Origin of the sequence: Oenococcus kitaharae DSM 17330 (assembly GCF_000241055.1) — a bacterium.
In the GTDB taxonomy this organism is placed as follows: domain Bacteria; phylum Bacillota; class Bacilli; order Lactobacillales; family Lactobacillaceae; genus Oenococcus; species Oenococcus kitaharae.
Genome location: NZ_CM001398.1, coordinates 519,044 through 576,714 on the forward strand (window position 1 = coordinate 519,044; position 57,671 = coordinate 576,714).

The 57,671-nt window shown below is 40.2% G+C and carries 50 protein-coding genes and 2 tRNA genes (2 of these 52 running past the window's edge); 32 read left to right on the plus strand and 20 right to left on the minus strand.

Annotation, left to right across the window (positions count from 1 at the left end):
• The 3 genes from OKIT_RS02650 to OKIT_RS02660 all read left to right on the plus strand — a co-directional run.
• Positions 1 to 1,295 carry the 3' portion of a 6-phospho-beta-glucosidase gene (locus OKIT_RS02650; protein ID WP_007745080.1) on the plus strand. It extends 121 nt beyond the left edge of the window, so the window shows 1,295 of its 1,416 coding nt (coding positions 122–1,416); the start codon falls outside the window, past its left edge; it ends in the stop codon at positions 1,293 to 1,295.
• A 5-nt stretch (positions 1,296 to 1,300) separates the two neighbouring features.
• Positions 1,301 to 2,596: a PTS sugar transporter subunit IIC gene (locus tag OKIT_RS02655; RefSeq protein WP_007745081.1), complete on the plus strand. Its 1,296-nt coding sequence runs from the start codon at positions 1,301 to 1,303 to the stop codon at positions 2,594 to 2,596.
• 771 nt (positions 2,597 to 3,367) lie between these two features.
• Positions 3,368 to 3,955: a recombinase family protein gene (locus OKIT_RS02660; RefSeq protein ID WP_007745083.1), complete on the plus strand. Its 588-nt coding sequence runs from the start codon at positions 3,368 to 3,370 to the stop codon at positions 3,953 to 3,955.
• Positions 3,956 to 4,763: 808 nt separating this feature from the next.
• Here the strand turns inward: OKIT_RS02660 and OKIT_RS02665 are convergent.
• The 3 genes from OKIT_RS02665 to OKIT_RS02675 form a co-directional block, all read right to left on the minus strand.
• A complete protein-coding gene (locus OKIT_RS02665) occupies positions 4,764 to 8,609 on the minus strand; it encodes an nSTAND3 domain-containing NTPase (RefSeq protein ID WP_007745084.1) in 3,846 nt (1,281 codons plus the stop codon).
• 152 nt (positions 8,610 to 8,761) lie between these two features.
• Entirely contained in the window at positions 8,762 to 9,370 is a 609-nt protein-coding gene (locus OKIT_RS02670; RefSeq protein ID WP_007745086.1) for a recombinase family protein, read from the minus strand.
• Between the two features lie 314 nt (positions 9,371 to 9,684).
• Positions 9,685 to 9,993, minus strand: a complete 309-nt coding sequence (locus OKIT_RS02675; protein WP_007745088.1) for a hypothetical protein — start codon at positions 9,991 to 9,993, stop codon at positions 9,685 to 9,687.
• A 453-nt stretch (positions 9,994 to 10,446) separates the two neighbouring features.
• On the opposite strand from OKIT_RS02675, the gene OKIT_RS02680 reads away from it, so the two are divergent.
• Entirely contained in the window at positions 10,447 to 10,758 is a 312-nt protein-coding gene (locus OKIT_RS02680; RefSeq protein WP_007745090.1) for a putative quinol monooxygenase, read from the plus strand.
• A gap of 369 nt (positions 10,759 to 11,127) precedes the next feature.
• On the opposite strand, the gene OKIT_RS02685 is transcribed toward OKIT_RS02680, so the two are convergent.
• Positions 11,128 to 11,949: an oxidoreductase gene (locus OKIT_RS02685; RefSeq protein ID WP_007745091.1), complete on the minus strand. Its 822-nt coding sequence runs from the start codon at positions 11,947 to 11,949 to the stop codon at positions 11,128 to 11,130.
• Positions 11,950 to 12,339: 390 nt separating this feature from the next.
• Between OKIT_RS02685 and OKIT_RS02690 the strand changes: the two genes are divergently transcribed.
• Entirely contained in the window at positions 12,340 to 12,573 is a 234-nt protein-coding gene (locus OKIT_RS02690) for a hypothetical protein (protein ID WP_007745031.1), read from the plus strand.
• A gap of 363 nt (positions 12,574 to 12,936) precedes the next feature.
• Here the strand turns inward: OKIT_RS02690 and OKIT_RS02695 are convergent, their stop codons facing one another.
• Positions 12,937 to 13,278 carry a hypothetical protein gene (locus tag OKIT_RS02695; protein WP_007745032.1) on the minus strand — a complete coding sequence of 114 codons (342 nt, stop codon included), beginning with the start codon at positions 13,276 to 13,278 and terminating at the stop codon, positions 12,937 to 12,939.
• Positions 13,279 to 14,773: 1,495 nt separating this feature from the next.
• Between OKIT_RS02695 and OKIT_RS02700 the strand changes: the two genes are divergently transcribed.
• A complete protein-coding gene (locus tag OKIT_RS02700; protein WP_007745094.1) occupies positions 14,774 to 15,151 on the plus strand; it encodes a TIGR02328 family protein in 378 nt (125 codons plus the stop codon).
• A 479-nt stretch (positions 15,152 to 15,630) separates the two neighbouring features.
• On the opposite strand, the gene OKIT_RS09625 is transcribed toward OKIT_RS02700, so the two are convergent.
• From OKIT_RS09625 to OKIT_RS09345, 6 genes are all read right to left on the minus strand, one after another.
• Positions 15,631 to 15,736 (minus strand) — tRNA-OTHER (locus OKIT_RS09625).
• Positions 15,737 to 15,985: 249 nt separating this feature from the next.
• Positions 15,986 to 16,987, minus strand: coding sequence for a LacI family DNA-binding transcriptional regulator (locus OKIT_RS02705; RefSeq protein ID WP_028291854.1), 1,002 nt, complete (start codon positions 16,985 to 16,987; stop codon positions 15,986 to 15,988).
• 108 nt (positions 16,988 to 17,095) lie between these two features.
• On the minus strand, positions 17,096 to 18,628 hold the full coding sequence (gntK, locus tag OKIT_RS02710) for a gluconokinase (RefSeq protein ID WP_007745098.1): 1,533 nt from the start codon (positions 18,626 to 18,628) through the stop codon (positions 17,096 to 17,098).
• A 31-nt stretch (positions 18,629 to 18,659) separates the two neighbouring features.
• On the minus strand, positions 18,660 to 19,994 hold the full coding sequence (locus tag OKIT_RS02715; protein WP_007745099.1) for a gluconate:H+ symporter: 1,335 nt from the start codon (positions 19,992 to 19,994) through the stop codon (positions 18,660 to 18,662).
• 15 nt (positions 19,995 to 20,009) lie between these two features.
• A complete protein-coding gene (locus OKIT_RS02720; protein ID WP_007745101.1) occupies positions 20,010 to 20,783 on the minus strand; it encodes a glucose 1-dehydrogenase in 774 nt (257 codons plus the stop codon).
• A gap of 410 nt (positions 20,784 to 21,193) precedes the next feature.
• Positions 21,194 to 21,793: a MerR family transcriptional regulator gene (locus OKIT_RS09345; RefSeq protein WP_162141369.1), complete on the minus strand. Its 600-nt coding sequence runs from the start codon at positions 21,791 to 21,793 to the stop codon at positions 21,194 to 21,196.
• An 80-nt stretch (positions 21,794 to 21,873) separates the two neighbouring features.
• Between OKIT_RS09345 and OKIT_RS02730 the strand changes: the two genes are divergently transcribed.
• Complete coding sequence (locus OKIT_RS02730) at positions 21,874 to 22,908, plus strand: SDR family NAD(P)-dependent oxidoreductase (RefSeq protein WP_007745103.1); 1,035 nt, start codon at positions 21,874 to 21,876, stop codon at positions 22,906 to 22,908.
• A gap of 357 nt (positions 22,909 to 23,265) precedes the next feature.
• Here the strand turns inward: OKIT_RS02730 and OKIT_RS02735 are convergent.
• From OKIT_RS02735 to OKIT_RS02750, 4 genes are all read right to left on the minus strand, one after another.
• Positions 23,266 to 23,338 (minus strand) — tRNA-Ala (locus tag OKIT_RS02735).
• Between the two features lie 47 nt (positions 23,339 to 23,385).
• Positions 23,386 to 24,639 (minus strand): tyrosine--tRNA ligase, encoded by a 1,254-nt coding sequence (gene tyrS / locus OKIT_RS02740; RefSeq protein WP_007745104.1) that lies wholly within the window; start codon positions 24,637 to 24,639, stop codon positions 23,386 to 23,388.
• A 229-nt stretch (positions 24,640 to 24,868) separates the two neighbouring features.
• Positions 24,869 to 25,513, minus strand: a complete 645-nt coding sequence (locus OKIT_RS02745) for a hypothetical protein (RefSeq protein ID WP_148127729.1) — start codon at positions 25,511 to 25,513, stop codon at positions 24,869 to 24,871.
• A gap of 50 nt (positions 25,514 to 25,563) precedes the next feature.
• Positions 25,564 to 26,073: an aminoacyl-tRNA deacylase gene (locus OKIT_RS02750; protein ID WP_007745108.1), complete on the minus strand. Its 510-nt coding sequence runs from the start codon at positions 26,071 to 26,073 to the stop codon at positions 25,564 to 25,566.
• A gap of 152 nt (positions 26,074 to 26,225) precedes the next feature.
• On the opposite strand from OKIT_RS02750, the gene OKIT_RS02755 reads away from it, so the two are divergent.
• Positions 26,226 to 28,679, plus strand: coding sequence for a phosphoketolase family protein (locus tag OKIT_RS02755; RefSeq protein WP_007745109.1), 2,454 nt, complete (start codon positions 26,226 to 26,228; stop codon positions 28,677 to 28,679).
• Positions 28,680 to 28,865: 186 nt separating this feature from the next.
• Positions 28,866 to 29,615: an alpha/beta hydrolase gene (locus tag OKIT_RS02760; RefSeq protein ID WP_007745110.1), complete on the plus strand. Its 750-nt coding sequence runs from the start codon at positions 28,866 to 28,868 to the stop codon at positions 29,613 to 29,615.
• A gap of 58 nt (positions 29,616 to 29,673) precedes the next feature.
• Here OKIT_RS02760 and OKIT_RS02765 read toward each other — a convergent pair whose 3' ends face one another.
• Both OKIT_RS02765 and OKIT_RS02770 read right to left on the minus strand, forming a co-directional pair.
• On the minus strand, positions 29,674 to 30,657 hold the full coding sequence (locus OKIT_RS02765) for an asparaginase (RefSeq protein WP_007745111.1): 984 nt from the start codon (positions 30,655 to 30,657) through the stop codon (positions 29,674 to 29,676).
• A gap of 5 nt (positions 30,658 to 30,662) precedes the next feature.
• Complete coding sequence (locus OKIT_RS02770; protein ID WP_007745112.1) at positions 30,663 to 32,117, minus strand: ABC transporter substrate-binding protein/permease; 1,455 nt, start codon at positions 32,115 to 32,117, stop codon at positions 30,663 to 30,665.
• Between the two features lie 159 nt (positions 32,118 to 32,276).
• Here OKIT_RS02770 and OKIT_RS02775 point away from each other — a divergent pair, with 159 nt between their 5' ends.
• The 17 genes from OKIT_RS02775 (at position 32,277) to OKIT_RS02855 (ending at position 48,088) form a co-directional block, all read left to right on the plus strand.
• Complete coding sequence (locus OKIT_RS02775) at positions 32,277 to 32,930, plus strand: ABC transporter ATP-binding protein (protein WP_007745113.1); 654 nt, start codon at positions 32,277 to 32,279, stop codon at positions 32,928 to 32,930.
• Positions 32,923 to 33,702 (plus strand): ABC transporter permease, encoded by a 780-nt coding sequence (locus OKIT_RS02780; RefSeq protein WP_007745114.1) that lies wholly within the window; start codon positions 32,923 to 32,925, stop codon positions 33,700 to 33,702. The genes OKIT_RS02775 and OKIT_RS02780 overlap by 8 nt, the downstream gene beginning before the upstream one ends.
• Before the next feature lie 141 nt (positions 33,703 to 33,843).
• Positions 33,844 to 34,770, plus strand: coding sequence for an ABC transporter ATP-binding protein (locus OKIT_RS02785; RefSeq protein WP_007745115.1), 927 nt, complete (start codon positions 33,844 to 33,846; stop codon positions 34,768 to 34,770).
• A gap of 53 nt (positions 34,771 to 34,823) precedes the next feature.
• The gene (locus OKIT_RS02790; RefSeq protein WP_241778163.1) at positions 34,824 to 35,582 is read left to right on the plus strand and encodes an ABC transporter permease subunit; all 759 of its coding nucleotides are present in this window, start codon (positions 34,824 to 34,826) and stop codon (positions 35,580 to 35,582) included.
• A 17-nt stretch (positions 35,583 to 35,599) separates the two neighbouring features.
• On the plus strand, positions 35,600 to 35,971 hold the full coding sequence (locus OKIT_RS02795) for a GntR family transcriptional regulator (protein WP_007745118.1): 372 nt from the start codon (positions 35,600 to 35,602) through the stop codon (positions 35,969 to 35,971).
• Entirely contained in the window at positions 35,958 to 36,851 is an 894-nt protein-coding gene (locus tag OKIT_RS02800; protein WP_007745125.1) for an ATP-binding cassette domain-containing protein, read from the plus strand. The genes OKIT_RS02795 and OKIT_RS02800 overlap by 14 nt, the downstream gene beginning before the upstream one ends.
• 3 nt (positions 36,852 to 36,854) lie before the next feature.
• Entirely contained in the window at positions 36,855 to 38,297 is a 1,443-nt protein-coding gene (locus OKIT_RS02805) for a hypothetical protein (RefSeq protein ID WP_007745135.1), read from the plus strand.
• A gap of 31 nt (positions 38,298 to 38,328) precedes the next feature.
• Positions 38,329 to 38,949 (plus strand): phosphatase PAP2 family protein, encoded by a 621-nt coding sequence (locus OKIT_RS09350; protein WP_162141370.1) that lies wholly within the window; start codon positions 38,329 to 38,331, stop codon positions 38,947 to 38,949.
• A gap of 19 nt (positions 38,950 to 38,968) precedes the next feature.
• The gene (gene trpS, locus OKIT_RS02815; protein WP_007745138.1) at positions 38,969 to 39,994 is read left to right on the plus strand and encodes a tryptophan--tRNA ligase; all 1,026 of its coding nucleotides are present in this window, start codon (positions 38,969 to 38,971) and stop codon (positions 39,992 to 39,994) included.
• Positions 39,991 to 41,079: a hydroxymethylglutaryl-CoA reductase, degradative gene (locus OKIT_RS02820; RefSeq protein ID WP_007745143.1), complete on the plus strand. Its 1,089-nt coding sequence runs from the start codon at positions 39,991 to 39,993 to the stop codon at positions 41,077 to 41,079. The genes trpS and OKIT_RS02820 overlap by 4 nt, the downstream gene beginning before the upstream one ends.
• Positions 41,076 to 42,593 carry a phosphoenolpyruvate carboxylase gene (ppcA, locus tag OKIT_RS02825; protein ID WP_007745145.1) on the plus strand — a complete coding sequence of 506 codons (1,518 nt, stop codon included), beginning with the start codon at positions 41,076 to 41,078 and terminating at the stop codon, positions 42,591 to 42,593. The genes OKIT_RS02820 and ppcA overlap by 4 nt, the downstream gene beginning before the upstream one ends.
• Positions 42,593 to 43,294, plus strand: a complete 702-nt coding sequence (locus tag OKIT_RS02830) for an NAD-dependent protein deacylase (RefSeq protein WP_028291857.1) — start codon at positions 42,593 to 42,595, stop codon at positions 43,292 to 43,294. The genes ppcA and OKIT_RS02830 overlap by 1 nt, the downstream gene beginning before the upstream one ends.
• A gap of 9 nt (positions 43,295 to 43,303) precedes the next feature.
• Positions 43,304 to 44,194, plus strand: a complete 891-nt coding sequence (locus tag OKIT_RS02835; protein ID WP_007745147.1) for a cation diffusion facilitator family transporter — start codon at positions 43,304 to 43,306, stop codon at positions 44,192 to 44,194.
• A gap of 289 nt (positions 44,195 to 44,483) precedes the next feature.
• Entirely contained in the window at positions 44,484 to 46,082 is a 1,599-nt protein-coding gene (locus OKIT_RS02840) for an Nramp family divalent metal transporter (RefSeq protein ID WP_028291858.1), read from the plus strand.
• A gap of 105 nt (positions 46,083 to 46,187) precedes the next feature.
• Positions 46,188 to 46,634: a universal stress protein gene (locus tag OKIT_RS02845; protein WP_007745149.1), complete on the plus strand. Its 447-nt coding sequence runs from the start codon at positions 46,188 to 46,190 to the stop codon at positions 46,632 to 46,634.
• Between the two features lie 72 nt (positions 46,635 to 46,706).
• Positions 46,707 to 47,387, plus strand: a complete 681-nt coding sequence (locus tag OKIT_RS02850) for a VIT1/CCC1 transporter family protein (RefSeq protein WP_007745151.1) — start codon at positions 46,707 to 46,709, stop codon at positions 47,385 to 47,387.
• Positions 47,387 to 48,088, plus strand: coding sequence for a VIT1/CCC1 transporter family protein (locus OKIT_RS02855; RefSeq protein WP_007745153.1), 702 nt, complete (start codon positions 47,387 to 47,389; stop codon positions 48,086 to 48,088). Before OKIT_RS02850 ends, OKIT_RS02855 begins: the two co-directional genes overlap by 1 nt.
• A gap of 61 nt (positions 48,089 to 48,149) precedes the next feature.
• Here the strand turns inward: OKIT_RS02855 and OKIT_RS02860 are convergent, their stop codons facing one another.
• The 3 genes from OKIT_RS02860 to OKIT_RS02870 all read right to left on the minus strand — a co-directional run bounded on the left by OKIT_RS02860 (position 48,150) and on the right by OKIT_RS02870 (position 51,895).
• Positions 48,150 to 49,823, minus strand: coding sequence for an FAD-dependent oxidoreductase (locus OKIT_RS02860; protein ID WP_007745155.1), 1,674 nt, complete (start codon positions 49,821 to 49,823; stop codon positions 48,150 to 48,152).
• A gap of 19 nt (positions 49,824 to 49,842) precedes the next feature.
• Complete coding sequence (gene ahpC / locus OKIT_RS02865; RefSeq protein ID WP_007745157.1) at positions 49,843 to 50,406, minus strand: alkyl hydroperoxide reductase subunit C; 564 nt, start codon at positions 50,404 to 50,406, stop codon at positions 49,843 to 49,845.
• 196 nt (positions 50,407 to 50,602) lie between these two features.
• A complete protein-coding gene (locus OKIT_RS02870) occupies positions 50,603 to 51,895 on the minus strand; it encodes an HD domain-containing protein (protein ID WP_007745159.1) in 1,293 nt (430 codons plus the stop codon).
• A gap of 47 nt (positions 51,896 to 51,942) precedes the next feature.
• On the opposite strand from OKIT_RS02870, the gene OKIT_RS02875 reads away from it, so the two are divergent.
• The 6 genes from OKIT_RS02875 to OKIT_RS02900 form a co-directional block, all read left to right on the plus strand.
• Positions 51,943 to 52,380, plus strand: a complete 438-nt coding sequence (locus tag OKIT_RS02875) for a YwiB family protein (protein ID WP_007745160.1) — start codon at positions 51,943 to 51,945, stop codon at positions 52,378 to 52,380.
• A gap of 26 nt (positions 52,381 to 52,406) precedes the next feature.
• A complete protein-coding gene (rpoE, locus tag OKIT_RS02880; RefSeq protein ID WP_007745162.1) occupies positions 52,407 to 52,985 on the plus strand; it encodes a DNA-directed RNA polymerase subunit delta in 579 nt (192 codons plus the stop codon).
• 129 nt (positions 52,986 to 53,114) lie between these two features.
• The gene (locus OKIT_RS02885; RefSeq protein ID WP_007745164.1) at positions 53,115 to 54,743 is read left to right on the plus strand and encodes a CTP synthase; all 1,629 of its coding nucleotides are present in this window, start codon (positions 53,115 to 53,117) and stop codon (positions 54,741 to 54,743) included.
• A 39-nt stretch (positions 54,744 to 54,782) separates the two neighbouring features.
• Positions 54,783 to 56,069 (plus strand): UDP-N-acetylglucosamine 1-carboxyvinyltransferase, encoded by a 1,287-nt coding sequence (locus tag OKIT_RS02890; RefSeq protein ID WP_007745166.1) that lies wholly within the window; start codon positions 54,783 to 54,785, stop codon positions 56,067 to 56,069.
• Between the two features lie 96 nt (positions 56,070 to 56,165).
• Entirely contained in the window at positions 56,166 to 56,408 is a 243-nt protein-coding gene (locus tag OKIT_RS02895) for a type B 50S ribosomal protein L31 (protein WP_007745168.1), read from the plus strand.
• A gap of 57 nt (positions 56,409 to 56,465) precedes the next feature.
• Positions 56,466 to 57,671, plus strand: the 5' portion of a protein-coding gene (locus tag OKIT_RS02900) for a C69 family dipeptidase (RefSeq protein ID WP_007745170.1). Its footprint extends 225 nt past the window's final position; the window shows 1,206 of its 1,431 coding nt (coding positions 1–1,206); it begins with the start codon at positions 56,466 to 56,468; its stop codon lies off the right edge, out of view.

The following is a 57,671-nucleotide window of genomic DNA, read 5'->3' on the forward strand; positions in this document are numbered from 1 at the left end:
ATCCTCGCGATATTACAGAAGGCGTAATAGAAGGGCGAGAATATCCCAATCATTTAGGGATAGATTTTTACCATCATTATCAAGAAGATATTAAGTTATTTGCTGAAATGGGGTTCAAGTGCTTTCGTTTAAGTATTGCATGGTCAAGAATCTTTCCAAGAGGTGACGAAAAGGAACCTAATGAAAAAGGACTGGAATTTTATGATGCAGTTTTTGATGAATGCCTTAAATACGGGATCCAACCAGTTGTTACTCTGTCTCATTTTGAAATGCCGTATTATTTGGCACATGAATATGGGGGGTGGCGTAATCGTAAAATGATCACATTTTTTATTCATTATGCCACAGTATGTTTCAAACGCTATGCAGGCAAAGTCAAATACTGGATGACTTTCAATGAGATCAATAATTTAATTGATATCGATAATCCATTCAATGCCTGGACAGGGGCCGGGGTTTTATATAAAGATGGCGAAAATGCAGAAGAGACGATGTATCAAATCAGCCACTACCAGTTCATTGCCAGTGCATTAGCTGTTCAAGAGGCCAAAAGGGTCGATAAAGAGATGCAGGTTGGTTGTATGCTGCATTTTGGCCCAATCTATCCTTATTCTTGCGATCCGAAAGATGCGATGGCAAGTATTAAAGCTATGGATCGGCGTTTCTTCTTTAGTGATGTTCAAGTCAGAGGCAAATATCCCGAATACACTAAGAAACTATGGCAACGCAAAGATTTTCAATTAGATATTACGGATGAAGATTTGGCAGTTATTAAAGATGGCACAGTTGATTATATTGGTTTCAGTTATTATAAATCCACGACTGCTAAATTTGATAAGGAAAATGACTTTAAAGAGGTTCCGAATCCTAATGTACCAAAAAGTGATTGGGGCTGGGCGATAGATCCGACCGGGTTACGATATATTTTAAATGTTGTTTATGAGCGGTATGGATTACCGATGTTTATCGTTGAAAATGGTTTTGGAGCTTACGATAAGTTTGAAAATGGAACAGTCAATGATAACTATCGGATCGAATATTTGGAAAAACATGTTTTGGAAGTGTTAAAGGCAGTAGACCTAGATGGTGTAAATGTTTTGGGTTATACACCTTGGGCCGCAATAGATATTATTAGTGCTTCTACTGGAGAAATCGAGAAACGTTATGGTTTTATTTATGTTGACCAGGATGAGGTCAAGCAAGGAAGAGCTGGTCGGCATAAAAAGGCTTCATTTGATTGGTATAAAAATGTAATTTCAACTAATGGTGCTTGCTTAACAGATAAAGTAGGGTGAAAGTTATGAAAAATATACTGAATGAAAAAATAGTTCCTCAAGTGGTGAAGTTTACTAACATTAAAGCAATTCAGGCTTTAAAAGACGGAATGATGTTCGTTTTGCCATTTTTGATCGTTGGTTCATTATTCTTGTTACTGTCTAATATTCCAATCCCAGCAGTAGCAAATGCGGTAACTAAGAGCGGTCTAGCGGATGTTTTTAATCAAATATATTCAAGTTCCTTCGCACTCATGTCTTTCTTTGCGGTGACGGGGATCACATACACTTATTTGAAAAATGAAAAGATAGACACGCCATTTGCTGGAAGTCTAGCGGCATTAGGTGCATTTATCTTGTTAATGCCATTTCAAGTTAAAAGTGAAAAAGGTGAGATCATCACTAATGTTATTTCCAAGGATTGGACGGCTGGTCAAGGGATGATCACTGCTATTTTGGTTGGCCTGACAGCGGGTTGGATTTATACGTTTTGTATTAAAAAGAATTGGCGGATCAAGATGCCCGCAGGAGTTCCACCTGCAGTTTCTAATTCGTTTATGTCCCTAATACCGACCGGTGCAGTTTTGATAGTAGCGGGGATCGTTTATGCGATTTTTAAATTTTCTGCAAATACCAGCTTTTCAGAAATTATTTATTCTGCGATTCAGACACCTTTACAAGGAGTAACAGATTCATTTGGTGGAGTACTTCTAATGTCAATGATCATGTCACTTTTGTGGTGGTCTGGCGTCCATGGTGGCGCGATCACTGGTGCAATATTGGCACCAATATTGCAATCTAATATGTCTTCAAATCAGTCCCTTTTAGACGCTGGTAAGAAATTAACAGTTGCCAATGGTGGACATATTTTCACTCAGCAATTTTGGGACAATTATCTATGTATGAGTGGAGCAGGAATCGTTGTTGGCATGGTTATTTATATGGTATTCTTTGCCAAGTCAAGCGGTCTGAAAGAGTTAGGCAAATTAGCCATTTTTCCAGATGTCTTTAATATTAACGAACCAGTCATTTTTGGGACACCAATCGTTCTTAATCTTTATTTAATAATTCCGTTCATTTTCTTTCCAATGTTTGTTGGGGCAAGTAGTTATTGGTTAATGCATATCGGAATCTTGCCCTTATTTTCAGGCGTAATGGTTCCATGGACAACGCCGCCTATCATCTCCGGCTTTTTAGTTGGCGGATGGCGAACTGCATTGTGGCAATTTATTATTATCGTTTTGTCAACAATTGTATATTTTCCATTTATCAAAAAACTTGATTTGCATATGTATGCTGAACAGCAAAAGGCAAAGAACTGAAGGACGAAGTAGTTAAGCAAATTACAAACGATAGTACAGAAATAAAGGCACATGAGTGACTTTAAATTATAACCATTTGTCTAGTTAAAGCAGGGATTGGAACAAAATATTTCTGGAATAAAAAATGGTTCTTTATCAAAATTTTAAAGTAAGGGGTATCAAGATTGTGACGATAATTTTGATACTCTTTTTTAGTTTACAGTAAGCAGGCAGTGTGAACTTGTTGTGACCCGCAGCGGTCGAAGTCACAAGGTTGTTTATCGTGAGTTGGGATTTGAAAGAAGCAGTGAATCTATGTCCCAAAAGTGGCTATGAAGTTAAAATATGTTGTCGATCTCGACTTGGAAGTCTGTTGGACAATATAAATCACGATTTTCCGTTTAAATTTCTTAAAATTTATATCAGTGATGGGTCTTGTATTTAGTTCGTAAATTCTTGACCAACCGTGCTATGAACGGTCAGCACTTTGAAAGGGTCGTTAAGGGTACTCCACAAATTGGAAATATTTATGTCAAAACTAAGCGTGCTGGTGAGCATGTATTGGAAAGAATCAAAAAATTTCTGGGATAAAAGTTACAAGTCAAGGTGAAACGAGAAAAAGCACAAGTTAGATTCAGCATGAAATTAAAATTCTTGGAATTTTAATTTCATGCTGAAAATTTGACGCAAGCAAAGAAGTTTATTTAGGTATACCCTAATGGTCTTTTTTATTTCTGCGCTATACTAGGAATTACAAGTGTTCATTAGAACTGTCCAAAAGGAGAACTGGAAATGGCTAAAATCGGTTATGCGCGTGTGAGTTCCAAGGAGCAACATTTAGATCGACAGTTAGCGGCTTTAAAAGACGTTGATAAATTATTTACGGATAAATTAAGTGGGGCTAACACTAATCGGTCAGAACTGCAAAAAATGCTGGCCTATATTCGTGAGGGTGATATTGTCTTGGTCACTGAATTAGATCGCTTAGGCAGAAACAACCATGATTTGACTAAGATCATGAACTCCATTCAAAATAAGGGGGCCACCCTAGATGTGTTAAATTTGCCGTCCATGACAGGGATTGCTGACCCAAATTTACGTCAACTGATGACCAACTTGATTATTGAACTCTATAAGTATCAGGCTGAAAGCGAACGTAAGCGAATCATCGAACGTCAGCAACAAGGGATTGCCCTCGCCAAACAGCAGGGGAAATATCATGGGCGCAAACCCCAATATACTGAAGATGATCCCCGCTTGCAACATGCTTTTAAACTTTATCAGGCGGGCATGAGTGATGTAGATGTTGCCCGTAATACAGGTATTAAGAGAACGACCTTTATTCGATACCGTGTGAAATACGGTATTAAAAGAAAATAGGGACCCTATTTTCTTTACTTATAGTTTTGGAGGGTGTTTACTAAAGTTTTTTTTCTTGCAATCTGCCATTAACTTAATTTTACAAACCGAAATGGCCGTACATCAAATAGCAAGTATTTAGAAGATGCTGCAGATGTCTTCTCGAGAATATCAAATCCAGATTTACAAGAAATTAAAAATATCAATCAAATACAGATCCATAAGAGGTTGAGGAACTTCTCTCGGTCTGATTGCAGTTATCTAAAGATAATCCTCTCATCAAGTGACAGCAGCGCATTCAGTAAGGTAGGAGCAGCAATCCTCTTAGAGAGCACCGAAGCATTCGAACAAAATTGGAGCCAATTGTCTGAGTCTGAGCAGGCATCTATTAAAACATTTCCTATATGGCGTTTGTATATCAAGGGCAAGGCTGACTATGATTAGTTTCGAACAAGCCTTTCATACATGATTAAAAATTCCCAGCATAATCCTTATAGATATATTTTGTTACTTGAGGAGAAGGGACAACTTCATATAGACAAAAACGTCGGTGAGTTGGTTAAAGAATCTGTCAAAACCTTGTCGGCCTCTTACATATAGGGCACGATAGAGAATTGCTGTTCTTAATGATAATCAAAAATCATCTATTCATTTACGTCACTGATAGAGAAGACAATCGGCATGTTAAAGACTTCCAGGCCAGACTCAATCGAGAAGTTTTAAATGAGATTGATTAATCAATTGGCTATATAACAAAAGAAGAGGCTTGGCTCTTCTTAACTGACCTCATTTTCTTAAAAAATACAAAATTTATTTAATGATTCAAGAATTAATTTTCAATAAATTCTTCTAAGTCTTCAGCATCTATCTCTCGTTTTTGGGCATTTATGAGTTTTTCGATGAATTTCTTATGTTTCAAAAAAGTAATTCCGTTCATTCTCGCCTCGAGATTTTTCAAAAACGTGATACTGGCCAGCCCTTGTGAAATTATTTGATCAGAAGTACCGGAAAAACTCATCCTTTGTAATGGAATTTGCGAAAAAATATTAAAGTCGGAGTTTTTTTGTTCGAAGCCCATGATTAAATTAATTCTATCTTTGGATGGAAAAATCTCAGTCAATGAAAATAAAAGTAGTACAAAATCTTTTTCTTTGGCGTCTTGATACCGATCTAAGCTTTCGCGAACGAATTTAATTTGTTTTTCTTGATGAGCTGTTGAAGAGGCACTGCGTGTAGTGAAAATATCCTTCAAAGTATCGGAGCGTTCGAAAGAATATTTAATATTATGGAGTACCCAATGGCAAATGTTTTCGAAATGATTGTAGTACTCAGGCAAGTCCCAAATTAGATCGAAGTGTTCCAAATATTTTTCTTTAGGGGAAATCCATTCCCGGTTGTATTGTTTAACATCGGCTATATGGAATAAGAACTTTTCCAAAAAATCGGAATCCACCTTTATGAGTTTTATAAAGAACTTGCCCTGATAATCAAACATCGAATTTTGGTTTGATTGGTCTAAGCATTTAAGATAAGCCTCCTCCAGAATATTAATATCATCTGAAAAATTGTTAATTACCGTATCGATCGATGAATGGTCTAAATGCACAATATCAAAAACAGCACTCAAGATATTGACTGTACCTTGCGGATTCATTTGATAATTTTTTAGTATTTGTTTATAGAAAATCGGATATATGTCTGAATTAATTTTTTGGTACTTATCCAGAAAATAAATGCGTGATCGTGGCCTCGATGGATAGTTATGTGGATCCGAATAAAAAGTCAACAGCTGATTTAAATATGATTGGTTTATTTTGTCTTCCGGCAGTTCTGCGTAAAAAGTTGCCTCCCAAAGTGACTTATCGTCATAGCCAGCTGTCTCAATCAGGGTCCAAACGTCAGAAACACTTTGATGGGTAAAAAGTTGTTGGATAATTTCGCTTGAGTCCAAATGACCGGGAGTATTGTTTTGCAAATAAAGAGTGACAGCCTGTACAAAGAGAGTCTGTTTGGTTGATAAGGCATCGAAAAAATATACGAGTCCATAATAAAGTGATGATCTTTCTCTTTGAGGCAAACTATTTTCCGCTTCACTGCATATCTTAAAGAAGTCGCTTACATCCTGAGAAGAATAATTGATCACTAGGTCATGAATTTTTTGTTTTTTAAGAGACTGCATTTGATCCCAGCTTAAATTGGTTTCTCTTAAATAGTTGTCCGAGACAGTTTTGAAGATTTTGTATTTTTTTGAGTTTAAAAATTTATCCAGATATCCTTTATCTTCAATTTTGGCTTCATTTAGAATTTGATGAATATTTTCGGCTAAAACGCACTGATAGAGGCAATCCGGATTGAATAAGTTTTGAAAGAAGACACAGAATCGTTGGTAATCATTTTCAATCACGTCTCTGGATTTTGACGGGAATCTGTTGCCATAGTTATAAAGTATTTCTGCTATTTCGGAATGTCTTGTTGCGGAAGCCCGATATTGATCTAAAAGAAACTCCCATATCTGATTACGAATTTCTCTAACATTAGGTCCCTCTATAATGGCGAAAGTTTGCATGTTAATGGTATTTTTATTGACTGGATCGGACTGAATAGTTTCGTAAGTAAAACCAAGATAGTAAGCAAAAACCTTCCTAGCTAAAAAGAAGTTGTTTGCAATTGGCTCTTGCCGAGTTAGTTCTTCAAGTTCTCTAATGAGAGTTTTTTGTGTTGCAAAACCACTTCGGTAGGAGTAATCATTAATTCCAAATCGTTTTGTAAAAAGGAAATAGAATGCCATAATTTTGTCTGGGCGTTTTTTGAAGTAGTCAAGTGCTAATTCTATAGCTGCTTGTTCATAATCAGAGTTCACAAAGGCGCCCATTTTATCAATAATCTTGTCGTCAATTGATTCGTTTCTAACTTTATTTTTAAAATCTATCGAGCTAGCATCAAAAGTCACTGTTTGAGAAGCATTAACGCTTTCCTGGAGCTCTAATAATGTTTCAGTGGGTCTTAGTGTATAAAAGGCATCAAAAAAAGCTTCGAAACGTTTGCCCGATTCCTCGTCTTTCGCTCTATCTTTTTCCAATTTATCCCAAATTTGATTGATAATTCGTTCTAAATAATTGATGGTTTTTGAGTCTGAAAAGATTCGCCTCAATGCAGAACAAGCCACTATTGTTCTATCTTTTAATTTAAAGAAAGATAGTTCAATCATTTTGTCTAGTGCTAATCTTTTCTGATCAATAAAAAGATATTTCACTAGGTAATCAGAAAAGGATTCATCAGATATTTTAACCCCAGCCAAGGTATCGTCTGATTTTCCTCGATGAATTTCAACTAATTCTAGAGATTCAAACTTCCTTAAATCGTTCAAAAAGTCTGTTTGAGATAAATTAAAGCAAGCAAATAGATCTTTCAAAATTTCTAAATGGTCAAGTCTGATGGTTTTTAGAAAAGATATAATGCCTGCAGAAATAGGAGCGGTCTTACTAGTATGCAAAATTTCGTCAATCGAATCCTGATAGTACCGATCATATAGTTCACTAGTATTATGGATATCTGAATAATTTTGTTGCTGAAGCATTAATTTACTAGCAAACATAGCCAGTCTGGGATTGCCATTGTAAGTGCTGTATACATAATCAACAAATTCACTCTGTGGGTCAATATGATAGGCATTTTTTATTAATTTACCTATTTGGTCCCTATTAAATGAATCAAGCCTAATTAAATTTGCCTGTTGATATTTTTGGATTTCGTGCATGACTTTTTCCAAAACATAATTTCTGACAGTAACAATAAGGTTAGAATTAGGATGCTTATTTATGTAATCTATTACTAGGTATGTTTCTTGAAACTGATTTGCATCGTCAATAAAAAATACATAATTTTCGTGAGATTCAGTGCTGCTTGTTAAATCATTAAAAAAAGCCGTAGAGCCCAGATCTTTGGATTTTATACAGAATAATTTGTAGTCTTTGTGGGATTGGCAATACCTACTAGTTGCCTCTAATGCTAACTTGGTTTTACCTGTTCCTGCGGGCCCTGTAATAATTACTGGGCGATGGTAATGAAAATCCGATGTGATTTGTTTTAGTTCTGCTTCCCTAAATAAAAATTCATTATTTAAAGGAGCAGATAGTCTATTTGCATCATGCTCTTCAACAAAAGTTTCAGCATCGGTGATTTGCCCAGTATCTATAGATATTCCAAGCTGGTCTCGGACAATTGAAGGATACTTATTTGATAGATCCAGAGATATTTCTGCTGTCGATAGCATCTTAAAAAGTGTATCGTGTTGAAGACAAATATTGCCCAATATATCTCTGTCGCCGACAGAAAGTCTACCGTTAGTATAACAATATACAATTTCAATTATTTTGTTAGTTGAAATACCTCCGTTCTTCTCTATATCAAAGCATTTGTTTAAGTCATCAGTAATCTTGCTCAATAAGTCTTGTTGGGTAGTTGTGTACATGACAAAAATATATTGACCATTTTGATCAATAAAATAAGTATCGGGATTGCCCTTGATGGTTTTATCTTCACCAGTTTTTCTGCCATAAGCGTAATATTCAGATTTTGGAAAACAACTATTTTTGAGATAAGTATCGCAGAGAGTTTGAAAAGCAGATCCGCTTAATTGATTCACGTGATGTTCAATATCTAATAACTTGCTCATTTTTACATAGCACCTTCTAAATTTTTTCAATTATTTTTAATTTGATTGTGTAAATGCTACTTGCAGTACGAACGGAAACAGTTAAAGCCAAAAAATGATCCCTATTTCCTACATATTATATATCCCTAATATTGCCTATGGTTCCAGTTTTTTTACTTCTCTTCTTTAATCCTTTTCATAACCCGATAGACAGTCGAACGGGCAATGCCATACTGCTTGGCTAATTGTGTGATGGAATAGGCCTGACTCTGATAAGCGGCTTGTAAGCCAAAGTAAATAGCACGCTTACCAGGATTCACGCTGTTGGGTGCATATTCTAATTGCTTGCCAATATAAGCGCCACGCTTTTTGGCTTCGATAATCCCTTGTCTTTGTCTTTCTTTAATCTTCTCTCTTTCATTTTGAGCGACAAAGCTCATGAGGCCGATAATCATATCCAACATAAATTGATCAATTAAAGGATTGCCAGTTGCCAGATTAGGCAGATCGTCAGCAATGAAGGCCACATGTTTATGACGGAGTTCAGAAACAATGTTTTTAATATCCTGATAGTTTCTGGAGAGCCGATCTAAGCTCAAGACTTCTAAGGTATCGCCTTCTCTTAAGTAAGCTAGGCACTTGATAAATTCTGGCCGTTGAATGTCTTTCCCGGATAACTTGTCAGCAAAAATTTTATCAGCCTGAACCTTTTTGGCTCTAGCTAACTGTCGAGCGAGATTTTGATCTGTGGAACTGACTCTGGCATAAAAGACTAAACTCATGATATTTTTCCTTTTTCTTTATGATACATGTTTATAGAACAAACAAAAAGCCTAGCTGATAGGCTTTTTCTTGCTTTTGCTTTTGTAMCGCTAGGGTATAGGTTTATAGGACAGATAGCAGACACCCTACAGCAAGGTTGCCATATCGCTTGATGTAAACGTCTATTAGCACAACAAAAAAGACTTGTCTTTCAACAGGTCTTCCATCCTTCGTTTTTGAAAAGGGTGCAGCCTTTATCAGCTGTCCCTTTAGTCTAACAAAAACCCACTGCTGATAGCAGTGGGTCTCATAGCTCTTCAATATTTCGAGTTAATTAATCGTCTTTCTTTGTGCCATCGATTAGCCAGTAATCGGCCCAGCGACTAGCTTTCGGATTCTTTAATAGATTATTGTAGTAAGTCGTAGATAACTTGTCATAGATAGTTGGCTGGTCGGCTTTTCTAATAATCCAACAAGAGACATGGTCAGACGTTGGAATAATAGACCGTTCTTTAGCTACTGGCCAGATAATCAAGTAGTCAGGTAATTTAATCATTTGTTGGATATGAAAAGGTTTGAGATAAGGAGTGTGATTATAGCGGACAGGACCAGTTGGAAACAAACGCAATAAATGCTGATCCATTCGCCGTTTTCTCATGAAGAATAGCACAGCGGGAATACTGAAGATGACGATGGCTAAAATTATTGCAGCCGGAAGTGAAAAGGTAGGACTGCCAGCCATATAATTGAGCCAAACTAGAGCTGAGCCAAATAAGAGACAGATCAGCATGGAGATGAGAATACGGGGCTGATAAATACGAAAATAAAGGTCCCGATTCTGAAACTGTCGATTATGTGCTGCTTATCAGCTAACAGTAATTGATAAGTCTCTTTAATCTCAGCGAGTTCTGCAACGGAAAAGGTATAACAATTGTCTGGTAATTCAGGCATATGACCTTATTATCCTTGCTTTGATGCCAAATAGCTACTGAGAAGACAGTTGCGACACCGAGTTTTGTTATAAAATTTGGCAACATCATCATTGAATAACCTGGTGGCAAAGTCTACACTACGAACAAAAAGGAGGCATCCCATAATGATGAACAAATTTTGTAAGTTTAGTAAATTACAGGCCACCAAGGGAAACGGTGATCAACTGCTAAAACTTTTATTAAAAGCATCGAAAGAATTAGAACCAGTTGGCAATTGTTTTTGTTATATTGTCGGAATGGATCCACATGAGCCTGATGCTGTATATGTTTATGAAGTTTGGGAGAATGAAGCCGCCCATAATGATTCATTGAAATTGCCCGCTGTTAGAAATTTAATCAAAGCAGCTGGGCCGATTTTGGACCGATTACTTGCCCTGAGAACTTGTCTTAGAGCCTTGCTTTACATGGCCAGTTAGCGCCGTTTTGTCAGCTACATTTTGCTGATAAACATGAAAGTAATCTAACGAATTCACTCCTAGATAAAGAACGGTCCGGAACTATTGGTTTATGGGCATTACTAATGCACGTTGATAAGAATAATTTGAATCTTTATTGTAAAAAGCATTTATGCCAAAAATTGGCAAATTGACGTGCCCCTATACTCTGCCAAAATACCCGAAATGCCAACGCCAAAGAAACACTCACTAGTCTATTAGTGAGTGCTGAAGTAAGTTCTTGACTTTGTTTATTGAGGCAGATTCCTGTATGACTTCTGTTAGGACTTTAAAATCATACTAATTCATAGCTCAATAGCTTAGGCTGAGCTTAGGTTGGACCAAGCTTGATCAAAAAACTTTTTTGATCAAGGCGTCAAAAATTTCGCTAGGCAAAATTGTATGTAACAAAACTAACGATTTAGCCCCAGTTCCGACTAGATAACGCGTTCTCGGGTGTGTGGAACTGGCAGCCTTTAAAATTGTCTGTGAGACTAAGGTAGCCTTAGAGAGGTCCTTTGATGAATAAAGCTGTCGCATTTTGTCAGCCGCTTGGTTAGCCAAGGATTCATAAGCGGTTCCCTTAGAAGACTGGCTTAAGTGATCAGCTGCAATGAGCCCCCAGTTGGTTTTAATGCCGCCAGGCTCAATTAAAACGACTTGAATCCCAAAGGACTTGGTTTCCATTCTCAAGCTATCACTCAACCCCTCTAAAGCATATTTACTGGCATGATACCAGGCCCCCATAAAAGTGGGGATTCTGCCAGCGATTGAAGAAACATTAATAATTCTTCCATGTTTTTTCAAACGCATACTAGGCAGTACCAATTGGATGAGTCGAGCTGAGCCGAATAGATTCACTTCCAATTGCTGCTTGGCCTCTTTAATGGAAACATTTTCTACGGCACCATAAGAACCATAGCCAGCGTTATTAATTAAAATATCGATGCCGCCTTCTAACCGGTTAATTTGGCTCATGGCCAATCGAATGGAGGCTTCTTGAGTCAAGTCAAGCTGAATTGGGATGACTCCAATACTCGTCAACGCTGACATCTTTTCAATGTGTCTAGCCGCCCCATAAACACGATAGCCTTGTTCAGCCAACAATTCGGCCGTCTGGTAGCCAATGCCGCTGCTGGCACCCGTGATTAAAACAACCTCTTTATCTTGCATATCTTTATTATCTATTATTCACTTACTAAACTTTTGACGGATCCAAGGGTTTGTGCAGGTTATGATACGTATAAGAAGGTACTTGGTTGATGTCCTAAGCGCCTTATTGGTATTCGTTATGGTGAAACTAGTGTTTGATTTGCTTCAGTTGTGCTCAATCAATGAGTTTATTTCTTAATTTCTTGCAGTTTTTGGTRCTGATCAAGCTGGAGAGATCTCGTAAATGATGTTGCTATAGTCATATATATAATAGTTCGCGGATTGGCAATTGAATTGGCACCTCGGATCAGAACCAATGCCGTTCTTCTATAAATTTGGTTCAACGACTGTTGCTAAACAATCTTGCGGCTCTTTTATGTTTCTCATAGGATCCTTTGATAAAATGAGTTTATGGAAAAGGAATTGGCTGCCTCTTCGTTAGCGATGTTTACCTTTATCTTTCATCATAGCGATGTAACGGGTCGCATGTGGTACAGCGAGCTTCCCAGGACTGAAAGTTTTTGTGAAGACTGCCGTATCCTAATCGATCTTGGCTTGATTCAAATTCGTTCTGTTCAGCAGCTGACTTCTTATATTCGTTTGACCGATAAAGGAAAATCCTTGGCCAAACAATTATCAAGCTAACCATCATCATCTTATCCTCAGCATATGTTGATTTAACTAAGATAGTTATCGAATCAAAAAAGCATCGACTTGTATCGGTGCTTTTAACTATTTAATTTTAACTAATCATCACCAAGACTGATGACCAGCCAGACCAGCTCTAACATTTCTGAGCCATGCCACAATCAGTTCAATTAAGGGCAAAGATAAAAATTGAAAAACCTACCAGTCCCGCTATTAATAAGGTATAGCCTGCTAATCTACCCAAAATCATCAGCCACAGCATTTTTTTGGCTCCCACCAATTATGATACTGCCGTCAAAATAGATTTGCCATTAAAAACAACAAAAGCCAGTCCTTGGACTAGCCTGATTGATATCTCAATTACTTGTTGTTTTGTGTAAGATCTCTTAGGTAATAAGAAACTTCTTCTTTAGTCAGATCTGTCTGCTGTTGAATCTCTGAGAGACTGTGGCCTTTGTCCTGCAAAGCCAGGCATTGGTTTCGAAGGGCTCTAACAGAGGAAGACTGGTGTCTGGTTGGCCTTTGGCTCTCACCCTCTCCTAAGGGTAAATCGTCCCATTCTTTAATAACTTGACGGGCTAGATCACCATAACCGTGTTTCTCAGAAAAGATCAGGCCATCCTTAAAAGCTGTATTAGGAGGTATACCATCCTTTTCCTGCTTATTCAGTAATACAGAAGCCAATCGAGAAAGTTCTGTCATATCTCAATCATAACAAGAACCAGAAAGATTCGTGTTTTTTAGTTGGCCTATCTGCCATAGATCAACTATACTCGCCGTTGCTTCAAGCGCTAAAAGTGTTGTCTGCAAATAGATTCGGACTAGGTTCGTAACCCTGCCAATCAACAAAAGTAGAAGCCTCTGCAATAGGAAGATATGTTGAAAAAAACTCCCAGTGATCAACTGGGAGCCACGATAGTGAAGATATCTACTTAGATAATTACACTCTGTATGCGTTAAGGGGGATAACGATTGATAGGCGCTTATCTATTGTAAGCGCCTACATTTATTATACTAAAAAATACTTATTAATAAGTTGTGAGTGCTGCGCATTATGAGAGGCTGTGTCCTCACTAAGAATTAAAAAGTGCCCATCACAATTAAGTCATGGACACCAGGAAAGGGTAAATTTTTATGGGTGTAAGGGTTTGCACTCCCTTACGCCGTTTATTATAAAACAAAACCCACCATCGATAGTGGGCTGCATTAATAGAGTTAGGTAACCTTGAGGACCTGCACCTGTCCTCAAGATTTATTATATTAAAAAAATATCTATCACAATCAAGATAAGCACCAGAAAAGCTGTCAATTTCTTTGGAATCTTCGTTTGGGAGTTCTCTGACAGGAGGTCGTATCAAAAAGCCTTCGACTTTTCATCGAAGACAGCTGTAAATTTTTGTGTTGCTCATTTATCGGTGCAAGCACCTTGGATAAAAGTATCATGTGGCTAAGACGCAAAAACTCTCCCTGGCAGTTGGGAGAGCTGTAAGTGCTATATATGACTTATCACAGTAAGCAAAAAATATGAGTTTCAGGCACTTATGAAAGCGCCTACATTTATTATACAAAAAACAGCCCCTCAACAGTTTCGAGTCATTTGGTTCTGCCCAAAATCTCTAGCTGTGCACATTTCAATGAACGTTGATACCAAAAGCTTGCGCTCCAATATAGCCGTTACATAAATGCTGAAAGGACTGCTTCCGGGTCATCTGAGATCCAATTTGCTCATACGAGAAATCTTTCTTAGCGGCCAATGGCTGCTCCTTATGATCTCTTTAACCCTATTCATATAATAACACGATTCATCATTAAAAGAAAGCGCTTTCTAAATTCCAAGGACAATCAAAAAGTCCCCGCATAAAGCGAGGACCTATCATAGCGTGAACTATGGATAAAGATATTGGATATCGACCATGACATCCATGGATCATTATATACGATAAACATGTTTGATATCTATAAATAAACAAAAAGCACCCGGATATTTCCGAGCACTGATAGACTAGTTTGAAGTGATGGCACTTTCGTGCCAGAATTTAGTATACAGGTTTAGTTAACTAGTTGGTACAATTAGCCAATGTTAACAGACATAACTTCACTAAGCTGTTCATCGACATAAGTCAAATGCTCAAGCAGCCCATTTTACAAGCCGGTGATTGTTATTGTACTGGGATAATTAACAGGAAAGGAAACTATTATGCGTTTATGGCATCAGGACTTGGTCCCTTACTTACCTCGTCAGCAGTTATTAGGCCAGCACCGGGAACTAGCCGCCTTGCGTGGCAATGGCTGGGGGAAAAAGCATGCAACCGTTGATTATGTTTTTCGCTATTCACCTTATAAACTATTTCAATTTCACTATCTAGTCATCCAAGAAATGCAAAGGCGCGGCTATCACCCTGACCAGCACTGGTTGGATCCTTGCTATCGCGGTCAGCATTGTCCAAAATATAGCTTCCTAAAAGCCGTTGAATTGACGAAGCCGATTTATCCCGAACATAATGATGACTATCTAGCGAGCTGCTTAAATAATTTACAAGCTAAAGGGATTGTAATCGATAGGTTCAAGCATTGAGGTACCAACCTTGATGCAATGTGGAGCCTCTCATTAAACTAATCCAGCACTATATCTTGCCTAGTGGCCTTTAAATCACTCATTAATTTTTCGTTAATTAAACGTCAATATGCGAAACCAAACTCTCAAAATAAATTAAAATTTTATAACTATTTTCAGAAATAAAAGTGCCCATCGCAATTAAGCCGTGGACACTAGGAAAGATTTTAGATTTATGGAATGTAAGGGTTTGCACTCCCTTACGTCCTTTATTATAAAACAAAGCCCACCATGATGGCAGGCTGCATTAATAAAGTTAGGTCACCATGAGGACCTGCACCAGTCCTCATACTTTATTATATTAAAAGACGCCTCAGCATGGCGCCCAAAGCGTCTTGGAAGGATAGTTCTTTTATAGGTGCTGCTAAGCACCTTGGATAAAAGTATCATGTGGCTAAGACGCGCACAATTACATCTGAGAGCAAAACGAGTATTTGGTATGGAGAAGGAAGGGATTTGAACCCCCGCATCGAGAAATCGACCTACCATGTGTTATGTATAGCGTACAGACAAATGGCCTCTTAAACCAGACTTGAGTACTTCCCCGGATTCATAATGAATCATTGATTTTGTTATCTATTTGATAACACAGAACAGACTAGTCTCAATGATTTAAACCAAACTTAAAGACAAATAAAATCAAAATAAAAGTACCCGGATCTCTCCAAGCACTAACGACTGAATATAGGGTTTCTAAAATCTGTCGTGGACAGTAAACGGGTCAATATGGGCAATGACTCAAAGCATCGTTGAATTCGGATTTTAAAGTCAAAAGCTCTCTTGCATCGATATTTTTTATAAAGACCCGCCCTGGACACGCTTCACCGGCACAATATCGATGCTTCTCATATTTTTTAGATCATGCTGGATGCTGTGATACAAATTAATACCGGCTTTTCTCCCTATATCCAGAGGACTCTGTTCAATCAAGTCGATACCATTATCAACGAATTGAGACCAGTTCCAATCATCGAAACTTAGTAGTCCGACATCTCGGGGAAAAGCTAAATTAAATCTTTTGCAGAAAGCGAGTACTTTGAACAAGAGTGGGCCCATTAGTGTCACAAGTGCAGTTTGGTAACTACCGCTTTGGATCATTTGATATAAATTATCTTCGAACCAGTTATCCGTATGACCAGCAACGTTTATCGTCTCTACGTAGATGTTCTTTTTTTTAGCTGTGTCCACAAAGCCATTAATTCTTGGGGTTTGAGCAGAAATCACTTTTATATTGCAAATTAAAATAATTCTTTTATAATTTCTTTGATCCAATTCCAGAACCATTTCCGAACTGGCAATGTAGTTATTTGTTATAACTTTGTTTATTGTAGCTGGCTGTCTATCGGTCTCTCGATCAACCATCACAAGCGGGGTACCAGAATCGATAATATTTTGATAGGAGCTAAATTTTTTTTGACTCGGCTGAATAATGAATCCGTCTACTCGTTGGGAGAGCAAACGGTCAATTCCGCGTTGCTCCTCTTTGCCAGAATTATTTGCATTTAAAAGCAGCACGCTATACTCGAAGGGCTGAAAGATTTCATAAATACCAGTAAATAGGAGTGAAGAAAAAATATTTGACGTATTCCCAACTATTACACCAATAGTTTTCGTATTTTTTGTTCTCAAATCCCTAGCAGAAGAAAATGGTCTATAGTTCAGCCTTTTTATCGTATTCTCAATTTTTTCTTTTGTAGCGACGCTCATTTTATTGAAGTCGCCATTCAAGAAGCGAGAAACGGTTGTTGCTGAGACACCCGTTTCTTTAGCAACGTCAAATATATTTACATGTTTCAATTAGCTGTCACCCCTCTGTATGCAAAAACAGTTCAAAAAAGAAAGAAAAAGAGAGAATTCAATCCCTCTCAGAGTATACATTAACGCATTTTAAAAAATTATTATGAGCTATGCTTGCCCTCTTTGAAAATCTGCAATATTTTGATACTCACTTTTAAGCTGCCTACTCAAACGAATATAGATCGGAACTAACTGTCGGTAAGCCTTGAAATTGTTTGAATCAGGTTCATAAGTATTAGTTTTGCCAATAAAATTTTTAACTACTTTCAAATCATCAACCAAGCCAAGGGACTTCATCCCAACAACAGCAGCCCCCAAACAAGATGATTCAAAATCTTCTGGTATCGTAATTGGTGTTTCAAAAATATCAGCCAAAATTTGCCTGCATAAAGGCGACTGAGTAAACCCTCCCGTTGCCATAATAGATTTAGGTTTGCCAACGACTTCTTCCAAAGCCAAAAGTACCGTATACAGATTATAAACAATGCCCTCCAAAATTGCCCGAACCATATTTGCTCGAGTATGCATTTGAGTTAGCCCAAAGAAAGTACCACGGGCATCGGCGTCCCATATTGGAGCGCGCTCGCCGCCTAAGAAAGGCAGAAAAATCAAACCATCGGCACCAGCTGGGACTGTCTCTGCAATTTTAGTCAACAAATCGTACGAATCTATCTTCAATAAAGCAGCCGTATTTTGTTCGGCATCAAAGAGGTTATCTCGTGCCCAGCGAAAAATCACGCCACCGTTGTTAACTGGGCCGCCTACAACCCACAATTTTTTAGTCAATGCATAACAAAAAACACGTTCCTTGGGGTCAATAACGGGGTGGTCAGTCACAACACGAACACCACCAGAGGTGCCAATGGTCACTGCTACTTCACCTTCGCTAATTGCACCTACACCTAAATTTGATAACGCACCATCAAAAGCACCTTGTATAAAGGGAGCATCTGAAGGATACCCAAGTATTTTTGCGTACTCCGCATTCATATGAAGGGTTTGTTGATAGCCATCAACTATTTTGGGTAACTGATTTCTGTTCACGCCAGTCAATTCAAGTGCTCGGTTATCCCAATCTAAATTAAAGATGTTGAAAATTCCGGTACAGCTCGCAACAGAGATATCTATTTGCCAAACATTGAATAAACGATAGAAAATGTACTCTTTAACCCCACAATAATAAGCAGTCTTGGTATAAATCTCAGGATGTTCATTTTTTAACCAAAGCAGTTTACATAGCGGTGACATAGGATGTATCGGCGTGCCGGTATGCTGATAGAGAAGACTGCCAGTACCATTTCTTTTCAATTCTTCAGCATATTTAGTTGCTCGAGTATCAGCCCACGTAATGATCCTAGTTAAAGGCTGGTGATCTTTGTCTAAAGCGATCAAGCTTTGGTTGGCGCTTGAGAAAGAAACACCACGCAAAGTTCCGTGCTTAAAATCTGTTTTTCGTAGAATTTCTTGTAAGCCGTGGATAACAGCATCGAAAATTTCATCAGGATCTTCTTCGGCCATACCATTTGTATCACGGTACAAAGCATATAGGTTATTGGAATAAGCTAACGCTTTGCCTTCCAAATCATAAAGAACAGCTTTCGTACTGGTTGTGCCAATATCCATACCAATTATATAATCCATTAAAAAATCATTCCTTTCTCAAAATTTCGTTTCACATAAAAGCTGAAACCGCCAAGATAGATAAGAGTCCAGAAACAGAAATGACTGTTGTCAATGTTGTCCAAGATAGAAACGTTTCTTTTAAACTCAATCCAAAATACTCTTTAATCATCCAGAAACCTGCATCATTGACATGATCAGCAAAGACACTGCCTGCACCGATGGCTAAAACAATTAAAGCTGGATTAACGGCAGAATTATTTACAATCGAAGTGACTAAACTGGCAGCGGTGATTGAAGCCACGGTTGAAGACCCCAAGCTAACTCTAAGCAAGGCGGCGATGAGCCAAGCAATCAGAATCGGTGAAAAGTTTGTTTGTCCAAACAACTGACCAATATATTTTGAAACCCCACCATCAACTAAGACTTGTTTGAAGGCTCCACCACCGCCAATAATTAAGAGCATCATGGAAATCTGTTGAACAGATTCAGTCATAGATGCGCCGATTTTTTTGATATTAATACCTCTAAAAATACCCATCGTGAAAATAGCGACCAGCAAAGAAATCAGCATCGAGGCATCTGGAGCACCGACAAATTGAATGAACTCATTAATAAAATTGTTTTTTGGCAAAATAAAGGAACATATCGTTGCAATACTGATCAAAATAACAGGCAGCAACGCTGTTAAGACACTAATCGTAAAACCAGGAGTTTCGTCGATTTTAAACTCTTTATAATGTCCCAGCACGGAAACATCAACATCTTTACGATAAACTCTTGGATAAAACTTATGCAAAAAATAGTTGAAAATTGGTCCAGAAATAATGATTGTCGGAATCGAAACAATGATTCCTAGCAGCAAAACATGTCCCAAAGGTACATTTAAAGCCTGCGCAACGGCTGTTGGCGCCGGATGCGGCGGCAGAAAACCGTGAGCAACATTCAGGGTGGCTGCCATAGGGATTCCCAGATACATCAACGGAAGATCAACCTCTCTGGCAATAACGAAGATAATCGGCAATAGGACAACCAGACCAACTTCAAAGAATAAGGCCAAACCAATAATAAAGGAAGTCAAAATAACGGCGATTTGGATATTTCTCTTTCCGAAAGTCTTAATTAACTTATTGGCGATTCGAAAACCACCACCAGAATCAGAAATCAACTTCCCGAGCATGGAACCAAAACCAAAAATAATCGCCAAATGACCTAGTTGGCTACCAATACCATTTTCAATACTGGTCGGAATATTGGCGATCGGAATGCCCAAGGCTAGAGCGGCCAAAAAAGCCGTGATTACTAGAGAAACAAAAGTATTTAGTTTTAATTTTGTAATTAAAAAAATGAGCAGTATAACGCCTAATAAAACAATCAAGAGTGGCATAATTAATTCCTTCTTTTACCTAAGTAGATATCCGCCATCGACAGCAATCGTTGAGCCAGTGACATAATTAGAAGCTTTACTTGCAAGATAAATCACAGTTCCCATAAGTTCTGAAGGAGCTGCCCAATGATTTTCTGGGATGTGGGCCAAAATTTCATGGTTTCGTTCCTTGTCTTCTTGTAAGGGCTTGGTCATTGCTGTATCGATATAGCCTGGTGCAATGGCATTAACTTGAATGCCTTCCGGCGCCAAGGCATCTGCGTATGCTTTGGTTAAACCGATAACGCCGTGCTTACTAGCTGTATATGGAAAAATAAACTTCCCAGCTCTAAATGACTGCATGGACCCGATATTGATTATTTTTCCCGAATGTTGTTGGGCCATAACTTTAGCGGCCTCATGAGACAAGAAATACAGTGCGTTCAAATTGATATTAATGACTTTCAGCCAATCACTATCCTTGAAATCCAATATCTTATTTCTAATCTGTACACCGGCATTATTAACTAAAATATCTAACTGACCAAATTTATCAATACAGCTAGAAATAATTTTTTTCGCTGCGTCATCCTCGGTGATATCCTGTTGCATAAACTCTGCTTTTTGACCAAAAGCGGACACAATTTTGTTCGTCTCCGACCATCCTTTATCCGTGCGGCTAACAATAAAAACATCTGCCCCTGCCATCGCCAGAGCCTTTGTGTAATATTGGCCCAGTCCTGATGCACCCCCAGTAATTAAGGCTACTTGGCCTTTGATATTAAACAAATCATTTGAATTTGAAACCATCTTACCTCCGTGTTTTTAAGGTTTATCGATAAACCTTTAAAAGTAAACGCTTTCATAATAAGCTGATTTGAAATTGGAGTCAACTAAAATTGACAATTTTTCAAAATTTAAAATCTTTATTTACATACCTTTCGATGACAAGCCCTTAAGATCTAACTCCAAATTTACCAAGAAACAGCTCGAGGAAAAGCGATTACCAAGCCATTCGAAACTGTTAATTATATCAATTGCTGTCCAAAAAAATTTAATTTATAATCCAATGAGTACAGGTTAAATTTCATAGATTCATGATTTAATTTTAATTCCTCAGACAAAAACCTCACCAGCCCTTAGTTAGTGAGGTTTTTGTTGAACTTGTTATCTTCCTGATAAGCTTATAGGACAAGTTATTTATTTCTATGAAAAAGAAGTTAATATTTCAAGTTTGACAATAATTTAAAGCAGGCAAGGACGGTGTTTGTGTTCTCTTTTTTAAAATATAAATTTATATATTTGTCTTTCTTTAAAAATATATTTGGTTTCACATTTTTATTCATAAGATCGGAAAAAAGGCCTGATAACCATTTATGGGCTTCCGATTGATAGTTTTTCTTTGTGAGCTCGACCAAATAATTCACGATATGTTCTTCTCCGTGGTCATAACTATTCGTATCTTTTGTAAGAGCGCTGTATCTTGCTATTTTAATTTTGATCGCAAGTAAAGCTACTTCAATATCGTCTCGATATTCTCTCAACTTTTGTTCCTGTTGGGATAAGGTTTGTAGACGTTTCTCAAAAACTTTGCCCGTCAATTGTTCTGTTTCGACCATTGATTTTATTTGTTTGATAGGGATTTTAACAGCTCTAAAACAGCGTATAAGCTCTAAATTGCTCATATCTTCCTGAGTGAATATACGATAACCACTGGCATTGCGCTTTAGGTCTGGTAACAGACCTAAATGATCGTAGTATCGAATTGTTGCGATGGATAAACCAGTGATTTGAGAAACTTGGAGTATTGTCTTTTTCATAGGGAATTTAAATACATGGTTTGCGCTAAAGTGTACTTCAGGGTTTAGGATATTGTCAAGAACTTTTAGGAGAATGAAATATGGCATCAATACAGAAACCTTTAATTAACGACCCCTTCAACTATCGCACTACGGCTGACAAAATTATGAAGCATATTAATTTGCATGGCAAGAACGTTATTGTAACCGGTGGCTATAGTGGAATTGGACTTAAAGTAGTTACTAAACTTTCTAAGGCAGGTGCCCATGTGATAGTTCCAGCAAGATCTGTCCAAAAAGCGGAGAAAGTGCTCCACAGACTTTCAAATATCGATGTATATCAATTGGATCTCATGGACAGCAATTCAATTGAAAATTTTGGAAATAAAATCAATCAAAATAAAATTGCTATTGATTTATTAATCTGTAATGCTGGAATTATGTTTGCACCATTACGCCGAGATAGTCGCGGCAATGAATCACAATTATCAACAAACTATTTAGGGCATTTTGAGCTAGTTTCTGTCTTATACTCGGCACTAAAATTATCCAAAAACGCAAGAGTAATTTTAGTTACCTCTAGATCTCAAAGTTGGAATGGAATTGATTTTAACGATCCTAATTTTGAAACCAAAGAATATGATTCGCGTATGGCTTATGCACAATCCAAAGTTGCCGATATTCTTTTCGCAGTGGAGCTCGATAAAAGGGTTAGGAAAGATCATATCCGGGCATTTGCTGTCCACCCTGGATTAGTTCCCGGCACTAACTTGGGCCGTTTTATGATTCATGACAGCCATGTATTGTCAAATTTGTATAGCTTAATATTGAATCGCTTTGGTGCTTCAAGGTTATTTAGTTGGAAAAATAAAATTATGTCTCTTATGCATGAAAATAAAGAATATGACTATATTAAGAATGTTAATCAGGGTGCTGCTAGTATCTTGTGGGCGGCCACTAGTCATTTACTTGATGGCATGGGAGGTGTGTTTATCGAGGATTGTAACGTTGGCATTTTAGTTCCCTCCGACTCAAAATCAAAGTTTGGCGTAAGACCTTGGTCAGTTGATAGTATATTAGCTCAGCGTCTTTGGTTTTTGGGAGAAAAAATAGCTGGAATAAGATTCGAACCTTAAGGCCAAAGTTTGATATATTATTGGTCAGCGGAATAACTAGTAGTTAGACAGAGGTATTATTTTATGTTTTATGTATCTCTCTAAAATATTAGCCCGATTGGTTTCAACGAAGGCCATTGAAATCTTAAGTCTTCGGAGATCTTGTGATTACAAAAAAGCAAGAACATACTTCTTGCTTTTTTGTAATCACTCTGAAAAATGATCATGTCCGTGAAGTCATTTACTGACCTTTCTTTTTAATAAATTTGATTACTTTTTTGATTACTTTCTTTCGTAATCAAGGAGCATACTCAGAACAACATTAAGCCTGAAAAATGCCTAACCACGGGCTTTGTACACCTATAGAACATATTGTTATGGACATTACGGGATTCGAACCCGTGACCTCTGCCATGCGAAGGCAGCGCTCTCCCAGCTGAGCTAAACGCCCGAAGAAACGAATGCGTATGGAACGCGTTCGTTTATTACATATTCATTCTAATGTACTTTGGCTAGAAAATATTTTTTCTTTCCGCGGCGGATAATCACAAAATGGCCTTCGAATTTGTCTGCAGGATTGACCACTGCGTCAACATCAGTGATTTTTTGACCATTGATTGAAATAGCACCATTTTTCAAATCCTCACGTGCCTGACGTTTGGACTTTTCAATGAGGTTATCTTGCGTCAGCAGGTCCAAGACAGGAATTTCACCACTATCGATTGTTATAGAAGGCACACTGGAAAACGCCGCTGCTACCTGCTTACCGGTAAGATTCTGTACCTCACCGGTAAATAAAATCTGTGAAATTTTTTCGGCTTCTTGAACAGCTTCCGGTCCGTGCACAAAAGCCGTTACTTCTTGGGCCAAACGTTTTTGTGCGGCACGTTCTTCTGGTGCTTCAGCAACTTGTTTGGCTAACTGATCAATTTCATCTGGATTTAAGAAAGTGAAAATCTTTAATAGCTTGATAACATCAGTGTCGGATTGATTGTAGAAGAATTGATAAAACTCATAAGGCGACAGCAGATCTGGATCCAACCAAATGGCACCGCCGGCAGATTTACCAAATTTTGTGCCATCGGATTTCAATAACAGTGGCACGGTCAAGCCAAAAGCTTTAGCCTCTGGACCAACCATTTTGTGGATTAATTCGACACCACTGGAAATGTTGCCGTACTGGTCGCTGCCGCCTACCTGCAGCTGCACGTCTTTTTCTTTATACAAAGTATAAAAATCAATCGCCTGGAGAATTTGATAAGTGAATTCTGTAAAGCTGATGCCGACTTCCAAGCGGGAGGCGACAACATCTCGTTTCAGCATGACGTTGATCGGAAACAATTTTCCGAAATCGCGTAAAAATGAAATCAGGTTGAGTTTGGATAGCCAATCATAATTGTTGACAATCTCAAAACCATCTTTACCGAATAGACGAGTTAACTGTTTTGTAATTCGCTTCACGTTTTCATCAAAAACATCAGGGGGCAACAGTTGCCTTTCTGTGGCTTTTCCTGAAGGGTCGCCGATCATACCTGTGCCGCCGCCAATCACAATCACTGGTCGATGGCCGGCATTTTGGAATCTTTTCAAAATTGTCAGCGGGATTAAATTACCAATATGGATCGATTTTGCGGTTGGGTCAACACCTACATACAAGCTGATTTTTTTTGTTTTCAGCAAGTCAGTCAGGCCGGCTTCGTCAGTGGTTTGATTAATGGAACCACGCCATTTTAGATCTTCGATAATGCCCATAAAAACCTCCGGATAATAAAAAACGCCTCGATATGATCGGGACGAATTTCTCCGCGGTACCACCCGGATTGTGTTTTTGCAAACACCAGCTTAATTATCGAGACGGATCTCAAAAAGATAGTTGCTGTGTAATTCGTGAATTTTCTGGGTCGGTTTTCAACTAGCACCGACTCTCTAAATGACCGCCAATTCACTACTGTCAGCTGAGATTGTCTACATTGTACCAGAATCATGGCAGTAGTGAAATGATCATTTTGACAAGCAGATAGAAAAGAAAAACAAGCACAAAAGCAGTGGCACCGATAATCATTTCTTGTTGGAGTAATTCCACGAGTATACTCATCGATACATTTTTAAATACTTTCATGGCCAGTGCTGCTAGAAAAATCAGCAATAACGCGATCCAAAGCCCTTGACTAGCATTATGGAAATCAGCGCTGGATAAGCCGACACCCAGCAATAGCGAGAATGTGAGCAGCAGCCACAGAAAAAATTGCCAATCCAGATTAAGGGTGAAATTGAATAAATTTGGCTGGAGATAAAGAGTTAAAAAGTAAATAACGATGCCGTTTCCGAAAATTGGTGCTGTACCGATTAACAAATTTCCGAATGTCTGCCAAGGATTTCTAGGGTTAGCGGAATGTTGCACAAAACCTACTTGGTTGTTTTTCGGCAGCTGTAACAAGCGAAAATGCTGGATATGATGACCGAAAAGCAATGCCATGATCAGATGGGATAATTCGTGAACAATGATTCCCAAAGAAGCCAATAATAGATAACAGTTTGTTCCCAAGCGTCCTGTGATCACACTGGCAAGCCAGTTGGATAAACAAGATAGCAACCAAGAAAAAAGGCCGGGCAAAATCAGCAGCATGATCGATAGCATCGCGAAATATTCAAGGATTGTTTCAGCGACTAAAATCACTAGTCAGCTGTCAGATCAGCAAAAGAGGCCGAAATTAAATCAGCTACTTGTTGGGCATCGATTAAGTCACTACGGCCCAATTCACCAGCTGACACATAAATTTTGCCATCGGTTAACGCCTGTTTATCAAAATAAATTGGGAACTTTCCGTGATGATTGTGCCAGATACCGACCGGATTATTTGCGCCATGAACATAGCCGGTTGTCTTTTGCAGTTCTTTTAATGGCAGCATTTCAGTACGCTTGTTTCCCGAAGCGGCCGCCAGTTTTTTCTCGTCTAGATGAGCTGTGATAGGTAAAACAGCAATGATCGGCCCGGTTTTATCGCCGCTAGAAGCCAGTGTTTTGTAAATTAATGATTGCCGGTCAATGCCAGCCCGGACCAGCATCTGTGGTATTTGTTCTTTACTAGTATTTAAAAAATCTATCTGAATAGGTTTATAAACAATTTTATTTTTATCCAGTAATTGCTCAACTTGTGTTTTTTTAATCTTTGGATGTTTACTCATAATTAAATTTTAATTCTTTCTTAATTGTAAGCGTTAACAGCAGAGACAAGGCGTTTCCACGCCTTAACCAGCGCTGAGTTTGCTGTATAATGGATCATGTTAAGGTGCGCCCAGAGCGTGCTTTAGAAAAAAAGATTAGGAGATATTAATACATGGCAGCTAATGCACCTGCAGTTGATTATGATTCAACTGAATATCTAGAACTCGTCGATAAGTGGTGGCGTGCAACCAACTACTTGTCTGGCGGAATGATTTTCCTAAAGAGCAACCCACTCTTTAGTGTTACGCATACTCCTTTAAAAGAAGAAGATGTTAAATTTAAGCCAATTGGTCACTGGGGAACTATCTCAGGACAGACTTTCTTGTACGCTCATGAGAACCGTTTGATCAACAAGTATGGACTGAATTCCTTCTATGTTGAAGGACCTGGTCATGGTGGCCAAGTTATGGTTACGAATTCATATCTTGATGGTTCATACACGGAAGACTATCCAGAGATTACTCAGGATCTTAAAGGTATGGCTAAGTTATTCAAGCGCTTCTCATTCCCTGGCGGAATTGGATCACATGCGACAGCTCAGACGCCTGGTTCTTTCCATGAAGGTGGTGAGTTAGGTTATTCACTTTCTCACGGTATTGGCGCTATTCTTGATAACCCTGATCAGATTGGTTTCGTTACAGTCGGCGATGGCGAGACTGAGACTGGTCCAGCTATGACTGCTTGGCACGGTTTGAAGTTCGTTAACCCGAAGACTGACGGTGCGGTACTGCCAGTTCTTGATTTAAACGGTTGGAAGATTTCTAACCCGACTATCTTTAGCCGCATGTCTGATGAACAGATTACCAAGTTCTTCGAAGGACTTGGCTGGTCACCACGTTTTCTTGAAAATGACGATATCCATGACTATATGGCTTACCACAAAAAGGCTGCCAAAATTTTTGATCAGGCTATTGAAGATATTAAGCAGATCCAAAAAGATGCTCGTGAAAATGATAAATATCAAGATGGTACTGTCCCTGCATGGCCAGTGATCATTGCTCGTTTGCCAAAGGGCTGGGGCGGTCCGAAATTTGATGAAGACGGAAACCCAATTGAAAATAGTTTCCGTGCTCACCAAGTTCCATTGAACTTCTCAGCTGAGCATATGGAAGAATTACCACAGTTTGAAGAGTGGATGAATTCTTACAAGCCTGAAGAATTGTTTAATGAAGACGGTTCTCTGAAAGCTGAGATTGCCGCAATTGCACCTAAAGGCAAGAGTCGTATGGCCGCTAACCCGCTTGCAAACGCTGGTGTTGATAATTCCGACTTGAAACTCCCTGATTGGAAAGAGTACACGACTGGTGTTACTCCTGAAAACCGTGGGCATGAAATGAAAGATGGCAACATGAACATGGACATGGTTACTCTGTCTGGATTCTTGGCCGGCGTAGCTAAGTTGAACCCGACACGTTTCCGCTTCTTTGGACCAGATGAGACGATGTCTAACCGCTTGTGGAAGTTGTTCGATAAGACACCTCGTCAGTGGATGAGCAAGATTAAGTTCCCTAATGACGCTTTGCTTGCCCCAGAAGGCCGTATCATTGATTCTCAGTTGTCTGAGCACCAAGCTGAAGGCTGGTTGGAAGGTTATACTTTGACCGGACGTGTCGGCATGTTTGCTTCTTATGAGTCCTTCTTGCGTGTTGTTGATTCTATGATCAACGAATACTTCAAGTGGATCCGTCAAGCTGATGCTGAGCCATGGCGCAACAAGTATCAATCATTGAATTTGATTTCTACCTCTACGGTCTTCCAGCAAGACCATAACGGTTATACTCACCAAGATCCTGGTATGTTGACGAACTTGGCCGAGAAGAAACAAAACTACATCCGTCAGTATCTACCGGCTGATGGTAACGAATTGTTGGCCGTTGCTGCACGTGCCTTAGTTGACCGTCAGAAGATCAACCATATCGTTGCTTCTAAGCAGCCTCGTCAACAGTGGTTCACTACTGAAGAGGCTGAAAAATTGGTTAACGATGGTCTTGGTATTGTTGATTGGGCATCCACGGCTCCTAAGGGTGATGTTGATATTACCTTTGCTTCAGCTGGTACTGAACCAACGATCGAGACACTTGCTGCTTTGTGGCTTGTCAACCAGGCATTCCCTGATGTTAAGTTCCATTATGTGAACGTTGTTGAATTGGGACGTTTGCAGAAGAAAGTTGGACCTTTGAACGATGACCGTTCATTGTCTGATGAAGAATTCGATAAGTTCTTCCCAGCTGGCAAGCCTGTTGTCTTTGGCTTCCATGGCTTTGAAGATTTGATTGAATCAATCTTCTATGAGCGTAATCACCACAACCTTCATGCACATGGTTATCGTGAAGATGGTGATATCACGACAACTTATGACATGCGTGTTTATTCTGAATTGGATCGTTTCCACCAAGCAATCGATGCTGTTTCAGCATTGAAAGATGAAGGTGTTGTTGATGGCGAAAAGGCTGATAACTTTATCGCTGATATGAACAAGATTCTCGACAAGCATTTCGAAGTTACTCGTAATGAAGGTCGCGATATCGAAGAATTCACTGATTGGAACTGGAGTCCTTTGAAGTAAATCTGTTCATTTTATAAATGATTGAAAACCACGGATTAATTGTCCGTGGTTTTTGTTTTAAATTTATTTACCATCAATCTTGAACCAATAACCTAAGTTTTGGATAGATAGTGTGGCCATTTGACCAGATGTGATATCTTAGATCCAGAATCAATTTCCAGTCAGACATGAGGAAGGATTGTTGAGATGGATTATATTTCTGTTAATTTCTTTAGTCAGAGTTTGAAGATGAAGACGACTTTTAATGTCTGTTTGCCAAGTAAAATTACTCGAGAATTGAGTCCAATAATCCTATTACATGGTATGGGTGATGATGAGAATTCCTGGCTGCAAAATTCATTATTGCCGCAGTATTTAGCGAAAAAACAATTGGCACTGATTATGCCTCGAGCCGATTTAAGTTATTATCAGGACACGCCGTTTGGGAATAATTATTTTAATTATGTTTCAATGGAGCTTTTGCAAAAATGCCGTCAATTATTTCCGCTGCAAAAGGATCGCCAGTACACCTACATTGCCGGTATTTCCATGGGTGGTTACGGTGCTTTAAAAGTCGCTTTGAATCATCCAGATAGCTTTGCTAAGTGTTACACTTTATCGCCGAATGTTGATTTGTTGAAAAGTTGGCGTACACATCCAGATAGAGATGCTTGGTTTAGTGCTTTATTTGACAGTCCGGAACTGTTTAGCAGGTCTTCTAACGATCTTTTTTCTTTAGTCTCCCACTGGGATGATGCTGCCCCTAAGCCAGCTATTTATATTGCTTGTGGCCAAGCGGACCCCTTCTATGATGATTGCCTGCGTTTTTACAAAAATTTTAAGAAACAACATTTCCCTGGCTCTCAGGATATTTCATCGCCACAAGGACATAATTGGATTTTTTGGAATGAGCAATTAAAAAAAGTTTTTGAAGATGCAGCATCACTGTCATTGTGACCCAACGTAAAAAAGACTGAACATTATTTGATGCGTTCAAACCTTGGAGACTGTCGTATTATAGATGATCTAAATCGTGGGCGATAGGCGTTTGCATGATGTTTTTGATCTGAGATAAGTTTTTAGTCTGCCGCATCGTCCACATCAGTTTGGCCACGATAGCTTCGGTATTCATATCACCGGCCGTGATGCCACCAGCTTGTTCAACTCTTTGGCCAACCTCATAAAGGTCGATATCTTGCCCTTCATTCATAATTTGAGTGGTAATAATTACCGGTAAGCCGGCTTGAGAAAGTTTTTCAACGCCTGCGACTAAGTTGCGTCCCACACTAGGTAAACCGCCGTTACCAAGACTTTCAATAATAAGGGCGGCTTTTTCTTGCTCGATAAAATCGAAAAATTTAACCGATAAACCTGGAAATGCTCTGATGACATAGATGTTCGTATTGAGACCGGTCCTACTTGTGATAGGACCAGGATTAAAACTAGGCCGATAAAGAATTTTGAATTGCTGATTTTCGATCTGGGCAATCAAAGGGAAGTTAATTGAATCGAAAGCGTCAAAAGACTTTGATTTTACTTTAACCGCACGGGTGCCAGCAATGACACGGCCATCGAAGACAACATAAACGCCTGGGAAGTCAATCGTGCGTGCTGCGAGTAAGGCATCATTGATGTTTTTCTTGGCATCCGTGTGTTCAAAGGTTAGAGGAATTTGCGATCCGGTGATAATAACGGGCTTTTCAAAATCACTGAGTAAATATGATAAGCCGGCAGCTGTGTAAGCCATTGTATCAGTGCCGTGGGTGATTAAATATGCATCAAAGTCAGGATGTGACCTAATCGTCTGGGACATTTTAATCCAATCTTCGGGCTGCATATTGGTCGAGTCTTTATCCATAAGCGGTATGAAGTCAATTGGCCCTTCGGCTGAATCAAAAAAAGCTGACAACTGGTTGATTGTCATACCAGGAGCCAAGCCATTTTTATGTGCAGTAGAAACAATAGTCCCACCTGTAGCTAATACAAGAATTTTTTTCATAGGAATTATGCTTTAACTTTAGATTGTACCCAGTTAGATAGCCAAGTAAGCAGCGTAATCATAACTAGGTACATTAAGGCAACAATCGCCCAAATTTGAAAGCCTTGCTGCGTTCTGGCAACGATCAAGTTACCGGTCTGAGTCAGTTCGACAATGCCGATTGCCTGCAGAATTGAGGTATCCTTCAAAGTAATAATAAATTGGTTAACAAAACTCGGCACCATAATTCGAATACCTTGCGGCATTACAATATGATACATCGACTGCCAGTATGTTAAACCGTTAGAACGCGCGGCTTCCATTTGCCCCTTGTCGACTGCCTCAAAACCGCCTCGGACAAAAGCCCCGGTATAGGCGCCCTCATTTAATGTCAGTGTGATAATACCTGCAATAAATGCTGGGATCTTAATATCCAGCACATGCGGAAGACCGATGTAGATAAAGAAAGCCAGTACGAGTAACGGCAACCCGCGGAAAATATAAATCACAGTTTTTGAAAACGCACGTAAAATTTTTAGTTCTGCGACACCACAGACGCCGAGCAGCACTCCCCAAATTGAAGCCAGAATAATACCGACAACTGTTAACTGAATCGTTTTAATAATGCCGCTGAGAAAACCGGGCCAATTAGATACTAGTAAGGACCAAATACCGGAAGACTTGGCATCACTAGCCGAGTTGCCGGAATAATGCTTTTGACTTTGGCCAAGATATTTCTTCACGATACGGTCATAGGTACCATCTTTTTGGATCGCGACTAGGCCCTTATTGAAAGCACGCAATAAAGCACGATTTTTACCTTTTTTAACAGCAAATCCATACCAGCCGGCATTGGCTACTTTGCTGCTGGGAATTCTTAATTCAAGCCCATTTTTGATCGCATACTGCATAACCGGCAAGTCTTCAAAAGTAGCTGCCGAATTACCGACAACCACATCGTTATACATCGTGTTGGAATCATTAAAATAACTAACTTTAAAACCGTATTTCTTTTGAATACTTTTGGCGTAATCAGCTGAAGCGGTACCTGTTTTCAATGCAACTGTTTGACCGCGTAGCTGAGACAAATTTTTAATTTTCGATTTGCTAGAAACAGCCCACACAACACCTGTCCGATAATAAGGGCGGCTGAAATCGTAGACTTTCTGTCTTTCTGGCGTGATGCTCATGCCGGCGATAATAGCGTCCATCTGTCCGGAAAGTACCATTTGTGCGCCGGAGTTAAAGGAAATGGGCTTCAAATTCATGGCAAATCCCTCGCGTTTTGCGATAGTATGGATGATTTCGACATCAATCCCGGTATACTGCCCGTTTTCTTTTTGAAATTCAAAAGGTGGGTAGGTGACATCCGTCGTAATATTATATGTCGTTTTCTTGGCGTCCGCAGCAGAGAATACAAAGGGAACGAACAGCGTAAAAATAAGTAAAAAGCTGAATGATCTAGTCAAAAATTTAAACATCTTACACGTTACGGTAACATGAAAAAATGCTGAAATGATTGAAATGTCAGCTTTCTTAACACAATATGAAAAAAATGCGAATGATGCTCGCGAAATCGTGAAAAAAATACTTTTTAAGGGTACTTTTTGTCTGACTCGACGACTGGTAGAATGTTCCGGATGACAGAAATTAACTTAAAACAGGTATCACTTTCATTGGCCGGAAAACCGGTTTTAAATGCGATTGATTTATCGGTGGAAAAAGGGCAGTGGATTACACTTACCGGTCCGTCCGGGTCTGGAAAATCGACGATTTTAAAACTGATTGCCAATCTGATTAATCCAGACTCTGGAATCATTTTTTTTCAAGAAAAAAATATTCAAGAACTCGATCCGATTAATTATCGTCGGCAAGTGAGCTATGCGGTTCAGTCGGCGCAGTTATTTGGCAAAACTGTCAAGGATAATCTAGACTTTCCTTACTTGATTAGAAAAAAAGCGATTGATGAAAAACATGAGAAATCTTTATTGACAGCTTTTGATTTACCCGAAGATTTTTTGTACAAATCTGTTTTAGATATCTCGGGCGGCCAGCGGCAGCGCGTCGCCTTGGCCAGAAATTTTGTTTTTCCACCACAGGTACTATTGCTGGATGAGGTGACAACCGGCTTGGACGAATTAACCAAAAAAATTGTCCGCCAAGTAATCGAAGAAAACAATCACAGAGGACTGACCGTGATCGAAGTGACGCACGAAGCTGAAGATCTCAGCGAAGCAAAGAAAATTTATATCGTTGATAAAGGCAGGATTCAGCAGGAGACCGCTCATGAATAATTTGAATATTTCTAATACGACACTGGTTTTGGTGGCTAGTTTGGTGGTGGTTTCATTACTGATTTCCTATAAACAGAAATTAGGGATTGTCAAAGAAACAGCAATTGCGGTCTTGCGTGCCGTAGTTCAGTTGGTGGTCGTCGGCTTTGTTTTACAGTATATTTTCGATGCTAAAGAGTGGTTTTTAACTTTAGCTATGTATCTGGTTATTATTTTTAATGCCGCTTATAATGCTGGTAAAAGAGCTAGCGACCTGTCCCGATGGTCGGCTTTTTCGATTAGTTTTGTTTCCTTGATTGTGTCGGTTTCAATTACGATGACAATTTTGGTAACCAGCGGTGCTATTGAATTTAAGGCAATGCAGGTGGTACCGATTTCCGGCATGCTGGCTAATAATACGCTGGCCGCCTTGGGGTTGGTCTATCGCAATATGCACCAGCAATATAATGACCTGCACGAACAAGTGGTGGAACGTCTGGCATTAGGCGCATCGATTAGAGATGCAAGCTATGAAATTTATAGAAACGCATTACGGCTTGGCATGCAGCCGCAAATTGATACAGCTAAAACATTAGGTATCGTTAGTTTGCCTGGCATGATGTCCGGTTTGATCTTTGCTGGTGTTTCGCTAGTATCGGCAATTAAATATCAGATCATGGTGACATTCATGCTGCTTGGGTCCACAGGTATTAGTTGTTTGATGGCTACTTTCATGACTTACCGCAAATACTTTAATAACCGCGCCCAACTTGTGGGAGCACGTCATAATTAGTGACTAACTGATTAGCACTTAAAAACTACGTTTGATTGCGCAGTTTTTTTATTGGCCTTGATGAGGGGATGTTTAAATTTATGACTTGATTTTGGCAACTGTACTATGTAACATAGTACATATCACATTTTGGGAGGCAAAATGCTCGAAAACACGGCAAAATTGTTAACGGTTAAGGATATAAACAAGTCGTTTGGTCAACGCCAGGTTCTTTTTCAGGTCTCTTTTGATATCAAGCCAGGCCGCATTGTTGGTTTAATCGGCCCTAATGGTGCTGGGAAAACAACGATCATGAAATCGATCGCTGGACTTACTTCCTATCAAGGAGAAATTGAGATAGACGGTCAAAAGGTTTCAAAGACACACACGGCACCATTGAAAAAAGTGGGCTCTTTGATTGAAACGCCAGGAATTTATCCATATATGTCCGGTTATAATAATTTGAAATTATATGCAGGACACACTTCGGCTGAAGATTTGGGGAAGATCATGGAACAGACTATGATTACTGATTTTGCCAATCGTAAAGCAAAAAAATATTCATTGGGCATGAAACAGCGTTTGGGTGTTGCAATTGCGATGCTTGATCATCCCGAACTGGTTATTTTAGATGAGCCTATGAATGGGTTGGATCCTGAATCGGTTCATTCGATGAGGCAATTGCTGCGCGGTTTAGCAGATAATGGTGTGTCGGTGCTCATCAGTTCGCATATTTTAAGCGAATTGGAGCTTGTAGCTGACGATTTGGTCGTCGTTAATCATGGCCATATTCTTTTTAATGGCACAAAAGACGAATTTTTTGCTAGTCAGGCTGCTAAAAGCGGCCATGGTACTCGTATTTTAATCAAGACAGGTGATGACCAAAAAGCCGCGGGTATTTTAGAATCCTTAGGTTTTCAAACCGATCACAAAGGTAAACATATGGGTGTTTATACGGATGACCAGCACGATTTGAATAAAATGCTTCAGCAATTAGTCATGAACAAAATTGAAATTAAGAGTGTCAGTGAAGAAAAACAGCATTTGGAAGATTCCTTTATTGACTTGATCAAAGGGGGAGACAAATAATGCAAGCAATTCGACAGGAGTTTTTTAAATCATTTCATAGACTTAATTATTTAGTGTTCAGCCTCATAACTTTGGTAATTCCTTTTGTGGGCGGTATTGCATATCTGATCAGAGATCACGCGCATGCAGAAGCAGATTTCGTCATGCATCATGGATACTATGACTCGTTTATTTTCATTTTTATGCTGGTCTCTTTCGGATCAATTTTGGCTGAAGAATTTCAGTTCGACACAATCAAAGTGATCGCATCACGTGGCAATTCCCGGCGTTTGATCTTTTCTGCAAAAGTAATAAAACTAATTTTTGATTATTGTTTCTGGTTTTTTATTGCAACTGCATCTTACTTATTGAGCTGGCTGGTTGAATTTGGCGGCACGCATTTTGGCCAAGCAATTAGTTTAGGAAACAAAGGTTATTATTTTGCAGCTAACGGCAAACCAAGTGAATTTACCTTTCTCTGGCAAAATTTTGTTACGAATCTGCTTTATATCTTTTTGATTGGTTCGATTACTTTGATGATTTCCAGTTTCTTAAAATCGAATGCGATCGCAATTGCTTCAGCTTTTATTATCTGGTTGGCAGGACAAATTATCAGTGCTCTATTAATGAATTTGTTTTATAAGCAACTGCCTTTGATCAAATGGAACCCATTTAATGTCAATACCTATATCGCTGGTCAAGCCTTCAGCGACTCAAAAGCACTAACGCTGCTATCGCACTTAAGCCAACCAGAAATTATTATTGCATCGCTTGTTTGGACCGGTATTTTTCTTGCTATTGCTGGTATTGTTTTCAATAGACGTAATCTGTGATTTTTTGAGGTGGCTATATGGCAATAAGCAGTAAAAAGCCAATATACCTGCAGTTAGTCGATCGAATTAAAAATGAGGTTGCGACAGATATTTTATCAGCCAATGATCAGCTTCCTTCAGTTCGTGAAATGGCCTTGCAGGAGAGAATCAATCCAAATACGGTCGCAAAGGCGTATAAGGAATTAGAGCGGCAGGAAGTGATTAAGACACTAACTGGCAAAGGCACTTTTGTTACGGGCAACACGCAAAATGTCAAGAATCTGAATCAGAACCAACTATTTTCAGAGTTGTCTTCTTCTGTTGACCAATTATTGAAAAATGGCGTAACGCGTAAGCAGATAGAACAATTTGTTGATGATTTGTTTGGAGGAAAAAATGCTAAAAATTGAAAATTTGACAAAAAAGCTGGAAAACAAGTTGGTCATTGACCATGTCACTTTCTCAATGCAGACCGGTCAGATTGTTGGATTGGTTGGCCGAAATGGAGTTGGTAAAACAACTCTTTTTCGCTTATTATCAGGAGAATATCTGTCAGATTCAGGCGGAGTTTCTAGCGATGATGCAGAAAATGCACGAACACAAATCTTCTATCTTGATGCCCCTGATAATTTCACCAACGCTTATTCTGCTGCGCAACTGGCCAGAATCTTTAAAGTAAGTTATCCCAAATTAGATGTTGAATGGTTTGAAAGCCTGGTTAAGACGAATAACCTGCCTTTGCATAAAAAGATGTCGAGTTTATCAAAGGGACAGCGTGGCCTTATTTTGGTGATTGCTGCCATCACAAGCAAAGCAAGGTATATTTTTTTAGATGAACCCCTGGACGGGCTGGATTTAATTGTACGTGATCAAGTCACGCAAATGCTGATTTCGGCCGTTTCAGATAATCAGACAGGCATTATGCTGGCTTCGCATAATTTAAGAGAACTTGATACGATTGCTGATCGGATTATCTTGATTAAAGAGGGTCGAATCGAAAAGGATTATTTGCCCGGTGAAGAATTAGAGACGGCAAATGTTGCCAAAATGCAGATGGTCATTGAAGGCGCTCTGCCTAAAGTTGTCATTGAATGCGGTCATATTCTGGAAAAACGCGGCCACTTATATGTTGTGCTGTTTAAAGATTACGACAGTAAAATGGCAGCGCGCATCAAGCGAAGCAAAGCCAAATATATTGAAGAGTTACCAGTTAACTCAGATGATATTTTCCGAGCGACCTTTGATGAGGATTATCGCCTGCGTCAGGCAATGCCTAAAGGGAGGCAGTGATTTATGAGAGAAACAGTCAAACTTTACTATGAATTGCGCAAAATTTGGATTTGGACACTTTTAGCAATTATCACCATCATTGCGATTAGCAGCATGGTGTTTAATATTGGCAGTTGGTATCAAGCTAAACACACTTTTGATAGTCATTTTGATGCGCATCACTATTATGAAATCAGGGATTATGCGCAGACGCTGCTGAGCAAAAATAAGAGAAAACAAGCCGCTAAGGTGACTAATATTCTCTCAGATACTCAAGGCTTTCATTTTGTCACTAATTCCAAAGTTAGATATGTATCGAAAAATGCGGAACTAGCATTTTATATTTTGACAATCTCACCTGATAGTGCGTATAGAAATGTTAGTTATAAAGAAGTGGCCAGATCGCTGCCTGAGACATTTTCAGAATATAGGCATCGGGTTCTTCGTTACTATGTGTCAGCAAATGGTTCAAATGGCAAAGATGTTGTGCAGTATTCTGATGATAGCCCAGATTTTGTTGTTTCTGGTCTGCCTACTAGTAAACAAATTTATTTGCCGGATACCCCTAGGTTTTCTAAAGATTCCGGGCCTTTCAATAAAGAAGGTTTTTATACACATACTTTCATATTCAAACAGCCTATGGGAGCGGGGCCGGTTGTATTGTCAATTTTGATCGGTGCCATCTTCTTTTTGCTGGATCAGATTCACTGGATTAATCCCTATATGTTTCAGCGAAGCAAAGACGGCCGGTACCTGGCCTTGGCTAAATCACTTTGCTGGTTTGTTATTCCGGGCCTGCTATCCTGTTTCTATGCCTTGGTTGAGTTTGTGTTAAAAGGCTTTTTGGTCCCTTCAGCGTTCGCTAATAGCGATTACGGAGCGATGTTTAGCGGGCTATTGGTTGTGTTGACCCTAGGGCTTTCTCTGGCAGGTTTTGGCCTGCTGATTGATTCTTTTATTGGCACAATTTTCGGAAAAATTTATACAGCGATTGTCAGCATGTTTGCCCTTGCACTATTCATTTCCACGGCCCATATGCTGGGTTCAGGATTAAGCCGCCAGTGGCATTTAAATATGAAACCATTTCTTAATTTTGTGGACGATGCATTCAGTGCCAATGGCAACGGATTTTCCTGGGTAGAATTATTAATTGCGCTCTTAATGTTGGCTTTGGCCTTTTTCTGGTATAAAAAATATTCATATGATACAGACAGCAGTTATGTGCGTATGCCGAAATTAAAGAAGCCCTTCTTCTGTTTTGTTGTGCTGCTGGCTGTGTGGGACTTTATTTTGCCCTTACCGCTTGCTGCCTGGACACCTAGCAACGCTTATTTCCAGAGCGGCCAGATATCTTCTATTGTTTGGTGGCTTGCCTGGGGTATTGGCATCACACTTTTCACTGCTTGGCTGATTTTTAAAAAACCATTCAAATTTCGTTTTTTAAGCAAAAAAAATGGCAAACAATAATTTAAAGTTTAAAAATAATAGATGGCTTAATTTGTTCGGAACAGTTTCTTTGGCTGTTTTTTTCTTACTAGCCATTGCGGTTAAATTGCATAGTTCTGAATTGTCGCGTCTGGATCGTGCTATTTCTCTTTTTTTCTATGAGAGGCGTTCTCGGAACCTTATATTTGCATTCCAATTCATTTCCGATATCGGCCGTCCAACAATCACAGCCGCAATTATTATTCTGCTGGCCTTGGTTTTTTATGGAAACCACCGGCGTATTTTAGCTTTTTGGTTAGTACTTTCGACCGTCTTAGGAAACTTATTTTGGCAGCTTTTGAAAATATATTTCATGCGGCCTAGGCCGTTAATGACAACCATGCATCATAGCTTTGCATTTCCTTCTGGACATGCTGCCAGCGTTGTTATCTTTGCATTCTTGATTATTAGTTTGCTGCCATTGTTGAATGTATCTAAAAAAATAAAAAAGGTTATGACAGTCATATTATTGTTATTCGTCTTGACTGTCTGTTTCTCACGTATCTATCTGGAAGCCCATTATTTATCAGACGTGGTATCAGGGGCGGCTTTGGCCTTTAGCTGGATTATTTTTATGCGGCATATTTACAATAAGTTTGCAGAAAAACTGTTATTGGCTAAAATGTTTCGATAAAAATTCTATAATTGAAAACATGACAAAAGAAATCTATCTAACCGGTGACCGTCCAACCGGTAAGCTTCACATCGGACACTATGTCGGTTCTTTAAAAAACCGTGTTGCCATGCAGAATTCTGGTGAATATGAGCCCTTCGTCATGATTGCCGATACACAAGCATTCACGGATAACGCACGTGATCCTGAAAAAATTCATCGCAGTTTGACAGAAGTGGCTTTGGACTATTTAGCTGTTGGTTTGGATCCAAAAAAAACAACAATGTTTGTACAGTCTCAAATTAAAGGCTTGTTTGAACTGACTGAGTATTATATGAATCTTGTTACAGTTGCGCGTTTGCAGCGCAATCCGACTGTGAAGGCTGAAATTGAACAAAAAGGTTTTGGCGAATCAATTCCGGCTGGCTTTTTTACGTATCCAGTCAGCCAAGCAGCTGATATTACGATTTTTAAGGCCAAAAAAGTGCCCGTTGGGGATGATCAGGAACCAATGCTGGAACAAACACGAGAACTTGTTCGAGCTTTTAACAGTGCCTATAACACTGATATTTTGGTAGAGCCTCAAGGTGTTTTCCCAGCAAAAGGATTGGGTCGGATTCCCGGTATTGACGGTAACGCTAAAATGTCAAAATCTCTTGGTAACGCCATCTATCTTTCCGATGATGCCGATACAGTAGCGGCTAAAGTTAAACAAATGTACACAGATCCACAGCATATCCAAGTAAGCGATCCTGGGCATATCGAAGGCAATGTGGTTTTTACTTATTTGGATATTTTTGACCCGGATAAAGCACAAGTAGCCAGCTTAAAAGAGCAGTATCAACAAGGCGGACTCGGAGATATGAAGTTAAAGCGCTATTTAACGGAAGTATTGGAATCGGAATTAAAACCGATCCGTGAACGCCGTGCCAGCTTTGAAGAGGATATTCCTGCTGTTTTACAGATGCTAAAAGATGGATCTGATCACGCAAACCAGATCGCCGAAAAGACAATGACTGAAGTCCGGGCAGCAATGGGTGTTAACTATTTTGATGGTTTAAAATGACTAAATTCTACGAAAAAAATTTTTCCCAGAGATTGAAGGAAGCTGTTCCAGATCCTAAATTGCAGGAATTATTTTTGCAGCATGCTGATTTAGCTCACGATAAAGTAATTGAGAATTATTTAACCGACTTACCAGTGCCAGTCGGTCTTTTGCGTCAGTTGGTTGTTGACGGACATACTTATCTTGTTCCAATGGCCACTGAAGAACCAAGCGTTGTTGCCGCTGCCAATAATGGCGCAAGATTTCTGACAAATATTGAAACAGTTTATCAAACACACCTGCGTTTTGGTCAAATATTGGTGATGGGTGATTTTGATACACTGGACGCAGTCTATCTAAAACATAAAGATGATTTGAAAAAGACAGCACAATTGGTATATCCGTCCATTGTGGCACGGGGTGGCGGGCTGAAGGAATTGCATTTTCGTCAAATGGATGCTAATTCGTTTTCTTTTGATGCACTGATTGATACGCAAGATGCTATGGGCGCAAATATCGTCAATACGATTGTGGAGGCCATAGCAGAACAATTGCGATCTTGGCAGGTGGATGTTTTGGCGGCGATTGTTTCCAATCTTCCCACTACCAGCATGACTGAAATGAAAGCAGTTGCCTCTGGGCTGGATCTGCCTAGTATGAAAAAAATCGCTGCACTGTCTCATTTTGCGACGATTGATTTTCATCGCGCAGCCACAGACAACAAGGGATTTCTTAACGGCGCCTCGGCAATAGTACTGGCTAGCGGTAATGACTGGCGTGCTTTTGAAGCTGGTGCGCACGCCTATGCGGCCATAGATGGTAACTATAAGTCTTTAGCTTCTTGGACCATTAATTCGCAAAATCAATTAATTGGCCGTGTCAAAATGCCGGTTCAATTAGGTATAGTAGGTGGAACAATCTCACAAAATAAAGTAGCCGTTGGGTTGCTGAAACTAACTCAGGTACATTCTGCAGATGAGCTGGCTAGAATCGTTTTGGCCGCCGGGCTTGCCCAAAGTCTTGCTGCTTTGAGGGCATTAGTCGGTGAAGGTATTCAAAAGGGACATATGAAAATGCAGCGACGCGCAAAAGGAGAAGATAAATGACAACAATTGGACGCAGAATTCCTAACATAATGGGTACGCAGCACCCGGATAACGCCGCAGTGCCATTTTTTAAACACAGCCAGAGCCCTTTCATTTCGGCTTACAACGAGGTTAAAGAGGCCTTTAATAATTTTTCTGTGCTGGATACAGATGAATATATGTGGGACTGGGAAGGCAAACACGCCGATGCTGCTGTAATTGATCGCCTTTATTCAGAAAACTATAGCTATTTTAAGAAAAATCAATTAGGGCGCGACAAATTTTTGACCTTCCGTCTGCCCAACATATGGGAAGAAAAAGGTTACAGCCTCATGCAGGCCATGGCCACGATACTGTCAGCCGAAGATTTCGCTAAAGATCTATCTTTTGATCAAAGACCCTTGTTTGAAGCTATTTTACCCATGGCGCAGTCGGCAGATCAGTTAATTGAAATCGAAGATAAATTTGCCAGTTTGGCGCATTTTAAATCCAAAGAATTTACAAGTGGATCTAATAATAATGATCTGCTCTACATGATTCCCTTATTTGAAGGCTTTGAAACACAATTAAATGCACCGAAAATATTAAAGACCTATTTGAGCATGTACGAAAAACATTTCGGGCAGTCTTTGCAGTATCTGCGCGTTTTCTTAGCTGGTTCTGACTCAGCCTTGAGTAACGGTTTTATGAATTCTATTATCGGCAACAAGCTGGCGTTAACGCGTTTGGCTGATTTTTCTGACGAAATTAATCTGCCTGTCTTTCCAATTGCAGGAACCGGGTCAACTATTTTCCGTGGCGGCCTGTCGCCACTTTGGATTAAAAGGTATTTGCAGGAATTTCCAGGCTTGAAAACGGCTACTGTCCAGTCGGCTTTTCGTTATGACTATCCGACTAACCAGGTTCAAGCGGCAATCAAAGAGCTGCGCGTTGGTCTGCAGGAAAGCAAGCCTTTGTCCATGAGCGGAGAAGAACAGCAGATTTTGATTGACGTGGCTAAAAAATCGGCCGTTTATTATCACGAAACGCTAGATCAGCTGATTGTTGATCTGCAACCTGTGTTTGATGCATTTCCTAAAAGACGCGATCGTCGTCAGCATGTCGGTATTCTGGGTTATTCCCGCCAGGTTGACGGCTACAAAATGCCGCGTGCGATTACTTTTACAGGCAGTCTTTATTCGGTTGGTGTGCCACCGGAATTCATTGGTTTTGGCCGGGCATTAATGAATTTGAATGCCAAAGAATTAGCGATTTTTGTGCGTCATTATCCTAATCTAAAGCATGATTTCGTCCATTTGGCTAAATATATCAGTCAAGATGCTTTGAACACTTTGATTCAAGGCAATCCTGCCTGGGCTGAAGTACGTCAGGATATTCAGGACATGCAGAAGATTTTGCAGTTTGAAATTGGGCCAAGTAATGAGAATGAAGAGGAGCATGCAAGGCTCGCTTCTGATTTGGTTAAAATATCAGATGCGACGACACGAACCCTGTTGATTGAAAAACAAGCTCTTCTCAGGAGATTCTTAGGTTGATCGTTACCAAAGAAATTCAAGAGTTGTTTGATCAAGCTCAGCATATTGTTTTTATGACCGGCGCAGGTGTCTCGACTGCTTCAGGTATTCCTGACTACCGTAGTAAAGGCGGCCTTTATACGACGAGTGAATTGGATCGGCCGGAGTATTTGCTAAGTCATACTTGTTTTGAGACCGAACCGGAGCGTCAATATCGTTTTATGAAGGAAAACATGTACTTTCCGCAAGCTAAGCCGAATATTATTCATGAAAAAATGGCTGCTTTTGCAAAATCGGGCAGGGCGCGCACTATCACGCAAAACGTTGATGGCCTGCATACGCGTTTGGATCCCACTGTGATTGAATTTCATGGCTCATTGTATCGCGTGTACGCCCCGATTGACCATAAAACTGTACCGGTAACCGACTATCTGACATCGATGTATCGTAAATCTGATCATGCCTTGCTGCGCCCTGATATTACTTTTTATGAAGAAATGCCGCAGCATGTCGAACAAGCAGTTGCCACGGTGGCGGCTGCCGATTTGCTTGTGGTTGTAGGGACGAGTTTTCAAGTCTATCCTTTTGCCGGCCTGATCAATTATGCCCAAAATTCTGCAGTTAAAATTTCTGTTAATATGGAGCATATCAACACGACTGCGCCCATTAAACAGATCATCGGCGATGCAACCGAATTCTTTTCAGAAATTCACTTGCGTTAAGATGAATTTATGAATAATCATCAAACTTTTAACTATTCGTCTTCCGATCACAAATACTGGTTAGGTATTTCGATCAATTTAATTTTTATTATTTTTGAAATCCTGTGCGGTGCTTTCGCTAATTCTCTGGCACTGGTTACTGATGCCATTCATAATTTAGGTGATGTTCTCGGACTGGTAATTGCCTTAGTAGCAGTCGTTTTATTAAAACGCAAGCCGACCAAACGGCACACATATGGTTTTTACAACACGACTATCCTAGCAGCCTTCATCAATTCATTAATTTTGGTGGCAAGCCTCTCGATTGTTATTTGGGAGGCTCTTCTGCGTTTTATTCATCCAGAAAATCATATTGACGGTATGCTGGTTGCTATTGTTGCTTTAATTGGTGTGTTCGTAAATGGCTTTACAGCTTATATTTTTGAAGCTGGTGCGTCTAAAGACCTCAATGAAAAAGCTAATTACTGGCATTTTTTGGCTGACGCTCTGATTAGTTTGTGTGTTGTTGTTTCTGGCCTGCTAATTGTGTGGACCGGCTGGCGTGTAATTGATCCAATTGTGTCAATTGTGGCTGCTATTTTTGTGCTGCGTGAATCCTGGAGAATTTTCCACGATTCTTTTGATTTGATTACTAATGGCGTGCCCGAAGGAATTGAAGAGGAGGAAGTCGAAAAATATTTGCTGAGTTTTCCAAATATTGAAAAAATAAATGATATGCATATTTGGGCGCTATCGACAACCGAAATCGCTTTATCAGCACATTTGCAATGTGAGGATCCGCAGCAGTATGTCGAGATTTTAGATGCAGCCACAGATGGCCTACGAAAAAAATTTGCCATTGATCACGTTACGCTGCAATTAGAGACTAAGCAGAAAACACATATAGAATCGGATATTTAGTTTTGGAATTTGCGCAAATTGATGGGAAAGCCTGGTTTAATTGCCTTTTTCACTCGATTTTTCTTTGATAACGTCATGAGAAGCGAATTTTAGTGTATAGTGTTAGTCGAGTTAGTTCTTATTTATCAGCTATCCACATACCAGTGGATTGACAGATATGATAAACAAGTAATAACTCACAGTAAGCTGAAAATCAGGCATTTCGACTAAAAGTATATTTTTATAGCTCTTTTTGTTTTCGCCTTTTTTAAGTGTCTCTTTTTCAGAAAATAGAGAGGTGGTATTGATTGTGAGTGATAATGCTAAAAGCAGGACTCATAGGGATCATGGGTTGATTCACTATGCCAACGGGCCTTCGTTGGAAGAAATTAATGGAACTGTTACAGTCCCAAAAGGAAAGGGTTTTTGGCGGACGCTATTTGCTTATTCAGGACCAGGCGCACTAGTTGCGGTTGGCTATATGGATCCCGGTAACTGGTCGACTTCGATTACTGGCGGACAAAATTTTCAGTATTTACTGATGTCAACGATTCTATTATCCAGCTTGATTGCGATGCTGCTGCAGTATATGGCTGCTAAGCTAGGTATTGTCTCTCAGATGGATTTGGCCCAAGCTATCCGTGCTCGGACCAGTAAATCCCTCGGAGTTGTTTTATGGATTATGACTGAACTTGCGATTATGGCGACCGATATCGCGGAGGTTATCGGCGCTGCGATCGCGTTGTATCTCTTGTTTCATATTCCGTTAGTCATTGCCGTCTTTATAACGGTTTTCGATGTGCTGCTGCTATTGCTGCTAACGAAAATCGGATTTAGAAAAATTGAAGCAATTGTGGTGGCTTTGATTTTAGTTATCCTATTTGTATTTGTTTATCAAGTTGCTTTGTCAGATCCTAATTGGGCAAACGTTATTGGCGGACTGGTACCTAGCGCGAAAGCGTTTGCCAGCACACCACATATTGGTGGCCAAACACCATTGACTGGTTCTTTGGGAATTATCGGTGCGACAGTTATGCCGCATAATCTGTATCTGCATTCAGCTATTTCGCAGACCAGAAAGATTGATCATAATGATGAAGAAGATGTTGCAAGAACGGTCCGTTTTTCCAGTTGGGATTCTAATATTCAATTAACAGCTGCTTTCTTTGTTAATGCACTGTTGCTAATCATGGGTGTCGCAGTCTTTAAGTCTGGTGCTGTTAAGGATCCTTCTTTCTTTGGTTTATTCCAGGCTTTATCTGATACTTCGACTCTGAGTAACGGTATTTTAATTAGTGTTGCAAAGACTGGCATTTTATCAACTTTGTTCGCTGTGGCTTTGCTTGCTTCTGGTCAAAATTCTACTATTACCGGTACGTTGACCGGTCAGGTTATCATGGAAGGCTTCGTCCATATGAAGATGCCTCTATGGCTGCGTCGTTTGGTAACACGTTTAATTTCTGTTATTCCTGTTCTAATCTGTGTATCAATGACGAGTGGTGAAAGTGCCATTGCCGAACATGAGGCTTTGAACACGTTAATGAATAACTCACAAGTTTTCTTGGCCTTTGCGTTGCCATTCTCAATGCTGCCTTTGTTAATGTTTACGGATAGCAATATTGAAATGGGTACGCGTTTTAGGAACGCAGCGTGGGTCAAAGTTCTTGGTTGGATTTCTGTTGTAAGTTTGACTTTCTTGAACCTGCTGAATTTGCCTGGCAATGATGGCCAGATTGCTGCTTTCTTTGGTGATAATGCCTCTAAAAGTGAATTAACATTAGCAAATATCATCGCTTGGGTGCTGATTGTTGCTATCTTAGCTTTGCTGGCATGGACTATTTATGAAATCATGAAGGGCAACAGGCGCTATCGTCTTGAACATCCTGCAGCAGAAGTTAGCGCTGAATAATAAATTAATCTCTTCAAGTGAAAATTAGATTATTATTTCCGTGATGATACACGGATATAATATGACCTAGGAGTAGGAAATTGTCTCAGAAAGGATGATATAAAAATGTCTGAAAAACCAGTGGACAAGGTTTTTAACCGGATTCTGGTTGGTGTTGATGACTCAGCGGACGCTCAATTAGCTTTCCAGTATGCTGTACGAAGAGCTGCTAAGGACGGCGCTGTCTTGATCATTACATCGATTTTGGAAAACGATGAAATGAATGTGTACCAAGCTTTAACAAAGGATTATGTGCATGGCGAGCGTGATGAATTGGAAGAGCATCTTAAACAATATCGCGATATTGCTGTGGCAGGCGGCGTTAAAAAAGTGGAAATGATCGTTGATGAAGGCGATGCAGGTGAAACTATTGTCAAGAACGTGATTCCAGCTGCCAATGCTGATCTGCTTGTTATCGGCTCTTTGTCAAAGAGGGGAATCAGCAAGTATTTTGGTTCTCAAGCTGCCTATATGGCTAAGTATTCACCGATTTCTGTGCTCATTATTCGATAAAAAACAAAAAATTTGAAAGCGTGAAAATGGATCTTTGAATCCGTTTTTTTATAAACTAGATGGGACTTTAACATGAACTTAGCTGAAAAAATTAATGTTATTCGTGCGAGTGTCATGGGTGCTAATGATGGCATTATCTCAGTAGCAGGTATTGTGCTCGGTGTTTTCGCTGCGACCAGCGAACGTACCAACAGCAATTGGGCAATTTTAATCGCCGGTTTTGCCGGTACACTTGCCGGTATGATTTCAATGGCTGCCGGGGAATATGTATCTGTGCATGGACAGCGTGATGCTGAAAATGCGGCTATTCAATTTGAGAGCGTTTTAAATAAAGAAAATATGGGTCAGCAGATCATGGCTGTCGAACAAGATTTAGAGACTCAGCAAATTTCCCACGGTTTGGCTCACCAAGCTGCCTTGGAGATGATGCAAAATAAACCAATCGAAACGGCGGTTCGCGTTAAACACGGTTTTAGCATGGACAATCAGATTAGCCCTTATTATGCCGCTGCTGCCTCTTTTATTAGTTTTCCCTTGGGTGCTTGTTTGCCCATGGCGGCGATTCTGCTGGTTCCTAAAGTCATGAAGATTGCATCCACGTATACGGGTGTTTTAATTGCCCTTGTTTTGACCGGTTTTTTTGCAGCTAAAATCGGTAATGCCAACGTCAAAAATGGTATTACTCGCAATGTTGTGGCTGGCCTCTTCACGATGACGGCAACGTATTTGATTGGAGGGCTATTCGGTAGATAATGTTCAACCTTGCAATTAAAAATAAAAACAAAAATCAACAAAGTCTCGAACAGAAAATGAATTCTGTCCGTGCTGGCGTTCTAGGATCCAACGATGGTATTTTGACGGTTGTTGGCGTCTTGTTTTCGACGGCTGCAGCTACAACTGATAATTTTATTATCTTGATAGCGGGATTTGCCGATCTGCTTGCCTGTGCGTTTTCAATGGCTGCCGGCGAATATGCCTCTGTGTCTGCACAAAGAGAAACAGAAAGGGCTGTTGTTGGCAGCGAGCAGAAGCGGATCAATACAGATAAGAATTATTCGCGCCGTATTATCATAGCTGGCTATGTTAAAAGAGGTGTTAGCCAAATAACGGCCGAAAAGATCGCCAATGAGCTGATTGCCAAACACGAAATTGTCTCGGTTGTCTATGAGAAATATACGCTTAAAATTGGTGAGTATGTTAATCCGTGGGATGCAGCCATTAGTTCTTTGTTCAGTGCAGGCTTAGGCGGTATCTTTCCACTAGCGGCGATGTTCTTTTTGCCAGCCAGCGTGAAATTTGTTGGTACAATTTTGGCAACTACTTTAGCTGTCGCCATCACGGGTAGTTTGTCAGCTATTCTAGGAAAATCGGATTTGAGAGCAGCTGTGGTCCGAAACGTGGTTATCGGATTAATTACAGTTGCCATCCATTATTACGTTGGTAAATTGTTTTGATGATAGTATTAAAAAAACAGTTCTCTATTGGGAACTGTTTTTTATTCATTCAATATATGCTCTATGCTTGTTGTTGACATAAATCAATAATTTGATTCAAGGTCTGGCTGCCAAAAGTAACATCGCCTTCATTAATCATAAAAGCGGGCACACTCATGATTTTTTTGGATTTTCTAAAATCAGGAAAGAGCTGCAAATCAATCATTTCAGCCGTTATTTTGGGATTAAGAGCAGCGATTCTTTGACTGGCCGCCACGACATCGGGACAAAAATGGCAAGTCAGAGACACACCTATTTGCAGATGCATAGCCGGTAACGCTTTAATTTGGTCAACTAGTTTTGTGTCAATACTTTGACCTGGTCCTGCCAAATTATAGATCGCTAGGACAATTGAATTCAATTCATGTCCAGTTGGAATCCCGCTAAAACGAATGCCACTGTCTTGTTTTTTGTTGTCCAATAAAATTAAAGCCGGTAAACGTTTATCAGCAGTAGCAGTGCTTGTCTCCTGTTGGACTGACAGGTGTGCTGGATCTAATGCACTTAATTCTTTTGTGAAACTCAGCAATTGCCTGCTCTTAGCTGAATCGTCTGTCAGTACCAACAGAGTTACTGCTTGATTTAGGCGCACAAACAGTGCTTTCAATTGTGCTTTTATTTCATCAGGGAACCAAGTCCCTGCATGAGCCGGCGCAAGCGGCGTCTTTTCTTCTTCAGAATCTAGGGTAGTTTGCTGTGTGATCGAACTGACGGGCCTCTGCTTTTTAGCCGCTTTGATTGGAATCCCCAGCTGTCTTTTTTGTTCAATGACATAATTTTCAGCCGATGTGGCAGCTAAAGCACCATCGGCAGCCGCGGTAACAATCTGGCGAAGCGGCTTTGCCAAGAGGTCGCCAGCTGCAAAAACGCCTGGTAAATTAGTCTGCAGGCGCGCATCTGTCAATACATAACCGTCGGCATCGGTTTCTAAAACATCTTTGATCTGCTCGCTATTGGCTTTTGTACCGACAAAAACGAACACACCAAAAGTCTCATCACCATCAGTCAAGTGATAAGTGGTGCTTTGACCAGTTTTTCGATTGAACAATTCCGCTTCTTTTAAGAAGGTATCCCCGGATACTTTCTTTAAGACTGTATTGTATTGAATGTCAATTTTTGGATTGTCAATGGCACGCTGGGCCGTCAGGCTAGCACAGGTAAACTGCGACCCACGCACTAATATTGTGACATGGCGGCCGAAACGACTGAGATAGTCAGCTTCTTCGGCCGCTGAATAGCCGCCGCCGACAACAAAAATTTGCAAACCGCTGAATAATTCACCATCACAAGTTGAACAGTAAGCAACACCGTGGCCTCGGTACTTATCTTCGCCCTCAAAACCGGCTTTTTTGGGATTGGCACCAGTTGCAAAAATAACGCTGCGGGCAAAATAATCTTGTTGACCGTGCAAAACCTTGACCTCTTGATTCAAGTCCATGCTTTGAATATCATCTTGAACGATTGGGACGCGAAATTCATCAATTTGTTTTTGCATCAAATTGACTAGCTTGCTGCCATCAATATCAGCAACAGCCGGATAATTCCAAACAGTTGAGGTAGTCGTGACTTGTCCGCCAACTTGGTCCCTTTCGATGATCATGGTATCCAAAGCAGCCCGGCCGGCATAAATACCAGCCGTTAAGCCAGCTGGACCGGCACCGATAATGATCGTATCGTAAATATGCTTTGGATTCATATTCATTAGCCTGCCCAGCTTAGATCTTGCCAACCAAATCAAGGCTTGGTGTGATTGAATCTTCGCCAGGATGCCAGTTTGCCGGGCAGACTTTATCACCGTGTTCAGCAACGAACTGCGCAGCTTCTAGTGTCCTGAGAATTTCCGCTGCATTGCGGCCGATGCCCATGTCGTTGATTGTGTAAGACCTGATCTTGCCTGCAGGGTCAATAATGAAAACGCCGCGAAAAGCTTGGCCAGCATCTTCATCTAAGACTTCAAAGAAACGCGCTAATTTGCCAGCGGGATCAGCCAGCATCGGATACTGGACTTTTCCGATCGTATCGGTTGCCTCTGCCCAGGCTTTGTGGACAAATTCACTGTCTTCAGATACGGAATAGATTTCTGCGTTGGCTTTTTTAAAGGCTTCATAATGATCTTGCAGATCTCCTAATTCTGTCGGGCAGACGAAAGAAAAATCAGCTGGGTAAAAGAAGAAGATGGACCATTTGCCAAGAATGTTTTTCTTCGTTACCTCTTTAACCTTGCCTTGCTGATAGGCATTGACCTTAAAATCGGCTATTTCATTATTAATAAAATTCATGTTCGGATCTCCTCTTAATGAAGTCCACAAAAACCGGCAGAAAAAATCGGTCGGGTTTTAAACAGACATCATAACTCAAATTAACTATTCCTTATTTATCAAAATCTGTCACTCCACTTGTGTGAATAGCTGATAAACAAGATCTAGCTAAATCGACTATACACTAAAAAACATCACTCGGAGATGCTTTTGTCATTTAATAAGTTTTCTTGTATTTAAGATATAAATCATTCACTTCTTTGTCGGCCAGCAGTTCTCTAGGGAAGAAGAAACGACGGTCAATCGATTCTTTGCCATTGATTGCTGCAACGAGCGGGCTTAGCTGAGACAGCTCGGCTTGTTCGCCATTAGGGTATACGAATTTAATACCTTCTTCACCTGTCTTTGGCGAGTAGCTTTCATAAGGAAGGTCAGTTGCATCGTTTTCGCCGGTATAATATTTTGGATCAAAACCTAGGGCCACAATTTTCTGTTTGATGTCGGCCAGCAGCGGTTTGGTTTGGGCGTTTAATACCATTGATTTAAGCGGCTTGCGGTCCAAGAATCTTTTAGCTAAGTCGGCCAGCACAGGATCGTCTGCATTCTGCCAAATATTGAAGGCTGTATTGAAAACAGAGTCATCCAACGCAATATAATCCTGGACATCGATCTTGTTTTTTAAGGAAAATATCGGCTTTAATAATTGGAAGAAAATCGGATTATCGGGATTCTGGTCAAATAGTTCCTGTGCCCGCATCAGCAGATTTTCCAAAACGACTTCCATGCCGCGGGACACCGGATGGAAATAAACCTGCAGATACATTTGATAACGTGAAATGACATAGTCCTCAATTGAGTGAACGCCGGCAATGTCAAAGGCAAAGCCATCTTTGACAGGTCGGATCAAGCGCAGGATTCGTTCGATATCATAACGGCCATATTCAGCACCTGTGTAGTAAGCATCTCTCAGCAGGTAGTCCATCCGGTCAGCATCTAATTGCGAACTGATTAGCTGGACGACGCGTTTATCAGGATAGGTTTTACCAATTACTGCAGCAACTTTTGCCGGAAAATCCTTGGACACACGCCGCAAAATGGCGTTCACTTCAGTAGAGGGATCAGTAATAATTTTTTGAGTAAATTGCTCGTGTACCGTATTAAATAGGTGCTCAAATGTATGCGAGTATGCACCGTGGCCGACATCGTGCAGTAAGGCGGCTGCCTGTACTAGCAAATCATTTTGATGTTCCCACTTTTTTTCATTAAATAATTGTTTATTGTGATCCAGCGCGTCGATCATTCTGCGAGATATTTCATAAACACCCAAAGAATGCTGGAAACGGGATTGTTCGCCGCCATGAAAAACCAAATTGGCGACACCTAGGTGTTTGATGCGGCGAAGACGCTGCATTTCGTGTGAATTAATTAAATCGAGGATCACGGAATTATCAACGTGAATGAAACCAAGAATTGGGTCACGAAAGACTTTTTCAGATTTTAAACTAGTCATTAATTAAATTTTAGACTAATTGGTCAATAACTGTATAATTTTTAGTAATGACAAAAGAATTTAAAACTCCGATTAATATAGAAATAACCTCAGATGTTGACCGGGCTGGTGATAAAGAAAACGTTCATCAGCAAGCCCAGGGTTCATTATTATTTAATGAAGACCATTCCTATACGATCCTTTATGATATGGCAGGAGACCTAGTTAGATTGGAGATCGCTCCGGAAAAAACACGTACGGTCTATTTTGGCCATAATGGTAAAACGGTGATGGTTTACGACGAAATGATGGATCAGGCCAAATCTACCTATATGAGTGATTATGGCGCGATGGATATGCTGGTCAAAACAGCAAGTGTGGATTTCGATCAGGTTGATGGGCAAGGTATGCTTCATATTAAGTATGAACTGTTCCAAAATGAGGCTTCTTTAGGAAAATTTGATTTAACCTTGCAATTTGTACCAACGGTTAGTACGATAGATTAGCAGAATAGACAGGAAAAGGAATCTAAATGGCAGTAAAAGACTATACAAATACACAAATCGCTGAGTTAAGCAACATCGAATTGGTTCGTGAACTGTTAAATGAAACACGCAAGCAGACCAAGTTTGTTGATATCCTAGCCGAATTGGAAAAGGTCCGCGGCAGCAAGTTAGATGATGAGACGATTGTTCAAATTTATACAGACTTGAACGCCGATGGCTCCTTTATCAGCATGGGTGACAATGAGTGGGCTTTGCGTTCTTGGTTTGCTATTGACTCAATCAATGAATCGATCCATGAAGATTTGGATGAAGAAGACGAAAAGCCAAAGAAGAAGCGTGGCAAGAAGGCTGTTAGCGAAGACGATGTCGTTGATATTGACGATGATGAAGACGATGATGTTATCGATACTGAAGATGAAGACGATAGTACTGACGATACCGAAGATGATAGTAGCGATGACAGCAAGGACGCTGATGATGACGATTCAGATAGTTCTGACAGTGATGATGGCGAATTACCGTTAAATACAGATGATAAGCCCTTAGACGTGATTAAAGATAATAATGATCTTGATGATTTAAGCGATGGTGATCAGGAAGTTTAATCATTTTTGAAAGCTTTTAAGATTGAGCAAAGTGCTTGACGATTTGCCCGCATATCTGTAATGTAAATAAGGGCGCTCTAATAAATGAGCCAAGCTCCTAACCTAATAAGCTAGGAGCTTTTTTATTTTATGGCAGAAGCAAAGCAAACAAAATATATTTTCGTAACCGGCGGTGTTGTATCGTCACTGGGGAAGGGGATTGTTGCAGCGAGCCTCGGCCGTTTGTTAAAATCTCGCGGGTTGACTGTAACTGTACAAAAGTTCGATCCATATTTGAATCCGGATCCTGGAACGATGTCTCCATACCAGCACGGTGAGACTTTTGTGACTCAGGATGGTGTTGAGACCGATCTGGATTTAGGCCACTATGAGCGATTCATGGATATTAATACGAATAAATATTCGAATGTGACTTCCGGAAAAATTTATCAAGAAGTGATTGAGCGCGAGCGGACTGGTGATTATATGGGTCGGACTGTACAGGTCATCCCCCATGTCACAGATGCAATTAAAGACAAGATTTTTCGCGGTGCCAAAGAATCCAACGCTGATGTTATTATTACGGAAATCGGCGGCACAATCGGTGACATCGAATCAATGGCTTTTATTGAAGCCATTCGTCAGATGAAAAAGGAAGTTGGTTCCGTTAACACCTTTTATATCCATGTTTCTCTGGTGCCTTTTTTGCGTGCTGCTGGTGAATTGAAAACTAAGCCGACGCAACATTCGGTCCATGAATTGCGTGGTATGGGTATTCAGCCGGATATGATCGTTGTCAGATCGGAAATGGCCATTACGGATGCGATGAAGGAGAAATTATCCGAATTCACGGATGTCCCGACTGAAGCCATTATTCAATCAATTGATTCAGATGTTTTATATTCTGTGCCTTTAAATTTGGCAGCTCAGCATATGGATCAGGTCGTGCTGAATAAACTGCAGCTTGGTCATCAGCCGCAAGCCGATTTGACTCAATGGTCGGCGTTGGTGGACCGCATTCGTCATCTATCTAAAGAAATTAAGATTGCCTTAGTCGGTAAATATACGGATTTGCCGGACGCCTATATTTCTGTGCATGAAGCGTTGAAACACGCGGGTTATGCTGTTGATGCCAAAATAAAATTGATCAGTATTAATTCAGAAACTGTCAATGATAGTAATGCCGCTGAACAGTTGAAAGAAATTGATGGCTTGATTGTGCCTGGTGGTTTTGGCCATCGCGGCACCGAGGGCATGATTTCGGCAATCAAATATGTCCGGGAACACAACATCCCTTTCCTCGGCGTTTGTCTTGGCATGCAGATGGCATCAGTGGAATTTGCGCGTGATGCAGTCGGTCTAAAGGGCGCTAATTCAGCTGAGATGGATCCAGAGACAGCTTACCCGGTTGTCGGTTTGATGGATTCCCAGAAAAAAATTACAAAAATTGGCGGTACGATGCGCCTTGGATCGTATACTGCTGTCTTGAAATCAGGAAGCAAAACAGCTGCCGCCTACGGCAATGTATCTGAAATTTCCGAACGTCATCGTCATCGTTACGAATTCAACAATCATTACCGTCAGCAATTCGAAGCGGCCGGCATGGTCTTTTCCGGAACCTCGCCTGATAATTCACTCGTGGAAATCATTGAGTATCCTAAAAACGATTTCTTTATAGCAGCGCAGTATCATCCGGAATTTCTCAGCCGTCCAGAACGGCCTGAGGGTCTATATGCTGCCTTTATTCGTGCGGCCTTATCTTATGAGCATCGTCAGTGAGCCTGAAATCTATTAAAAATTAAGCTAAAATTAAAGTTAATGACCAAAATCTTAATTAATGGCGGAAAGCGCCTACATGGGGAAGTCACAATCGGAGGCGCAAAAAACTCGACTGTGGCGCTGATTCCGGCTTCGATTCTCGCTGAGACACCAGTTCGTTTTGATACTGTCCCGGCTATTTTGGATGTCAAAAATCTTCAATTAATTTTGAAATCCATGAATGTTTCGTCGACTTTTCATGACGGCTTTTTAGAAGTTGATCCGACGCATATTGTCGAAGGGCCGCTTCCTAAAAATGCGATCAAATCTTTGAGAGCCTCCTATTATTTTATGGGTGCGCTGCTGGGCCGTTTTGGCAAAGCTACAGTAACTTTTCCAGGTGGGGATAATATCGGCCCGCGGCCGATTGACCAGCACATTAAGGGTTTTAAAGCTTTGGGTGCGCTCGTTCGTGAAGATAATGACACGATTTATATTACGACCGGCCCGCAGGGCCTTCATGGTGCAGAGATATTTTTTGATAAAGTCTCAGTCGGTGCAACGATGAATTTAATTATGGCATCGGTTCGCGCTAAGGGCCTTACAATTTTGGAGAACGTGGCTCGCGAACCCGAAATTACGGATTTGGCTACTTTTTTGAACAATATGGGTGCTAATATTCGTGGTGCTGGTACTGATACCATTCGTATTTCGGGTGTTCCTGTTCTACGTTCTTCGGCTGTACATACAATTATTCCCGATCGTATTGAAGCCGGGACCTATATTACGGCCGCAGCTGCTATGGGTGATGGCGTTACCGTGAAAAATGTGATCCCAGAGCATTTAGAGTCTTTTACCTCTAAGCTAATTGAAATGGGGGTGCGTTTGAGAATTTCGGAAGATGAGATTTACGTACCGGCAACCGGCCATTTAAAACCGGTAATCATCACGACAGCGCCCTTTCCTGGTTTTGCGACTGACCTTCAGCAGCCAATTAGTCCGTTATTGATGAAGGCTGACGGCCGCTCAACAATTATTGATACGATTTATCCGCAGCGAATCCGTCACGTAGTTGAATTACGACGCATGGGCGGGGATATTTCCTCTCTGGAAGGCGGTGTGATTCAGATCAATGAATCGCCTCGCCTAATTGGGACAGATGTGCAAGCCGCTGAGATCAGAGCTGGTGCAGCTTTAGTGATTGCTGGGCTGATGGCTGATGGCCAGACAGTCATTGACCATGCTGACCATATCCTACGCGGTTACGAACAGATCCAGCAGAAATTGACCAATTTAGGTGCGTCTGTTGAAGTTTTGGATGTGGATTTGCCTAGTTTGATGCCCTAAGGACCTTCTGGCTTGAAATACGTGAGTTGAGCTGTTATTATATTAGGGTTATGACTGACTCTTTGGCTTGAGCTAAAGGGCACTAAGGAGAAAAATATGAAAGCAGATATTCATCCAGATTACCGTCCAGTCGTTTTTGTCGATTCGACGACCGGTGCTAAGTTCTTGGCAGGTTCGACCGCTAAAGCTCAGGGCGAAGTTGATTACGAAGGCCAGACCTATCCAATGGTTCGTGTTGAAGTATCATCTGATTCGCATCCTTTCTATACTGGGAAGCAAAAAGTTAACCAAGCCGATGGTGCGGTTGACAAGTTCAATAAAAAATACGGACTCAAGTAAAAAGTCTCAGCCGCTTGGCGGCTTTTTTTGTATGCTAAATAATAAGGAGAATTTAACATGAAAGATCAATTTTTAGGAACTTCCTGTACGACGATTTTGGTCGGCAAAAAGGCCAGTTATGATGGGTCAACAATCGTTGCGAGAACAGAAGATTCTGGTAATGGCAGCTTTGAGGCTAAAAAATTTATTGTCGTTAAGCCTGAAGATCAAGTTAAACATTATGTTTCCAAGATCTCTAAAGTGGCGATTGATTTGCCTGACAAAGCATTGCGCTATACAGCAACTCCCAACGCTGTCCAAGATGAAGGCATTTGGGGCGAGGCCGGCATTAATTCTGATAATGTTGCGATGAGTGCAACGGAGACGATTACAACTAACGAACGTGTACTGGGTGCTGATCCAATGGTGGCCGCTGGTATTGGCGAAGAAGACCTATTGACAATTGTGCTGCCTTATATTCATTCTGCTAAAGAAGGCGTTCAGCGTTTAGGTGCGCTCTTAGAGAAATATGGTACTTATGAACGCAACGGCATCGCTTTTTCTGATGTTAATGATATTTGGTTTTTGGAGACGATTGGCGGCCATCACTGGCTGGCACAGCGTGTTCCCGACGATCATTATGTGACGGTTCCTAACCAGTTAGGTATTCAGGACGTGGATTTTGATGATCCTGACAATTTTATGTATTCAGATGATCTGCCAAAATTTATTGAAGACAACCATTTGAATTTGTCTTTGGATGGCAAAGTCAACAGCCGTCTTACTTTTGGTTCGCATGCTGATATTGATCACCATTACAACACGCCGCGTGCCTGGTTTATCCAAAAGTTTTTGACACCAAATATTGATCAGGAGCCCATGAGCGACAATATTCCCTTTGCTCAAAAGCCTTTTCGCAAGATTACGATTGAAGATGTGAAATACGTGTTGTCAAGTCATTATCAAGACACACCTTATGATCCTTATGGTACAACGGGAACTGAAGCCCAAAAGCATCTTTTCCGTCCAATCGGGATTAACCGTACCAGCGAGTTGTCGGTTTTGCAGATCCGTCCGGATCAGCCTGAAGGCAATCGGGCTGTTCAGTGGCTGGCTTATGGATCAATGGCTTTTAACACTTTAATTCCTTTCTATACGAATGTCGAAGATACGCCGGATTATGTAAAAAATACGACTGCACGTGTCAGTTCTGAGAATTTTTATTGGGCAAACCGAATTATCGCGGCTTTGGCAGATCCCCATTATCATGATGTCGTTGCTGAT

Bases quoted from the DNA above. Each gene is read 5' to 3' on its own strand.
- OKIT_RS02655 (WP_007745081.1), top strand. From the start codon at position 1,301: ATGAAAAATATACTGAATGAAAAAATAGTTCCTCAAGTGGTGAAGTTT.
- OKIT_RS02660 (WP_007745083.1), top strand. From the start codon at position 3,368: ATGGCTAAAATCGGTTATGCGCGTGTGAGTTCCAAGGAGCAACATTTA.
- OKIT_RS02665 (WP_007745084.1), bottom strand. From the start codon at position 8,609: ATGAGCAAGTTATTAGATATTGAACATCACGTGAATCAATTAAGCGGA.
- OKIT_RS02670 (WP_007745086.1), bottom strand. From the start codon at position 9,370: ATGAGTTTAGTCTTTTATGCCAGAGTCAGTTCCACAGATCAAAATCTC.
- OKIT_RS02675 (WP_007745088.1), bottom strand. From the start codon at position 9,993: ATGGATCAGCATTTATTGCGTTTGTTTCCAACTGGTCCTGTCCGCTAT.
- OKIT_RS02680 (WP_007745090.1), top strand. From the start codon at position 10,447: ATGATGAACAAATTTTGTAAGTTTAGTAAATTACAGGCCACCAAGGGA.
- OKIT_RS02685 (WP_007745091.1), bottom strand. From the start codon at position 11,949: ATGCAAGATAAAGAGGTTGTTTTAATCACGGGTGCCAGCAGCGGCATT.
- OKIT_RS02690 (WP_007745031.1), top strand. From the start codon at position 12,340: ATGGAAAAGGAATTGGCTGCCTCTTCGTTAGCGATGTTTACCTTTATC.
- OKIT_RS02695 (WP_007745032.1), bottom strand. From the start codon at position 13,278: ATGACAGAACTTTCTCGATTGGCTTCTGTATTACTGAATAAGCAGGAA.
- OKIT_RS02700 (WP_007745094.1), top strand. From the start codon at position 14,774: ATGCGTTTATGGCATCAGGACTTGGTCCCTTACTTACCTCGTCAGCAG.
- gntK (WP_007745098.1), bottom strand. From the start codon at position 18,628: ATGGATTATATAATTGGTATGGATATTGGCACAACCAGTACGAAAGCT.
- OKIT_RS02715 (WP_007745099.1), bottom strand. From the start codon at position 19,994: ATGCCACTCTTGATTGTTTTATTAGGCGTTATACTGCTCATTTTTTTA.
- OKIT_RS02720 (WP_007745101.1), bottom strand. From the start codon at position 20,783: ATGGTTTCAAATTCAAATGATTTGTTTAATATCAAAGGCCAAGTAGCC.
- OKIT_RS09345 (WP_162141369.1), bottom strand. From the start codon at position 21,793: ATGAAAAAGACAATACTCCAAGTTTCTCAAATCACTGGTTTATCCATC.
- OKIT_RS02730 (WP_007745103.1), top strand. From the start codon at position 21,874: ATGGCATCAATACAGAAACCTTTAATTAACGACCCCTTCAACTATCGC.
- tyrS (WP_007745104.1), bottom strand. From the start codon at position 24,639: ATGGGCATTATCGAAGATCTAAAATGGCGTGGTTCCATTAATCAAACC.
- OKIT_RS02745 (WP_148127729.1), bottom strand. From the start codon at position 25,513: ATGCTGCTGATTTTGCCCGGCCTTTTTTCTTGGTTGCTATCTTGTTTA.
- OKIT_RS02750 (WP_007745108.1), bottom strand. From the start codon at position 26,073: ATGAGTAAACATCCAAAGATTAAAAAAACACAAGTTGAGCAATTACTG.
- OKIT_RS02755 (WP_007745109.1), top strand. From the start codon at position 26,226: ATGGCAGCTAATGCACCTGCAGTTGATTATGATTCAACTGAATATCTA.
- OKIT_RS02760 (WP_007745110.1), top strand. From the start codon at position 28,866: ATGGATTATATTTCTGTTAATTTCTTTAGTCAGAGTTTGAAGATGAAG.
- OKIT_RS02765 (WP_007745111.1), bottom strand. From the start codon at position 30,657: ATGAAAAAAATTCTTGTATTAGCTACAGGTGGGACTATTGTTTCTACT.
- OKIT_RS02770 (WP_007745112.1), bottom strand. From the start codon at position 32,117: ATGTTTAAATTTTTGACTAGATCATTCAGCTTTTTACTTATTTTTACG.
- OKIT_RS02775 (WP_007745113.1), top strand. From the start codon at position 32,277: ATGACAGAAATTAACTTAAAACAGGTATCACTTTCATTGGCCGGAAAA.
- OKIT_RS02780 (WP_007745114.1), top strand. From the start codon at position 32,923: ATGAATAATTTGAATATTTCTAATACGACACTGGTTTTGGTGGCTAGT.
- OKIT_RS02785 (WP_007745115.1), top strand. From the start codon at position 33,844: ATGCTCGAAAACACGGCAAAATTGTTAACGGTTAAGGATATAAACAAG.
- OKIT_RS02795 (WP_007745118.1), top strand. From the start codon at position 35,600: ATGGCAATAAGCAGTAAAAAGCCAATATACCTGCAGTTAGTCGATCGA.
- OKIT_RS02800 (WP_007745125.1), top strand. From the start codon at position 35,958: ATGCTAAAAATTGAAAATTTGACAAAAAAGCTGGAAAACAAGTTGGTC.
- OKIT_RS02805 (WP_007745135.1), top strand. From the start codon at position 36,855: ATGAGAGAAACAGTCAAACTTTACTATGAATTGCGCAAAATTTGGATT.
- trpS (WP_007745138.1), top strand. From the start codon at position 38,969: ATGACAAAAGAAATCTATCTAACCGGTGACCGTCCAACCGGTAAGCTT.
- OKIT_RS02820 (WP_007745143.1), top strand. From the start codon at position 39,991: ATGACTAAATTCTACGAAAAAAATTTTTCCCAGAGATTGAAGGAAGCT.
- ppcA (WP_007745145.1), top strand. From the start codon at position 41,076: ATGACAACAATTGGACGCAGAATTCCTAACATAATGGGTACGCAGCAC.
- OKIT_RS02835 (WP_007745147.1), top strand. From the start codon at position 43,304: ATGAATAATCATCAAACTTTTAACTATTCGTCTTCCGATCACAAATAC.
- OKIT_RS02845 (WP_007745149.1), top strand. From the start codon at position 46,188: ATGTCTGAAAAACCAGTGGACAAGGTTTTTAACCGGATTCTGGTTGGT.
- OKIT_RS02850 (WP_007745151.1), top strand. From the start codon at position 46,707: ATGAACTTAGCTGAAAAAATTAATGTTATTCGTGCGAGTGTCATGGGT.
- OKIT_RS02855 (WP_007745153.1), top strand. From the start codon at position 47,387: ATGTTCAACCTTGCAATTAAAAATAAAAACAAAAATCAACAAAGTCTC.
- OKIT_RS02860 (WP_007745155.1), bottom strand. From the start codon at position 49,823: ATGAATCCAAAGCATATTTACGATACGATCATTATCGGTGCCGGTCCA.
- ahpC (WP_007745157.1), bottom strand. From the start codon at position 50,406: ATGAATTTTATTAATAATGAAATAGCCGATTTTAAGGTCAATGCCTAT.
- OKIT_RS02870 (WP_007745159.1), bottom strand. From the start codon at position 51,895: ATGACTAGTTTAAAATCTGAAAAAGTCTTTCGTGACCCAATTCTTGGT.
- OKIT_RS02875 (WP_007745160.1), top strand. From the start codon at position 51,943: ATGACAAAAGAATTTAAAACTCCGATTAATATAGAAATAACCTCAGAT.
- rpoE (WP_007745162.1), top strand. From the start codon at position 52,407: ATGGCAGTAAAAGACTATACAAATACACAAATCGCTGAGTTAAGCAAC.
- OKIT_RS02885 (WP_007745164.1), top strand. From the start codon at position 53,115: ATGGCAGAAGCAAAGCAAACAAAATATATTTTCGTAACCGGCGGTGTT.
- OKIT_RS02890 (WP_007745166.1), top strand. From the start codon at position 54,783: ATGACCAAAATCTTAATTAATGGCGGAAAGCGCCTACATGGGGAAGTC.
- OKIT_RS02895 (WP_007745168.1), top strand. From the start codon at position 56,166: ATGAAAGCAGATATTCATCCAGATTACCGTCCAGTCGTTTTTGTCGAT.